Below are 55,742 nucleotides of genomic sequence, written 5' to 3'. Positions count from 1 at the left end.
TAATCAAGGAAATCCAGCCAAACAGAGTGCCTTACCTTGAGGCGGGAACGGTGCCTCCCAAAGGCAAGAATATAAGGTCTTCGACAAACATACTTCCCGTCACGGTTCTTGGAAAGTATGTCGAGCTATATGTTTACCACTGGAACAAGTAGCGCTTAAAGTTCCAGAGTAGAGTCATTAGGCATTACCTATATATATTCTCTTGTGAATACTATTATGTCTAGCTTAATGAAACACAGGAAAGGCGTGGCATACTCAGTGGTTGCGATAATTGCATTGGTCGGAGTTCTTGGAGTTCTTGGAGCTCTTAGCTACCAGTCTTCCATGGGCTCCGGGCTTGCGGAAAGCAGCTCTCAGAAGATTGACCAGGACAGGGCTACGGAGAAGCTTGAGATAACAAAATCAATGGTCCTTCAGGACTTAAGGTTTAGCACATTGAATGGGGTAATGGACATAACGAAGAACGGCGGCACGACAAACCCCGACACCTACTGGTGCTGCAACAATGTCGCTCAGCCGGTTACTCCAAATGAGTTTAAAGCGGCAATAGGCACAAATTCGCTTCAGTATATGACTGCCTATGTAGAGGCGCTAAACAAGCAGCCGGTATTGGCAGAAAAAGGCATCTCTGTTTCGGACCCGGAGTGCGTAGGAGTCACTCTTCCAGAGCTTTCGGGATGCAATCACCTCAACTGCAACTACTTTGGCTCGGGCCTTCCGGATGAGCTTATAGAGGTAACAGACCCTGTAAGGACCAATTATAACGGAGCCCTCAACGTTAATGACATCGGCCCAATAAGGTCCACCCACTTCTACAACGTGCTCAGTAAAGAGTTCGAGAAGAACAACCCAATAAGGATAATGTCTGCTTCCATGGCGGGAAACTGCCCAGAGGACGAGCTTACCAAGCTTAAGATCGCTTACGACGACCTCTGCGAGGACCTCAAGAAGAAGCTTGACCCGGACAACCCCGAATACGTAGAATGCAAGATAACCGAGCTTTCATCGCCACACACCGATTGCATCAGGAAGAAACAGGAGGAGATGTGCATGAGCCCTCTTTTACTTCAGGGAGGCGACCCTCATTCGATAAATATCTACCTTGCAGACCACAAGTTTATTCCTTTGGGCGGTGAAGACGGAAAGCCAATGGAGTGGAACATAAAGATGACCTTCACGCTCGATGAGCCGGAATGCGCGCCAGTAGACACGCCTTAGTTGATTTTGATATTTTGAATTGTTTTATCTTTTATATATAGATATGGTTATATTATGAAGAACACCTGGCTGATATTTTCTCTTCTGCTGGTGGTGTCATTAAGCGGATGTACGAATTCTGATTCTGATGGCGGGGCTGGCGGCGGCACGGGGCTTTCTATTGATTATGTGCGCCCAAGCTACAATTATGTTATGTCGGGCGACAGCATTTCAATTGAGGCCCAGGCGACAAACCTGGGCGACCGGAAAATAGACCATGTAGTAGCAAAGCCAATCTACCTTCCATGGGATGGCTTTAACCAGGAGAGAACCTGCGACGAGCTTTACCCCCCAAAATCCGACCTTGAAAGGCAAGGCCAGCCGTGCTATGTAAGCTGGAGGGGCATAAGAGTTCCAAAGGTACAGACCCAGGAGACTTTCCCTGTGGGCGTTCGATTCTATTATGATTATTCCACTGAAACAAGTGCCCAAGTGTTTGCAATAAGCGCAAGGCAATTTGCAGGGCTTAAGGAGAGAGGCGAAGTGCCAATGGCAAAGACAATTTCGAACACTAATGGGCCTATTCAGGTGAGCGTTTCAATAGACAGCGTAATAATTATTCCAACCTCCGGAACAAAGAGAGTTCCGGTTAACCTTAAGTTTACAAACGCTGCTAGCGGCTACCCTCAGTCATTTGATGGGGACGCAAGAAGCTACCAGATTGATTCTGTAGAGGTGAACCTTGAAAGAAGCGGCGGCATGAGAATTGATGACTTAGGAAACTGCGGAAGCGAAATACCTATGAGGGGGGGAGCGTCAGGAGACTGCATTTTCTGGCTTGAGGTGCCTTCGAGTACAACAGACGAAATAGTGGCGGACATAAGGATTGTCTCTAAGTACAGCTATGCGATAGAAGAGAAGCAGACGATTACCGTAAACCCCAGCTTGGAGGATGATGAATAGTAGCATGAAAAATATCTTTTTTGCTGGATTCATGATGCTCCTGGTTGTGGCAACAAGCGGCTGCACGTCTTTTGGTGGCTCAAACAATGAGCCCATTACTTACGGAAGCGGCCTTTCTATTATTGACTTTGGCTCAGGGTATGACTATGTGAGTTCCGGTGATACCATAGACATTGTCCTGAAGGTTCAGAACCTGGGTGACACGACCATAGAAAATGTTGTTGCAAAGCCCTATCGGCTTTCCTGGGTTGGCTACTCAAGCGAGCAGAGGTGCAATCAGCCGCAGCTTTACCCCCCTAACGAGGAGCTTAACCGGATTGGCGACCCGTGCACAATTACCTGGAAAAACGTCCGGGTTCCGGAGATTGGGGAAACTGAGACCTATACTGCTGGAGTTAGGATATATTACGATTATGCAACCATAACAACCGCCAAGGTTTACGCGCTTACTGAAGATGCCTACAAGGGGATGCGCGAGCGTGGCGTTATGCCGGATACGGCAAAGACAATTTCAAACTCCAGGGCGCCGATTGTCGTGGATGTCTTGATGGATAACGTTTTCATTGTGGGCGGCTCGAACGACAAGATTCCAGTTACGCTTAAGTTTACAAATATCGATAATGGATACCCGCAGGGAGACACTTCTGACCCAAGGGAGTTTACGATAGATTCTGTCAAAGTCGAGTCACTTGGGCAAAACCTTGTCGGGAGCGTTGACACCAGCGAGTGCAGGAATGCTCGGCTCCGCGGAGGAAAGACCGGAGACTGCATTGTCAAGATTTCTCCGCCACACCTTAGCTCCGGCCAGGACGTAGAGCTTACGCTCAAAATCACGACTTCATACACATATGTCCTGGAGAAGGAAGAGCCGATACTAGTTCACCAGTCCCTGGACTCCAAGCGATAACTTTGCTTATTGAATATTATTAGTGACTATTATGGCAAAAGGCCTTGAGCTTGACCTGGTTGGGACAATGATTATCGCGCTTGTCGGAATAGCGCTTCTTCTTGCCTTTACCAATAATACAATCCAACAGGCAATGAGTGACGGTTTTTGCTACCTGACCGAAAAAATTGGCGTCAAGCCGAACTGGTGCAAGCCGAGCGGATTTTCAAGACTGACTGAAGAAATCGAGCCGAGGACAACCCAGCAGCTTGCAATTGACCTTGCATCGCGCGCGATAATCTGCTGGCAGGATGCAATAAAACCCGCCCAGAAAAAAGACGTTGTTTGCAGCGAAGTTTTTCTGAAGACTCACCCTGGCCGGCTGACCGAGTACGATTTTACCAAGGTCATGGAAACGCAGGGCGGATGCGAAGTCCTTCAAAACTACCTGCTCGTTGATGAATTGGGGGGCGAGTACGAGTATGACGGGGACTGCGGAGACCAGGACCAGATTGGCTGGGAAATCTACGGAGGCGTTATCGAAAACCAGACGCTCATCAGGATAAAATACGATACAACACAGAATAAGATTCTGATAAAGGGATAAAACCGCTAATCTTTGGGCAGTATCTATCAATTACACATGTAATTGAAACTGTTTTATGTTTATAATCCCGAAGTTAAGCTATTTATATGAATACAAAAATACTAGTCAGTTTACTAGTTATCGGACTGACAGCGATAGCTATTGGCGGCACAATGACTGGAGCATTCTTCTCAGACACGGAAACATCAACTGGCAACACATTTACTGCCGGAGAAATTGACCTTACTGTAGACAGCGAATGCCACTACAATGGAAACGAGTGCGTTGACGGAACCTGGCAGGGAGGAAATGATTACCCTGTTCCTGGAACAGAATGCGAATGCACATGGCTTGCCCAGGACCTGAACGGACAGCCAATCCTAAATTTTGGTGATGTCAAGCCCGGCGACTATGGCGAGAGCACAATAAGCATCCACGTTACCTCAAACCCGGCCTGGGTTTGCGCAAAAATATCCGGCCTCTCAAACGCTGAAAACGGCTGCACAGAGCCGGAAGATGAGGCAGATGGCACCTGCGGCGACCAAGGATTAGGCGAAGGCGAACTGCAGGATGTTTTGTCTTTTGACATCTGGAGGGATTATGACTGCGAAAACGACTTCGATGTAGAAATAGATGAGTACCTTGTCCAGGGAGCAAAGGCAACAGACCTTGTCTGGCCAATTGCCGATGCCCTGACGGGAGAACCAGTCCAACCCGGAGTCAACTACTGCATAGCGGTTGCATGGAGCGTTCCCAGTGAAACAGGAAACATCATCCAGACAGACAGCGTAATGGCAGACATATCCTTTGAAGCAATCCAGCAGAGGCATAATGAGAACTTCCTTTGCGTGCCAGGCACTGAGCCGGTGTGCGGAAATGGAATTCTTGAACAGGGCGAGGAATGCGACGACGGAAATGACGTAAATGATGACGAATGCCGAAATGACTGCACCCTTCCGGGAATCTGCGCGGCAGCGCCTGACGTGATGACCGTTCTCGACAGATCAGCAAGCATTGACACAACTGAGATGAACACCATGAAGAACGCAGCCCACGCATTTGTCACAGCCCTTGACCCAAAAACAGACGGAGCGCATATGGGCCAGACAAGTTTCTCAACAAGCGGAACACTTGATCTGCACTTAACCAGCGACAAAACAGCAATCGACGCGGCAATAGATGCAGTATCTCCTGGCGGAAGCACAAACCTTTATGAGGGAATCTTGCTTGCAAACCAAGAGCTTGAAGATGCCTCTTACGACAGGGATGACGCAGACTCCCCGGACTACATGGTCATAATAACTGATGGAGAGCCAAACCTTCCAACAAGCCCAGACACGCCAAGAAACATGGCAAAGGCGCAGGCAGATGTTGCTGATAGCAGAGGCACAAAGATATATGTCGTAGGGGTTGGAGTTAGCACCGACAATGCCGACTGGCTCAAGGCAAATATTGCAACCGACTCTACATACTACTTTGACGCAGGGAATTTCAACGACTTGCTGGAGATACTTGAAGATCTTGCAAACTGCAGCAACGGCGACTAAGTTTTGTTTTATTTTTTCTCTTAATTTTTCTTACTCATTCTGTTCAGTTTGATTACTCCCGGATAAAATTCATTAAGCCCGATTTTTTGAAATTACTGCCAGATAAGACTTCCAAGAAGTATCCAACAATTACGAGCGTAATGGAATTATTTTTTCCTTAAATATTGTAGAGGACAATCTATTTATATGAATACAAAAATACTAGTCAGTTTACTAGTTATCGGACTAACAGCAGCAGCTATTGGCGGAAGCATGACAGGAGCATTCTTCTCTGACACTGAGACATCACAGGGCAACACATTTACTGCCGGAGAAATTGACCTGTTGATTGACAGCACCTGTACTTACAATGGAGATCCTAAGGAGGAATGCAGCTGGGAACTCACTGACCTTGAGGCACAGAAGTTTTTCAACTACGCAGACCTTAAGCCCGGCGACTATGGTGAGAACACGATAAGCATCCACGTTGACACAAACCCTGCATGGGGATGCGTGGTTCTTACAAAGACAAGCGATGATGAAAACGGATGCAACGAGCCAGAAATCGATGATGAGCCAACTTGCGAGTCTGATACAGATGGAGAGCTTGGAGCAAACCTCAACTTCATGATTTGGGCAGACATTTGCGATGATGAAGACGATGCAGTCCCTGGAGACAACATCTATCAGGTGGAGTGCGATGAGCTTTTGACAGCAGGCACGGCAGACGCAATTTCAACAGTCAAGTGGACTCTTGCAGACGCAGCAGAGAACAACGTGGGCGGAATTGATGGCGAGCCATTGGACCCAACCAAGACATACTTTATAGGCGCAGCATGGTGCCTTGGAACCATCGAAGGTGATGGATACTGCAATGGCCTGCCTATAGACAACAGCGTCCAGACAGACAGCTACACAGCAGACATCTCCTTTGAGGTAGTCCAGGCAAGAAACAACGGCAAATTCCTTTGCAACCCAGTAGATTAGTCCAACATTTTCTTTTCACTTTTCAGCTTTTTTGTTTTCCCCCTGTGGCAGGAACGTCTGCAAAAACCATTACAATAGCACTACAAACCACTTTGCATATATAGCATCCCCGGCTAAATATATTTAAGCATGGTGAGTTCAAGAGTTTTAGCCGGTGTAATGTTTGTTGGTCTAGCTTTACTTATCCTTTCAGGCACGGCCGAAAAGCCGACAGGCGCTTTTATAACTGACACGGAAAGCTCTGCGGGGAATTCATTTTCGGTGGCGGCAGTTTTTCCTTCTTCTTGCGGAAACGGGGAGGTCGAAGAAGGCGAAGAGTGCGACGGAAACCTGGGCTCTTGCACAACTCTGTTAGGATACTCCGGAATGAGGGGTTGCACAGAAAGCTGCCTTTGGGATGAATGCATAACCGATGAATACTGCGGCGACGGAACAGTAAACGGGCCTGAGGAGTGCGATGACGGCGTCAATAATGGCGTGAATTGCCTGTCGGACTGCACTCTTCCAAGCATGTGCTCGGCAAGGCCTGACGTGATGCTTGTGTTTCAAAGGTCTGGAGGCACGTCCGGCGATATGGACACCTTAAAGGCAGCAGCTCATTCCTTTGTTGATAACCTGACTCCAGAGCTGGATGGGCCGCACATAGGCCAGGCAAGTTATGCTGATGAGGGAACCCTGGACCAGATTTTAACCGGCGACAGGGCGGCAATCGACGCGGCAATAGAGCTGCTTGACACAGGCAGCAACACAAACCTTTACGGAGGCCTTCTGAACGCGACAACTGAGCTTACAGGACCTAACGACCGAAATGATGCCGGGTCGCCGGATTACATGATACTTATCGCCGACAAGATGCCCAACAAGCCAGGCAACCCTGGAACGGGTGAGGCCGCCGCAATAGCCCAGGCCGATGCCGCAAAGGCCGCAGGAATAAAGATATATGTCGTATTCGTCGGGACAAATGCCGGGTGGATAGACTGGTACAGGACAAACATACCCACCGACACGACCTATTTCTTCAGTGCGTCGGATTACAGCGGGCTTGAAGCAATTCTTTGGGGCATTGCGCATTGCCAATCGCCTTAATCAAGTCGGCTCTGCCATTTGTTTTTTCTGCATGAATGAAACAACGGACGGCGTGCAGAAGCATTACAGGACACTTACGAGAGGTAAAGTATATATTGGCGGTTTTTCAAGATAGTTTATGAGACTCTCTTCCCAGTATCTCGTCGTTTTTGCAGGCATTCTTGCAGTGGGAATTCTTGCCCTGGCTTTTGGGAGCATGGAGAATGTTACCGGCGCTTTTTCAGTTGACTCGATAATGTCTGGGAGTGGATTTTCATCCCAGCCATTTACTCTTAACGTGAATCTGCTTCCTTCGCCCAACCCGGAGGCCTGCTACCAGATTATCACAAGCAGTGAGGAGGACACCGTAAAGGAAACCGGAGAAAACGCAGTTGAGGCATACTCCGGAAATCCCGCCTGGACCAGCATCCCCGGAGCGAAATGGATATGGAAAAGCTATTATGTTGAAAATCCCAGCCGGGACGAGACTTATACTTTTGTAAGAAAGGTTACTCTTACGGTTCCGCCGAAATACGCGATGATTGAACTCGCCGCGGACAACACTTATGAGCTTAGGGTCAATGGGCTTTTGGTAGGCGCAAGCGTTTTAAACACAAATTACGGGTCGGTTCGCACTTACAACCTTCTTGGAAGGATGAAAGCAGGAGAAAATACAATTGAGATAAAGGTTAAAAACCGGGCTGGGTTTCCCGACCCGACCAGGAATACGGCAGGGCTTTTGTACCGGATTAATCTGACTGAGGAGTCATGCGGGGGGTACGGCATCGACATCGAAGGAAAGCCGACCTTCATAGTGGAAGACGTTAAGCCGGGAGACACTGGTGAGGGGCTTTTTTCGATTTCAGTCAGTGGCCAGGAGGCATGGGCTTGCCTTGTTGTCAGGAACAAACAGGACCTTGAAAACGGCCTCATTGACCCCGAAGAAGAGGCAGGCGACACGACTTCGGGCGAAGACCAGGGCGAGCTTTCCGGTTTCATAGAGCTTTTTGGGTGGATTGACACAGTTAAGGATGGAAAATACGGCCTGGGCGACACAAAGCTTTTCATTGGGCCAATAAGCAACAAGGTTACCTCCTTTCCAATAGCGGACCCGACAAACAACATGGTTCTTAGAAGCAATGTTCCAAAGAGGGTAGGCCTTCTCTGGTGCTTTGGGCATATAACCGTCAGCGGCTACAGCGCTGAGTGCGACGGAACGTCTCACCAGAACAATGTCGCCCAGACGGATTCGCTCATTGCAGACTTGTCTTTTTATGCTGAGCAGAGACTCAATAACTTTAACTTTAAGTGCAGCTCGCTAAATGAGAAGTAGTTTTGAATAGGCCTGATAAAGGAAAGGGTAACTTGAGGTATATTATATTATGGCAAGCAATATACTTAAATTTGGCGCAGCAGTAGCTGTTCTTGCTCTTGCAGCATTCATTGCATTTGGCCTGCAATCCCAGGGCATTCAGTTCAGGACTGTTGTTTCCGGCTCGATGTCTCCAGCCATTAACGTAGGGGATGTTGTTGCCATAGCGAGGGTAAATGCGTCAGACCTCAAAATCGGCGACATTATTACTTTTGGAAGCGCCGGAACCTACACTACCCACAGGATTATAAACGTTACGCCGGATGGCTTTTTGACGAAGGGTGATGCAAATGAGGACCCTGACATGGAAGTAACACGGCCCGGCAGTGTTGAAGGAATAGTAATATTTTGTATTCCTTACCTGGGTCATCTTGGAAATTTCGTAAGGACTCCAATGGGCTTTGCGCTTTTCATATTCATTCCGGGGCTTTTGATAATCCTAAATGAATTGGCAAAAATCAAAAAGGAAGTAAAAGGCAAAAAGCATAAAGTCCCACGGCTTGAATACAGGCATTATGAAAAAAATCCGATAAAGGCCGATATAGAGCCAAAACCAGAGCCACTACAAAAAACAGTTCACAAGAATTTTGGGCAGTATGAATCAATCCGCGAGGAGCTTGAGAAAAAAGAGCGTCAAAAGCACGGCCAAGATTAGCCAAATTTTGCGGAGGCGTTATCTGGGAAATGGCGTACCTATAAATCTGGACCTGCGCCGTAAAGAAGGGGTTTTCTGCAAAGCTTCCTGTGGGGCGGATTCAGCCCTTTAAGAAACTATTCTACTAATGTTATGCTGGGGTGGCCGAGTGGTCTAAGGCGCCAGCCTGGAAAGCTGGTCTCCGCAAGGAGGCGCGAGTGAAGCTTTATTCTTCCCGAGGAAGAATAATGCCTCAACGTCAAAAGAAGCAGATTCCTGCAAAGCAGGAATATTACTGCTAAATTGGCTATGAGGTTTTCCGCGATTTCAAATCTTGCCCCCAGCGTTATTTTTATCGGTTAAGTATCTATGGAAGTCTTCTTCTGAAGGTGATTCTGCAGAGTGGCTAAGCGGTTAAAATATTCCACTGAGGTAAGCTTGCTACGAGGTTAAAATACTCAATAAGGCAAGACTGAAATTCCCGTAGGTGGCGATCTCTTCCAGTGTAGTCGACAGACCTGAGTCCAGGCACAATCACCTCGACAGTGGGTATGGGGACGATTGAGGAGAAATCCATAACATATATCATATGCCCCATGGACTCAAGAATCCTTGAGATTTCATTAATCTCATCATACAGATCTTCCCTCTCCAGGCTTTCCATACTGCTGAGAGGTATTGGCTCTTGTGACTCAATCTTGATTGTGGCACTATCTTGTCCATACCGTCTCGTAGCGGTATCTTCTTGTATGGCTTCTGTTATGGCTCTCATGGCTGCTTTTGCTGGGCTTGGAGCAGTTCCGTATCCAGTGCTATCGTGTAGCCTGCAGGCGACAGTGGGGACTGGTATCGGGCGGCTCCACTTTTGTATGATTGGTCTTGCAGTAACTTCCTGGATTTTTGAAAGCATTTCTGCGAGGGGCTTGCAGGGAAAGCCTAGCTCGATAGCGTTTACTTTTGAATTTAATGTCTTTATCTCCACAATATTGTGTCTTTCGATAACTTCACAAAGCGCCTGAAGAACAGCTTCCTCGTAAGTGTTTCCTGAGGCAAGCCCATTTGACCCATTGAAGTACAGGTGCCATAAAAATGGTAGATATCTCTCCCGTTTATCGGTAAGGCAGTAAGCTTTCATAAAATGCATTTTTTTGCGTTTGATAATCCTTTCTGCACTTTTCCCATAAAAGCTAGGGTTATGGCTGTAAGACAGCATATATTTGATATCTATAGTGGATTCTGAAGGGATAGTTTCATGAGCCCTGAAGATTGTTTCCTTGTCTTTTGCAAGCAGGCGTATTGCGTTTCCAGCATTTACTCGTTCCACCCACTCCATAAGAGCGCTGCACTTCGCCTGGCTTTCAGTCGCACCTTTTCCGTGCGCCTTTCCGCTAAAGACTAGGGAAGAATAATCCTTGGAAGGATCGGCAGAAACTACGCGGTAGACGGGAATATTTGCCCTGTTTTCCAGCTTTTCGAAGACGATATTTAGTCCTTGCCCCTTTAGGACCCGAGTCACTCTTCCGATAGTGTCTTTGGGCGTTTCTGCCTTGTCGGTGTCGTAGGTATATTTCTTTAGGCATTTTTTCAGGACGATTGGCTTCATAAATCCAATAGTTTTGAACTCTTATAAGTTTTGGAATATTATGAACAAATCGCCTCTCAAGTGCCCGAAGTGCGGCTCTACAGAGCTTAGCCCTTACCTGGGAGGCCAGGACAACCAGTACGACTGCCTCGATTGCGGCTATATTGGGCCAGTTGCGGTAAGGAAGCCAAAGAAAACTGATGAATAAGCCACTTAGCCAAATTGCTTTTTTGTGTGTCTTTTTTTGCTTGCCCTACCCCTGGCTTTCAAAGTCTCCCAGCTTTGCCTGCTCTTTTTCGCCACCAAGCGACCGGCTCATCTTCTTTTCCTTGTGGTAAGCCGTCCAGTAGTATGCTTCATCCCGGGTGTCTTTTGCAACCAGAACATACAGCTTTCCCTCGACAAGCCGCGCAACCCTCCCCCTTCTCTGGATGCTCCTTATTTCTGAAGGGACCGGCTCGTAAAAGACGGCCGTTCCAACGCCTTTTATGTCGAGCCCTTCCTCGCCAATGGATGTGCAAATCAATACATTAAAGAACCCATCCTCAAAGTCCCTGATGACGCTTACCTGCTCTTTTTGAGTCAGGCCGGATTTCTGCCCTATCAGGAGTGCGGGCTTCACACCCTCAATGCGCTTCAGGTTAAATAGTATGTCGCTAGCTGTGGCCCGGTACTGAGTGAACACAATGACCTTTTTTTCGATTTCGCTTTTGACGATTTTTTCAAGCTCATTCATTTTGGGGTGGTCGGGCAGGTTTTCCGCACGCTTTAAAAATCCCATAAACTTGGGGTTATTAAGCATGCTGGCTGAGGCCTTGGTGCTTTCGGTTTTCAGCTTTTTGAGGTATTCCCTGAGAGGCGCCGCCCCTTGAGTTTCAAGCAATTCAAGACAGTAGTCCAGCTTTATCAGCTCGGCTATTTTTGACATCGCTTGGAAGAGACGGGGATTTTTCGTCTGGCTTGCCTTCTTTGCGTAGAAATTCTGGAACTCCAAAAGCATCTTCTTGGAGAACTTTTTTGTAGGAACCGCGCCCATTGAACAAAGAGTATCGGACTTTGACGAAATTATCTCCTGGAGAAGTTTCTTTGCCTCAAGGTATTCTGCTGGAAGCTCGACCTGAACAGTATTCATTTCCCGGTCTTTTACATACTGGGAAACATCAGAATCTTTTTCAGAGCGAAATTCAACTGATTCTATGAACAGGTTTTTCTTTATTTCCTCGACCCGTGCAACCCTCCCTCCAGGAGAGGCGGTAAGCGCGATAAGAAGTGGATTTTTCGCCCGCCCCATATAGTTTTCTGCAATGTATGTGTAAGCATAGTTTCCGACAGAGCGGTGCGCTTCATCAACAATCAGCAGGACAAAATCCTCGAAATTTAGAATTCCGCTCTTCAGGTCATTTTCAATAGTCTGGGGCGTTGCAAATATAATTCTTGAGCGCTGGTAGTGCTTCCCGCGAAGGTCCGGCCTTATTGTCCCGGTTATGACTTCCAGGTCTGCAAGTTCAGACAGCTTTTCAAAGGTCTTCTTGTGTTGCTCGACAAGCGGCTTTGTGGGGGCAAGAAAAAGGACCTTTCCATCCACCTTATTGAGCCGCTCGGCGACTACGAGAAGCGCAATGTTCGTCTTTCCCATTCCGGTAGGTATCACAACAAGAGTATTTTTACTTATCGCGCTTTTTGCAATCTCGACCTGATAGTCTCTTATCTGCAAAGCCCCCTTTTTAATCAGAGGATGCTCGATGAACATAAATGAATCTGGAATAATAATTCATTTCTGATTTTGAGGTTTTGGCCTGCTTTTTAAGGGCTATTTTGCGACAGGGTGCAGTATTTTTTTGCCTGCTCTATTTGTTCTGGGGTCGGTGTATTTGTGATTGCACCTACGTAGGTCTGCCACAGCGCAGGGTATTTTGGCTTTCCGTCAACGTGTGTTGAGAAATCTGTTCCCAGGTAGCCAAACATCCTCCACTTGTTACACTCGCTGTAGGTTTGCGTCAGCTCGGTTGTGCTGTTTGTAGGGCCTTTTATGGAGCCATTTACGAAAAGGTAGGACACTACGAGAACAAGGAGTGCTATTAACAATAGAATCACGTGTTCTATGGTCAGGTTGCCTTGCCTCATAAATAATAGCTATAGAAATACAGTATATTTATGAAGGGCATCGAGCTTACCGTAAACAGCATAATTATTGTTGCTCTTGGAGCAATTGTTCTTGTCTTAAGCGTGCTTTACCTTAGCGGGTCGATGGGACAGATGTCAGGTTTATCGGTTGAGTCCGCCTTAAACGACGGCTGCAGGAAATTTGCCGAAACTGGTATGGACCCCAGTGCTTTAATGCTTGGCGACATAGATGATGATGGCGCATCAGACACTCTTCTTCATGCATGCCGGCTGTCCATGAAGAACATGGCCCTTAATTCTGACGAGTGCAAGCAGTACTGCCGCCAGAAGTTTCCGGGGCTTGTTCCTTGATGATCTTCTGTTTTCTGTACGAAGGTTTTAGAGGCAAGCTTAATTGGTGCAGGTGGGCAACGGAATGCTGGAGATTCAAATAGTCCCCTCCTTGAACCCGGCCATTTTTGAGGTTAGCGCAGGTATATGAGGTAATCGTTATAATACTGGACAAGGTTGCTCTTAAAATCCAGAAGATGCCTCTCTTGATTTCTGAAATCATAGCATTTAAGCCCAGGAACAACCACCAGAACCGTAGGCACAGGTATCTGTAGGGAGATGTCCCTGACATAGGTCTGGTACCCCATGGAATTAAGGGTGCTGACGATTTCCTTTATCTCTGAAAGGATATCCTGCCTTTCCAGACTTTTTATTTTGCTTAGCTCTATCTTTTTATCCGCCGGAGGATAGATTATATTTTCCTGCGGCGGAAGGCAGTGTTTTTCGTTTATCGCATAGTCCTGAACCATTTCAGTTATCGCTCTTATGGCAGACTTTATGGGGCTAGTGCTGGTTCCATAGCCCGCTCTGGGTCCAAATCGGCAGTGCATTGTAGGTATTGGTATCGGACAACTCCAGTCCTCTATAATGGGGGTTATTCCTTGTTTGTGAAGCACCTCAGACATATCTCTCAAGGGCTTATAATCGGTATCTAGCACTATTTCTCTTCGATATTTTAGATTTCTCAGCCTTGTTTCAATGACATTATTACGCTCTACGACTTCACACAATGCTTGAAGGATTGCTTCCTCATAAGTATTCCCTGCAGCAAGTCCGTTTGAGCAGTTGAAATACAGGTGCCAGAATATTGGAAGGTATGCCCCCTCTTGTCCGGAAAGGCACTGGAACTTCAGGTAGTGCATTTTTTTATGTCTCAGTATCTCTTCTGAGGCATTGCTTTTAAATGAGGGGTGGAAGCTGTAGGACAGCATTTCTTTCGGGGCGATTCTGGAGTTTGTACAGAGTTCATTATAGCTGCAATGGACCATCTCTTCGCTGTTGAGTAGTCTAGTTGGGATTTGCCCTGCGTTTACTCGCTCGACCCACTCCATAAGGGCGCTGCATTTTGACTGGAAGCGCGTTGATCCTTTTCCAGAAGAGCTGCCTGAAAATAGATATGAGGAGTAATTTCGTTCGGGGTCGGTGGACATCAACTTGTAAAACGGGATTCCCAGTAGGCTTTGGACTTCCCTGAATTCTACTTCTATATGTCTGTCTTTTAGTATGCCTAGTACATTTTCCAATGTTTTTTCGGGCAATTCTGCCTTGTCTTGATCATAGGTGTATTTTTTGGGACAAGCTTCCAGCATTATTTGTTGCATAAAATATATATGCAAGCTAAGCAGTTAGTGTAGTGGAGGTCACTAGGCAAACCGGAAATGTCCGGTACTTTATAGGTTAACTCTTTAATCTATTATGCTAAAGCTTCATAAATGCGAACTTTGCGGGCAAAGGTTCAAGCCCACAAAGAACGGCCGGCTCCAGATAATAAAGAAGACCTCGATTGGAAAGGATGAGTGCTGGGTATGCCAGGAGTGCGCGCCGATTGTGCGTGAGAAGCTAAAGGAGATAAATTTGAAGATCTGATGGAGTTTGGTTTGGGGTATGTGCCATATCCGGCCTTGTACCCGAGTCTGCATTGGATAGTGGGGACTGGTATCGGGCGGCTCCACTCTTCAAGGATGGGCTTGAACCCCCAGGCGTTCAGGTTGCTGAGAAGACCTGAGATAATCTCCTGGTGGGAATCAAGCCAAATCTCCTTTCTTTCCAAGTACCTGTTTCTGGTTTCTATCTTATTATGTCTTTAGATAACTTCGCAAAGCGCCCGAAGAACCGCTTCTTCGTAAGTGTTCCCGGAAGCAAACCCATTTGTTCCGTAAAAATAGAGATGCCAGAAAAGCGGCAGGTATTTTTCAGTTTTGTCTGTCAGGCAGTGGACCTTCATGAACATCATTTTCTTTTTCCTAAAGACTTGCCCTGCATTGGGAGCGTAAAATGAAGGGTGGTAGCCATAGGAAAGCAGTTGGCTGATTGGAATAGACGACTCTTTAGGGAGCCCTTCATACGCCTCAAACAAGGTTTCCGGGTCTCTTACAAGGTTCTGCATGACGTTTTTTGCATTTATTCTTTCGACCTGCTACATCGGGGCACTGCATTTTGCTTGTACCTGCGTCACCCCTTTTCCGTGTGACCTCCCGCAGCGGATGTATGGCGGGTCGATATCTAGAAATTTTTTTGAGACTGCCCGGTACACCCAAAGTTTTTCCTTGCTTTCAAGATTTTCCAGGCTGACTTCTGAGTCCAGGGTTTCCAGCGCATGAGTGACTCTTTTGAGAGTAACTTCAGGCAATTCTGCTTTGTCCAGATCATAGCTATGCTTTTTGGGGCAGGGCCTAAGCGTTATAGGAAGCATAATATAGACCACAAGTCATTTTATGGCAAGCAGTAATTTTTGACTTCCTGGGAACTCTTTAATAATTTACTAATTTATGGGGAAACTGGATTTGCTCATCAAATCCTGCAGGAATGGCGAAATCGAGCTTTTAACCGTTCTTGAGGAGATTGTCCGGCAGGAGGGATATGTTTCTTTTGAAAAGCTTGACAAGGTAAGCCGTGGCCTTGGAATGCCTTTAGCAAAGCTTTATGGGGTTGCCAGCTTTTATGCTTTTCTTCCGACAAAAAAGTGCGGACAGCATATTATACGCGTTTGTGGGAGCCCTTCCTGCTACCTGAATAAGTCCTTCACGCTTCTTGACTTTCTTAAAAAAGAGCTGGGGGTGAAGCTTGGAGATACGACAACCGACGGAAAATTCACGCTTGAGAAGGCGTCATGCCTTGGGCAGTGCGACAAGGCCCCCTCAATGATGGTTGACGGCAAGGTTTACACGAACCTTACTGAGGAAAAAATACGGCAGATTCTTGCCGGGCTTGATTGAATATGCAACTGCTAACTAACACTTGCTGGAGGGGCTATGAAAAAGCGCTCAAGAGAAGCCCGAAAAAGGTTATAGGGCTGGTAAAGGAGTCAGGGCTTCGCGGCAGAAGCGGCTCGAATTATCCTACGGGACAGAAGTGGGAGTCGATGGGAAAAGGCGAGCGCTACCTTGTATGCAATGCGGATGAGGGCGAGCCGGGAACGTTTAAGGACAGGTTCATAATGGAAAATAATCCTTCACTTCTTATTGAGGGAATGGCGATTGCCGCCTACGCAATGGGAATCCGGCGGGCGTGGATTTACCTCCGGGGGGAATATTCCTACATTCGGCCAAAGCTTGAAGCCGAGATAAAAAAATCCTCTTCACGGCTGAAGAAGATTGGGCTTAGGATTACGGTTGTGCTTGGAGCCGGGGCGTACCTCTGCGGCGAGGAGTCGGCAATTCTCGAATCCATGGAGGGAAACCGCCCCATCGTAAGAAGGAAGCCCCCTTATCCTGTTCAGGCAGGTCTGAATGGTCGGCCTACCTGCGTCAACAATGTCGAAACCCTGGCAACTATTCCCCTGATACTTGACGGAACGTGGAACCCAGAGCTTACCGTTGTGTGCCTTTCAGGAGACCTTCAGGCCCCGGGAGTTTATGAGGCCAAGCTTGGAACTCCCCTTGGTGAGATTATCGCAATGGGAAAGCCAAAAGAGGAGCCAAAGGCAGTTTATTTTGGGGCGTCGGCTGGGTGCCTTCCATACAAAAATTTCAGGAAGATGCCTTTTGATGAAAAAAGCTTTTCCGGAACCGGCGCTATGATGGGCTCAAGAGCCCTTATCGTGGTGGGTCAGAATCGGAGCATACCGGAAGTGTCCAAGATATTTGCCGAGTTTTTTGTCCATGAGTCCTGCGGCTATTGCACTCCGTGCAGGGAGGGAAATTTCCGCGTTCTTGAAGCGCTCAGGAAAATGCGCGACAAGAAGTCGTGCAGGTCTGACCTTAAAATAATACAGGCGCTTGTGCCAGATATCCGTGACACGTCTTACTGCACGCTTGGGCGGTTTTCGACAACCCACCTTGAGTGCGCGCTCAGGTATTTCAAAAAAGAATTCCTTGAAGTATGCAGGTAAAAATCGATGGAAAAAGGGTGTTTGCAAAAGATGGAGAGACAATTCTCGAGGTTGCCAAAAGAATCGGCATAAGCATACCTACACTTTGCTACCATCCCGACCTCAAGCCGGAAGGGCGGTGCAGGATATGCATCGTTGAAGCAGACGGAAAGCTTGTAACGTCTTGCAATACTCCGGTAAGGGAAGGGATGGAAGTTCTGACCCATACGAAGCGGGTGACTGATGCAAGAAAGCTGAATGCGGAGCTTTTGCACGGAAATGCGCATAGCGACAATGACGTGGAGATTACCAAGGTCTTTCGGGAGCTTGGAATAGAAAAGACAATGTTTGGCTCTTCAAGCATTTCTTCCTGCAAGAGGGCGGTTCCTCTGGAGCGGGAAGGCCGGCTTTGCGTCCTTTGCGGAAGGTGCGCCCAGGTCTGCTCCAGGATTCAGGGAATAGAGAACATTGATGTTGTGAACCGGAGCGTCTGCTCATCCATAACCACCCCTTACAATACGCCGATGCTCGAATCGCCATGCACTTTCTGCGGCCAATGCGCGCTCTACTGCCCGACAACCGCTCTCCGGGAAAGGGCGCTGAGCGAAAAGCTTGTAAGAACGATAGATGAGATGGCACTGGATATCTCGCACAAGAAAAAGTTTTATGTAGTGCAGACCGCGCCTGCGGTCAGGGCGTCGCTAGGCGAGATGTTTGGCATGGCTCCAGGCACTTTGGTAAAGGGAAAGATGGTCTCCGCCCTTAAAAAAATTGGCTTTGACAAGGTGTTTGACACGAACTTTGCGGCAGACCTTACTATAATGGAGGAAGCAAATGAATTTCTGGAGAGGTACAAAAAGAAGAAAAACCTGCCGCTTATTACTTCCTGCTGCCCTTCCTGGATTGTTTTTGCCGAGCAGAATTACCCGCATCTGTTTAAGCATATCTCATCATGCAAGTCGCCACAGCAGATGTTCGGGGCAGTAGCCAAAAATTACTACGCAAAGCTTCTTGGAAAAGATGCTAAAGGTATCTTCGTGGCGTCGATAATGCCGTGCGTTGCAAAGAAGCTTGAAGCGGCAAGGCCCGAAATGAGGACAACCGGCTCGCCGGATGTTGACCTTGTTCTGACTACCCGGGAACTTGGTCGGGTCATTAAGTCCAAGGGAATAGAATTTTCAAAGTTGCCTGACGGGGATTACGACACGCCGCTTGGCTCTTCAAGCGGAGGGGCCGCCCTTTTTGGAGTCACTGGCGGCGTGATGGAGGCGGCGCTAAGGGTTGCCTATGAGGAGCTTACCGGAAAATCCCTGAATAAGCTGGACTTTACTTCTGTTCGCGGGCTCGATGGAATCAGGGAAGCGGAAATTTCTATTGCCGGAGAGCGCATAAAGGTTGCTATTGTCCACACCTTAGGAAACATCAGGAAGTTTTTCGACGGCGGGCAGTGGAAGAAATATCACTTTATCGAGGTCATGGCGTGCCCTGGCGGATGCATCGGGGGCGGTGGTCAGCCGAGGCCCACTACAAATGAGATTCGGCTCAAGAGAATGGAGGCGCTTTACAAGGAAGATAAGGGGCTTTCCATAAGAATTTCAAGCCACAACCCGGACATCCAGACGCTTTACAAGGACTTCCTGGGAAAGCCGCTAAGCAAAAAAGCCGAAAAGCTTCTTCATACCAAGTACCACAAAAGGAAGCCAAGGTATTTCTGAGGTTTCCCTATAAGTTATGGCGAAAGAAGCAAGCCCTGTTTCTGAAACAAGTCATCCTGATTGGTCTGGCCTCCAGTTGAATCTTGAAAAAGGATATTCTGGCGGTTCAAATGGCGCATATCGGCATAGCGTTTCAATGCATGAGTACCTTAATAGAACTCTTGGGCAGGAAGTGGCTGACAAACTCTATGCTGTTAAGGATAGGCTTGGAATGGAGGTTGACGAGGGAATCATGCCTCTTGTCGGAGCATTATGGAAGTCAGGATATTCCACGCAAGCTTCGTGCGAAGGGCATTCAGACCGTGGCAGAAAGTATCCCTGGGTAGATGTTTCTGCAGAAGGGGATATAGAAAAACTCAAGCAAATTGTTGAAGCATATAACAAGACTCATGATTTAAAATGGCAGGTTGTTCCATTATTTTATTCAGGAGAAGGCAGCGAAAAAAAGGTTTGCACTTATCAGCTCAAGCCTGTTACCGGGCAAGTCAGGACTTTTCAGGAGCTTTTTGAGCTAAGGCCTTCTGATTTTAGTGAAGAAGAGCGAAAAAAGCTCGAAGATTCAAATTATAAGGTTCCAGAAGGGATTTACAATCCTTTGCCTGAAGAGAAATTGCCGGAGGCAGTACAATCGGCAGTGGACCTGGCGCAGTTTATATTGGACGCTGAGGAACAGAAGCAATAATAGCTAATCCCGTGAGTAAATTCTCTCAAGCGCATCAATCCCCTTCCAGAAGTTAATCTCTGAGAAGTTCTCGTTTGGGGCGTGCATGTTGCACCCGGGGTTTGCAAAGCCCGTGAGGATTACGGGCTTTTTGAGGAGGCGCTGCAGGATTTCCGCTGCCGGAATGCTTGCTCCGTCCCTGTTAAGCAGGGTTTCTTTTCCGAAAACTTCGCTGAGAACCCTTGCTGTGCTTTTTATGAAGGGGCTATTGGGTGGTGTGTAGAATGGGGCTGCTTTGCCAAGCAATTCAAGCTTAAATCTGGCTTCTTTTGGAACATTTTTTTCCACGAATCTTCTTACAAGCTTTTCCATGCGTTCTGGAGTTTGGCGCTCTACAAGGCGGAAGGAGAACTTTGCTGTAGCGGAATGCGGGATTATTGTCTTTGCGCCTTCTCCAGTGTAGCCGGAGAAGATGCCGTTTATGTCCATCGAGGGGCGAGCTTTTGACGAGAGGTGCGGCTCTTTTTTGTCAGAGTAGCACATTTCAAAGACCTCTGCCTCTTCTTTTTCTTTGGCTCTATGGAAGGTCTTCCTGAGGAGGCGGGATTCTTTTGGGCTTACTTTTTTTAATTCCTTGTAGAACCCCGGAATGTTTATCAGGCCCGTTTTAGAGCATTTCATCCGGGAGAGAATCTCGCAAAGCGCCTGCGCAGGGTTGAGGACAGCATTTCCATAAGTTCCAGAGTGGAGGTCTTTTTTCCCGGTTTTAATTTGCAGCTCAAAATAGACAAGACCCCTCAGGGCATAAAAAATTTGCGGCGTGCAGTTATGCTGCATTTCCACATCTGTCACGTAAAAGGCATCCGCTTTTGAAACAGTGGGCAGGGCTTTTTTCAGGAATTTTTCGAAATGCGCGCTTCCGGATTCCTCTTCGCCTTCAATGACAATTATGGTGTTGCTGTTAAGCTCTTTTCGTTCAATCAGGTTTTCCACTGCCGCAAGATTCTGGATAATCGGACCCTTGTTGTCTGAAACTCCCCTCCCCCAAAACCGGCCTTTGCTTTTTGACAGCTTGAAGGGAGGGGTTTTCCATTCTCCAAGAGGGTCTTCTGGCTGGACATCGTAGTGGCCGTAAATTCCAACTGTTCTTGCCTTCTTTTGGTTTTGGCTGGCTTCAAGCTTTGCAACTAACAGGGGCGGCGCCTTTTCGCCGCCATATTTTTTTACGAAAAATCCTAGTGACTTTAACTTTTCAGACAGGAATTCTGCGGCTTCCAGCAATTCGCGAAATCTTTTTGGGTCGGGTGAAACTGACTGGATGGAAACAAGTTCACTAAATTCTGAAATTACTTTTTTCTTATTCATCGTAATCTACTTTTGCCTTTTGAGCCGCCAGGAGTGAATCGGCCAGATTACCATTATTGCGGCTAGAGCAGTTCCCAGCTGAATCATTCCAAAAGCGGTAAGGAATGCGGCTGGAATGACCCCTATGGTGAAAAGTGTGTATGAGGCAACCAGAAGGAAACCTGCCTTGACTGTTGCTGCCATTGCGGCGCTGGTGACGAAGCTTTGCTTTTTCTTGATGTGAAGCGACTTTATTCCGTAAACAAGGAGCGCGTTTCCTATCCAGATAAACGGAAGCATGAAGAGCAGGTATTTTGTAAGCGAGCCGAAAAGCACGCCCTGCGCCAAAGTGGCGATGCTTGGAAGGAAAATTACCGGGAGCATCTCCTTTCCCTTTGTGTATAGGGCTCCGGTTACAAGCATCGAGTTTACGATTGTCCCCAGCATGAACTGCGATTGGAAAAGAAAGAAAGGGGTCATAAATGCAATAAGGTAGTATGCGCTAAGCTCGGCCATATATCTTGCCTTTGGCTGGTAAATTCCAGTCTTCAGATAAGTGAGGTTTTTTATTTCATCGCAAAATCCACATACTCCAAGCCGCTCAAGGAGGCCAACCTGGCCCTTTGCCATAAGTATATCCATTTATATAGATAATATTTACTATAAAAGCGCCTCTGGCTGCATGCAGATTCGCATCACTCTTTTTCCATCTTTGCCAGAGCCTTTTTAAGTTTAGGATTTAGCTTGGGTATCTCGATCTTTACCGCTTTCCATACAAGATTATAATCAATCCCAAAATATGCGTGTATTAGCCGGTCTCTCATGCCGGACATAGCTTTCCATGGAATTTCTTTGTGCCTAGATTTTATGCTTTCAGGAACGTGCTTTGAAGCTTCCCCGATTATCTCAAATTTTCTTATGACTGCGCTTGAAGTTTTATCATCTTTCATAAGCTCCTCAAGAGTTAACTCCCCGATAAACTCTTCAATGCTCTCTATTGCGGAAACGATATCATTCAAGAACAATCCAGGGTTACGTTTCATAGGCGGATAAGCTCTTCTTGGATGTTTTTCTCAAGCTCCTTTCTCACGCCTCCAACAGAGACCAAGTCCACTTTTTTCTTCAGCTTTTCTTCAAGAAAGTCGCCGAGGCTTACAAAATCAAAGAGTGTCGCGTTTTCCCTGAACCTGACAAGAAGGTCTATGTCGCTTGTCTTTTTCTGTTCCCCTCGGGCATAAGAGCCGAAAAGCCCAATTTCCTTTACCTTGTACTTTCGCCTCATTATCTCTCTGTAACTTGCTATCACGGACTTCATTTTCCTGACTTCTGCCGATTCTTTTATTGCCGCCTTTGCCATAATTTAAAGCCTATTTAATAGATAGAAACAGGATATCCTGCGCTTTCAATCGGAAATATTAGTTCAGGTGTTCTATTATGGAAGGCATCACCAAGAGCGGCAGCGAAAACCTTGTAAAGCTTCTTGTTCAGAAATACCTTGACGCCAAAAATGAGGGAAAGGTCAACAGATTTACGGAGCAGGACACGAAGTCAAACTTTATAGAGCCGCTTTTCGAGTATCTGGGCTGGGACCTTCGTAATTTTGAGGAAGTAACTCGTGAGGAAAAGGTGGCTAAAAAAAGGCCGGACTATGGATTTCGCATTAAGGGCGTGCCGAAGTTTTTCCTTGAGGCAAAGTCCTTTAAGGAGGACATAAACAAGCCCGAGTTTATCCAGCAGGCGGTGAATTACGCTTACCACAAGGGCTGCACCTGGGCAGTTTTGACGAATTTCCGGGAGATAAAGATATTAAATGCCGAGGTCAAAATCGTAAACCCCCTTCATTCGCAGTTCATGGAGCTCTACTCTGAAAGCTTCCTTGAGGATTTTGGCCGGCTGTGGATGCTTTCAAAGGAAAGCTTTGAGAAAGGGCTTCTGGACAAGGAAGCTGAGAGGTGGGGAAAGAAGACCAAGAAAATATCGATTGACAAGCAGCTTCTTTCTGACTTTACCCGTTTCAGAGAGCTTTTGTCGAAAAATGCCACAAAGCAAAACCAGAAGCTTAATGTGAGCGAAGAGGAGCTTGACGAGGCGGTGCAAAGATTGCTTGACCGGATGATATTTATCCGAAGCTCTGAAGACAGGGGGCTTGAGGGAAAGGAACTTATTTCCCGGCTTAGGGAATGGCAAAGCAGCGGCAGGGGAGGCCTTGACCGGAGCGTCAAGGAGCTGTTTGGGTATTATAACGCCCAGTATGACAGCAGGTTTTTTGAGGGGCACCTCTGCGACCAGCTTGAAATCGATGACGATGCCTGGAAGGAGGTTATCGAGGGGCTTTACTCCACGAAAGACCGCTCTGTTTCCTACGACTTTGCCGCAATCGAGGCGGATATTTTGGGGAATATCTACGAGCAGTATCTTGGCCACATCCTGAAGAAAACCGCCAAAAGGGCTAACTTAACCGAGAGCAAGGCGAAACGCAAGGAGCAGGGAATTTATTACACCCCGACTTACATTGTTGATTACATTGTCAAAAATACCCTGGGCGAACTCCTTAAAGACAAGAACGTTGATATAGAGAAAATAAGGGTTCTTGACCCGGCCTGCGGCTCCGGATCATTTCTGATTAAGGCGTATGACGTTTTGCATGGCTGCTATTCCAAAAGACAGGCCGCAAAAGCCCAGTCGAAGCTTGACCTGTCAGACGGGCTTGAGGCGACCTATTCCCGGAAAGTCAAAATCCTTGAAAACAATATTTTCGGGGTGGACCTTGACAAGCAGGCCGTTGAAATCGCCCAGTTAAACCTGCTTCTCAAAATCACCGAGAAGGGAAAGCGCCTTCCCACTTTGCAGAAAAACATAAGGAACGGAAACTCCCTTATAGACGACGAGAAAGTTGCAGGCGACAAGGCGTTCAAGTGGAGCGAGCAGTTCAAGGATGTTATGAAGGAAGGCGGGTTTGACGTTGTGATTGGGAACCCGCCATATATCAGAATCCAGACTCTTGACAAGAAAGATGTTGATTACTTCAATAACAACTACAAATCTCCCACGAAGAATTATGACATCTACATTCTGTTTATTGAAAAGGCACTCAGTTTAGTAAAGGAAGAGGGGTTAGTCGGGCTAATTTTACCCCATAAATTCTTTCAAGGAGAAATGGGAGAAAATATCCGGAAATATATTTATGAGACAAAGTCTCTTCATAAAATTGTAGATTTTACTACAAATCAAGTTTTCGAAGATGCAGCCACTTATACATGCCTACTATTCCTATCAAAGAAGAAAAATGATACTTTTTTATACAAGAAATTTTCTTTAGGGGAAGACTTTACTGACTTGAAGAATATCGAATTTGAAAGAAAGAGCGTTGAGTTGTTGAAAGAAAACAAATGGAATTTTGGCAGTGATGATACTCAAAAGATAATATCTAAAATAAAATCTCATAAAAATTCATTTTTGGATATTACCGAAAAGATATTCAAGGGTTCTTCAACAGGCAATGATGACATATTTCTGTTTGACCTTGTGAAAGAAAATAAAGATACCTCGACTGTTTTTTCAAAGCAACTCAATAGAAATGTAGAGATTGAAAAATCTTTGCTTAAACCTTTTGTTTATGGAGAAGATGTGCGTAGATATGCAACCTTGGAAAGTAAAAAAAGATTATTGTTCCCATATCACTTGACAAATAGTAAGATGCAGTTATTCACCCCCCAAGAAATGAAAGTAAAATATCCCATGGGCTATCGATACCTGAATGGTTTAAGCGAAGCGTTAGGAATTAGGAAGATTGAGACGGATGCGACTAATTTCTACAAGTATTCGGCAGCACGCAGTTTGCCAGAATATAGTAAGCCAAAGATAATGGTTCCCGATATGCTGATCAGCAACAGGATAACTTACGACGAAAAAGGAAATTTTTATCATGGCCCCGCTATCCACAGCGTAGTGTTTAGCGAAAGAGTAAAGGGACAAAACCCCTTGCTATATTTGGCTATTTTAAATTCAAAATTGTTCTGGTTTTTTATATCCAATACAAGTACTGCTTTGAGAGGTAATGCTTATAGATTAACTCCTGAGTTTTTAAATCCCTTCTGTTTTCCTACTATTGACTTGAATAACCAAGACAATCTTAAAGTCCATAATGATTTTGTGTCTTTAGCGACTAAGATGCTCTCCCTCAACAAACGGCTAAATGAATTGGGAGAGAAAATCACTGACGAGAGAAAGAAAATCGAGGAGGAAATCAAAACCACAGATAAAGAAATCGACTCTCTCGTCTACAAGCTCTACGGATTAACCGAAGACGAAATCAGGATTGTCGAGGAGAGTTTGGGGAAATAGTTTTTTAGAAAAATCCGGGCTTTAGGCGGTAAGGGCAGGCAACATTATCTGGCTTTTTATCTCGGCTTTATCCACTTTGAGGATAAACACGATTTTTTTCCCGCCTTTTGCGTCTGAAGCGTGAAGCTCCGCCTTCCTGATTTTCTGGAGGTCTTTTTTGTCAACTCCAAGGGCGGAGGATGCGTTAATTATCTCGAGGCCCACGATTTTTCCGTTTGAGCCGATGTCGATAAAGTAGTCCTCGAAAAGCTCCACACTGTAATCCACTTTTTCGCCCTCCCTGAAGACTTCAAGGACGTCGCCCTCGATGCTATACCCAAAATCAACCATAATCTATTTAGCGGCGTATATTTATGTATTTCCGGGAGGTCATCAAAAGGGATATTTTACCTGAAGACCTGCATTTTACGGCGCATTTCCTGAAGCGCCAGTCCCAAAGGCCGGTTTCAAAAGAGGAGGTTGCAGATTACCTAATCAACAGGGAGTTTCTATACGCCCAGTATCAGGAAGAAAGCGGGGCATATAAGCTCATATACAGGATGTCCGGAAAATATCATCTCATAATCGTTGCCGCAGCAGGCCCGGAACAAATCAGGATTATTACAATCATAAAGTCAAACAAAAAAGCTGAAAAGCTTGTTTCGAAAAAGGGCTTTTTGGTGAGCAGTTCCGCCAGAAAGGGCTAATTATGCCCTGCTCAGAAATTCTAAAATCAACTTTTCATATGCAGTGAGTAGCGGGTACCATGGCAGTCCAGATGGATTATGCTTTAAAAGGCGGCGGAGCGGGACTATGCTCGGAAAGCCCCGCCCTTGTGACTAATCAACTTATGATTTAAGCAGCCACAGACCTAATTATGGAAATCTCGGTTTTAGGCGGGAAAAATGAAATTGGCGGAAACAAGATTCTGGTCGAGCACAAGGGGACAAGGATTTTCCTTGACTTTGGCATGAGCTTTGCCCAGGCCGGAAAATTCTATTGCGAGTTCCTCCAGCCAAGAAAATGCGCCGCCCTCAAGGACTTTTTCGAGCTTGGCCTTCTCCCAAACCTCAAAGGGGTTTACAGGGAGGACTATATCCGCCACATGGGCCTGCCTAAAGAAGACAAGGCAATAGACGCTGTCTTTCTCACTCACGCGCACACTGACCACACGCAGTACCTGCATTTCCTGCGCCCTGACATTTTAATTTACTCGACAAAGCCCACAAAAATTATCCTTGAGGCGATGGAAAACACAGGAATAGGATCTTTCTCTGACTACACCACTGCCTGCGAGGCGTTTACTTTTTACAGGAATACCAAAGGCGGATTGTCAAGAGTTACAAGGAGAAATCAGGATTTTGTAAAGGAGAGAGTTTTTAACATAATGGGCGAAAACAGCCCGGTAAAGATTGGCTCCCTTGAAGTGGAAATGGTGCCTGTTGACCATTCCTTACCGGGCGCCTGCGCATATATTGTCCGCTCGGATGAGGGAAACCTGGTTTACACAGGAGATATCAGGTTTCACGGCTCGAATGGGGCCCTTACCATGGATTTTGTAAGAAAAGCAAAGGAAGCAAAGCCAAGGTGGCTTTTATGCGAAGGCACAAGGATTGACTCAGAGGACACAACCTCAGAAAGTGAGGTAAGAAGCAGGATTTCTGAAGAAATATCGGGCTCGAAGGGAATGGTTTTCATAGAGCACCCAATAAGGGACACTGACAGGGTTAATTCGATTTTCCAGTCGGCAAAGCAGAACAAGCGGGAGTTTGTAGTAAACCTGAAGCTTGCCTACCTGATAAGCTGCCTGGGGAATTTAGCTCCATTTTCCCTTGATGAAGTGAAAATTCTTATTCCCCCAAAAAGCTGGGGGCTTATCTGCAGGGAGGGATATGGCTGCGAACAGGTTGCCCAGGATTATAGCGAATGGGAGAGGCAATTCATTGGCCTTAAAAACTCGATAACCTACAGGGAACTCCAGAAAAGCCCGGAAAAGTTTGCAGTCTCCATGAACATGTGGGAGATAGGCCAGCTTGTTGACATCAAGCCAAAAGGCGCGCTATGGATAAAGTCTTCCTGCGAGCCGTTTTGTGAGGAGATGGAGCTTGATGAGGAGAGAAAGAAAAACTGGCTTGAGCACTTCTCAATAAGAGAAGCATTTGCCCACGCTTCAGGGCATGCATCAGGCGATGAAATAAGGGCATTAATCGGGGAAATAAATGCGGAAAATCTGATTCCAATCCACACGGAGCACCCCGATATGTTTTAGCTACAAAAACCTGAATGTCTCAAGGTTCCACGGCGCTATTGCATCTATCCCGAAAATCTTGCCTGCAGCATCCGCGAAGTTGACGCACTTACTCATCTCGCCGTGGGCTACTACAAGCCGCTGCGGCTTTTCCTTCAGGTGGCCGATGTAATTTAGCAATTGTTTCCTGTCTGAGTGGCCGGAAAGCCCGTCTATAGTTTTTATCTGGAGGTTGATTTCGACCTGCTCGCCGTCAGGGGTTTCGATGACCTTGTCGCCTCTCTGTATTTTTCTCCCGATCGTGCCTTCCGCCTGGTAACCGACGAAAACAAGCGTGTTTTTAGGGTCGGAGCCGAATTTCTTTATGTATTCCATAATCGGCCCGCCGTTTACCATGCCGGAGGTTGCCAGGACCACAAATGGCTTTTGGTCTGCGATTACCTGGTCACGCTCCTTTCTGCTTGCAACATGGATGAACTTGTCCGACTCGAATGGGTTTTTGTTTTCCTCTATAATCTGCCTCTGAAGCTTGTAGGACAGGTACTTGGGGTAAGTCGAGTGTATGGATGACGCATCCCAAATCATTCCGTCGATGTAAACCGGAAGGTCTATTCCATACTTGTCAAGTATTATCATTATCTCCTGGCCTCTTCCAACCGCAAAGCTTGGTATCAAAACTTTTCCGCCTCTTTTTGCGGTTTCCTCGACTGCGTAAACAAGGTCCTTTTCTGCGTCTTCAAGCCGAGGCGTTAGGTCATTAGGCCCGCCGTAAGTGCTTTCCATTATCAAACACTCGCAGCGCATGAATTGGGTGAATGCAGGGTCAAGAAGGTTTGAGACAGAATACTTGATGTCACCGGTGTAGATAAGGTTTCTTTTTCCATTTGAAATGTTGAGGTGGGTGATTGCGCTTCCAAGGAGGTGCCCTGCGTTCTCGAAAATAAGCCGGATGTCGGAAGTGATGTCAGTTATCTCCTTATATTTGAGCGGTATCGTGTGCTTAATCATGTTCTTTATGTCAGTTGAAGTGTACAGGCTTTTTCCCATGTCCTTTTGCATTATGTCTATCGTGTCCATCTGGAGGAGGGCTGCAAGCTCCCTTGTGGGGGTAGTGCAGTAGAGAGGCCCGTTAAAGCCCATTTTGTAAAGGTAAGGGATAAATCCGCAGTGGTCAAGGTGCGCGTGGCTCAGGATTATTGCGTCAAGCGAGTTTATGTCGAACTCGCCGCTGAGAAATATGGGGTACTGGTCTTCCCCTGTTGCGCCAGTAGACAGACCGCAGTCCATTAGTATTTTTGAGTTTGGGGTCTGGAGGAGGAAGCATGACCTTCCTACTTCCCTGCTTCCGCCAAGGCAGGATACGCGCCCCCATTTGGTGTCCTTGTTTTCAGCGCTGTAAATCTGCTTTCCGACGTCATTAAGGAATTTCTTCCGGAACTTCGAGCTTTCATACAAAACTTTCCTTATGGCTTCGACAGGCACGGACTTTGGGGAAGCGACTCTCTGGACAAATGGAATCCATAGCGTTTCCTTTTTTATCTCCTTTACGGTCTCCCCGCTTTCGCCAACTGCAATCTGCGGCTGGCGCACGCTTATTATGACTTTCGAGAAATCCGGCTCAAATGAAATGTCTTCAATTCCTGCGTCTTTTGGGATAATCTCCTTTATTTTCTTTATGGTGTCATCAGTTGAAGGGAGTGTGTCCGGCTCTATTCTTACCTCTATTCTTTTTTTAATCTGGTCCACAATCCCCCTTATCTTGTCTTCGCCTGTGAGGAAAAAATTGAGATTTCTCGTGTATACGACAATCTTGCTTCCCTCGTAGTGTATCCTGGCGTCGCTAACGTCAGGGAGATTTTGCTCAACGACTTTGATATAATCCATGGTTGGTCACCTTTGGAAAATTACAGTTATTTGGTCAAAGCCAAAACTGCTCTATAATATAATTAGGTTATTTATATATCTTTTCTAAACCCCAAATGCCCTGGCTGCGTTTCTAAGGTATTCATTTGCCCGTTCGGGAGCAAAGAGGGTGTATTTGTGCTTATTTTTGTTGAATTGGCTATCGGTTATTCCTTTAGGCCTGACCTGGGACCTTAGCCCACTTTGGGCATCGATTCCAAAGCCAGAACCAATGTAATCCATCAGATTCCGGATGCGTGAGTGGACATTATTATGGTCGAAGCTTCCTGCAAGTATTGTGCATACCTCAGGGAACTGTTCATCAATTACTGCATAGATGTCAGCGTAGACATTTGCATTTAACTCCCCCCCTTTTCCAAGTGAGGGGTCAACCAGGACATAGCTGATAAAATCGTAATAGGGTCTTATGTAGTCAGCCACTCTTATTGGCTCATATTCTTCACTTCCTGTGGCGATTTTTAGCCCATTCCTTGTGAGGGGGAGTATGATCTCAAGTTCTGGGAAGCTTGAAGCTATCTTTTTAACCTGGCCTTTATCGGGGCTATGCACATTAATCTGGAGGCCTTTGCAAAGGCCCTTTTCGTAAAGGGGTCTTAAGATGGGGTAAAGCTTTTCTGCAAATCCTTTTGGGTTTTTGCTGTCGTAGTGGAGCGCAGCAATTCCTAGTTTTGACAGGTCTTCAAAAATTCCTCTCAGCCGTTCCGGCCGGGGATAGCGCCAGTCACTTGTGTAAGTATTTTCGGGCTCGTGCGAGGAGAGCACGCCAGCCATCGGAATGTGGCTTTTCTCCATTGAAATCCCGGCTCTCTTGAATCCGCTTATCACCTGCTTTGCGTCTTCCTGGGTTGCTATGCCCGTAACCTCGATATAGGGCTTTTCTCTCATAACTGGGATTAAAAATTTCTAATTCTGGCCTGAAAGTTCCCGGGCGGTTTTTGTCTGGAAATGCTTAATGTAGCCCGCCCTTATTTTCTCCTCAGTCTGGCGCGCTTTCTCAGGAGTTCCCTGCTCTTTAGCTAGGTATTTCAGGTACTCTTTTTCCCTCTCCTTGTCAAAATGGTTTAATTTGTCGGAGTCCCAGAGGATTTTTGAGGCGAGCGTTGTCTGCTTTCCCGGGAGGCAGTGCTCGCTTAGTGCAGTGCAGATTTCGCCAATATCTGCCCCTGAAAGCCCAAGAGACTCAAGAAAAGGCCTTGAAAGGCGAGCTGCCCAGACGCCGTGGTTTTCTTCCGGGGTTTCAACCACCCACTCCTTTTTCCGGGCAATGTCGTGAAGCCAGGCAGCCATCACGCAATTTTCCACATTTGCCCCTTCGGCTTTGGCAAGAACCTCGGCGAATTTTGCGGTGGTTTTTGCGTGGCTTATTCCATGAATCCCGTCAGATTTCTGGTAGTGCTTGGACGCAAACTCAATCACCTTATCAACTATTTCGTTCATAACAATATCTCTATAACTTGCCTTTTGGAGAGGGCCGCTTCTTGATTTCGCCCGCTTGCTTTTTCCTTGCTTTCAGGGGAACCTGCGGGAAGAACTGGGAAGTGTAGCCGCAGCGGCTGCAGATTTTTTCGTTAAATGCAATGTCCCATGACCTTATGGCAATATCTTTGCTGCCGCATTTTGGGCAGACATAAACCCACCTTTCCTTCTTTTTGTCCGCTGCCATAATTAACCCGTTAGTTATTTGGCAAGGATACTTTTTGGTCTATTGGGGATTTGTCCTTTCTACCCCCATATTTCCCGAAAATGAAGTTAACGGGCATATCATTGCATTTAGGATAGAGCCCATCATAACTTGCGGACATAAACTTGTTGTTTTGGTAGTAGGTCTTGATGAGACCTATTCGTTTGTCTTCTAGTAGCAGGTCGTACTCAATGCAGCCAGAACCCATGTAGAAAATATCCCCCTTGTCTACGATGTTTAATCCCGGGTATGCGTAGCATAGGTGCTCTAAGAAATGGGAAATAACTCCTAGGTCTGGACCTTTGAGAGAAGTTACTTTCTGAGTATCCCAACAATTTGGGTTTTTTGGAAAGGCCTGACCAACACGAAACTTAATCATAATTACTGAAGGGCATTTATATAAAAAAAGGCACTCTTTCCCGATACCTTTTGTAGTCAGAGATTTTTTCCATTTCCTCCTCTTCCCTGATGCTTGCCCGAAGGTACATGTAAATCAGTATTGGCGAGAAGATTAAGGTAAGGATTGTCGGCCAGCCGAAAAGCCATCCCAAAATAATCAGGATAAAGCCCAGATACTGGGGGTGGCGCGAATAGGCGTAGATTCCGCCTGTCACGAGCTTGTTTTTCCTGACGCTCCTGTAGAGAGTCACCCAGCCGGCGATTATGAGCGTGCCGCCAAGAACCATAAGCCCCGCCCCGTAAGTCATGGCAAGGTCCATCGAAAATGAAAAGCCGGGAAGGGACACATGCGCGAAGTCGCCTGGGAGCGAAATTTCGGGGGAGTAGAAGAAGCGGGAGGCGAAAAGTAGCGTGAGGGGGATTCCGTACATCTCGACAAAGAGCGAGACGAAGAATGCGGTTGCAAGGCCGTACTCTGCCCAGTTGGCTTTCCGCCTGTAAGAAAGGGGAATGAGGAAGGCAATAAAGAGAAGGGCGCTGAGAATAACCACTGGCCAGTTTCCTACAATGACCTGCGTTATGATGTTTCCGGTCAGGTATGCCCTGAAGTGCGCATAGAACTCGGAGAAGAAAATGAAGGGTATTGAGAGAATGGCGAGAAGGAGGAGGCGTGGAAGGGTATTATTTTTGAAACTTGGTTTATGCTGTGGCACCATAATCAGAATTGCATTTAGATTTACCAACTACTAAAGCTTTCAAATCAACTTCAGTAATGGAAGAATACGAAGACTACGGGGACGAGATGCCCCGTGAAAGAAGCCCCGCCGAGGGAAGCGAAAGGCCGGGCTTTAGAAGAAGAAGTTACTCCAGGTTTGGAGAAAGAAGGGACGATAGGTTTGGTCGGAGGCCTGAAGGAGAAAGAGGCCGTGGAAGACCGAGGTTCAGAGACAGGGACGAAGGCGAAGGCCGGGACAGGTTCCGGGAACGAAGAAGTTATAGGAGACAGGAAGAAGAGGAAAAAATGCCCCCCGAAGTGAAAAGGGGGAAGGCAAGAGGAGAAACCACTCTTGCAAGAACTGTTTACCGGGGAAGATAAGATTTTCCCCAAAGATCGCTTGAATGTTTTGGTTTTTTTGCCTGTTTTTTAGAGTTATATATCGAATTGGATTTTCTTGCAAGTATATGCCCTACTAAAGCTTTCCTGCATATATGGTGATGGACAAGTTTAAAAAACTGGGGATTCGCGATGATCTTCTGGTTATTTTGAAGGAAGCTGAAATCACTGTGCCTACAGAGATTCAGGAAAAGACAATTCCCATGGCGCTAAAGGGACAGGATATTATTGCCGCTTCCTATACGGGATCGGGAAAAACTCTTGCCTTCGGCCTGCCAATGATAGAGTCCATTGAGAAGGGAAAGGGCCTGCAGGGGCTTGTGCTTACTCCCACAAGGGAGCTTGCAAACCAGGTGTCGGAAACCCTGAAGAAATTTGCAAAGGCCAAGAAACTGAAAGTCGCCTCTATTTACGGTGGCGTTTCCTTTGACCCGCAGGTTAAAGCGCTTGAGTCTGCTGAGATTGCAGTTGCGACTCCAGGCAGGATGCTTGACCATATTGACCGGGGAACTGTTGACCTTCGGGAGGTATTCATTCTTGTTCTGGATGAGGCGGACCTGATGCTTGACATGGGCTTTCTTCCCGATGTCGAGGACATAATCTACGAGTGCCCTGAAGACCGCCAGACAATGCTTTTTTCGGCCACGATGCCTTATGAAATCGAGGGGCTTTCAAAGAGGTTTTTGTGCGAGCCGACCAGGATTTCTGCAGGCGATTATGTTGACCCGAAGAAACTGAAGCAGATTTATTATGATGTTTATCCTGACAACCTGAAGTTCTCGCTTCTTGCCCACCTTCTGAAAGAGGAGCACCCTGGGCTTGTGATGATTTTTTGCAACACGAGAAGGAATGTCGATTTTGTTTCCGAGAATCTCAAAGCGCTTGGAATAGAGGCGCTTCCGATACACGGCGGATTTACTCAGAACAAGCGCGACACTGTGATGGAGAAATTTCACTCAAAGAAGGTCGGGGTTTTGGTTTGCACAGATGTTGCGGCAAGAGGGCTTGACGTTAAGGGCGTGTCCCACGTTTACAATTACGATTCCCCAAAGGACGCAAAAGAATATGTCCACCGGGCTGGAAGGACCGCTAGAGCCGGCAAAGAGGGAATGGTCATTAACCTTGTTTCCGGTAGGGACACCGATAATTTCAGGCAGGTTCTTAAGGAATATGAGTTTGAGATAGCGGAAACCAAGATGCCCTATGTGGAAAGGATTAGGTCAATAAGGACTGGCGACCAGCGAGGCGGGAGGTTTGATTCCAGGGGAGGCAGATTCGGCGGCAAAGATCAGGGTTATCGTTCTGAAGGCGGCAGGCCCGGAGATGACCGTGGCAGCCGTGGCGGAAGCTATGGAAGAAGCAGCTATGGAGACAGGTCCGGTCCGCGAGGAGGATTTAGTTCAGGCAGAAGCGGCGGAAACCCAGTTGGATTCAGGCCGTCCGGAAACGGAGGCCCAAGAACTGGCGGAAAAAGAACCTTCAGGCAAGGCGGCGAAGCAAGAGCCCCTCCCGAAATAAAGCGGGGAAAGGCAAGGCGGCCTACACACCAGAAAAGGGTTTATCGCGGCAGAAAATAAGAAAATTCCAGAATTAATTCGTTTGAAAGAAATAGTTTTTGATAAAATATAGCCCCTGGAGGGAGACTCCTCATCACAACCCCCTTTCTTTTGGGGTTGTCAGACCTTTTCTTCTTAAGAAAAGGGATGACCTTGAACCCTCGACCTCAGGTTTACAAAACCCGCGCTCTTTGCCGGAAATTCCAAGCCGTAGTCAATTATAAGCCGCAAGGCGGCTAAACTGCCCTCTATTTGCCCGTGGGCAAATGAGGCATCGTTTTCCCGAAGGAAAACGCAGGTTCTTTTTGGTCATGGAGCTTTTTCTTCGCAAGAAAAAGATTCAGCCGACTGAGCTACAGAGGCATAAAATGATTGCCAGAGTTATTTTAAAATAGGGTATTAGTTATGGGATATAGGCCCAAAGGGGTTTCTCCTGTCGTTGCTTCTGTTCTTCTTATCGCGTTTAGCATTGCAATAGCGACCATTGTGGGCACCTGGGCCATGAATTACACCCGGGGTGAAATTTCAAAGCTTGAGGGGGATGCGTATTGCCAGAGCGTGAGCATTCAGCATCTGGACTTCAAGTATGACAATAACTCGCAGGAGGGGCTTATCCGGATTCAGAATTCGGGGGCAGACATACGGGGCTACACAGTCTATGGCTTTAGCGACAAGGGGCAGGAGCTTTTAAAGGAGGTGGCTGAAGTGATAAAGAAGGCAGATATACGGACAATCTCCTTTCAGACAACTCTTCCAGGCATAACTGAGGTTATGGTTGAGGTTGTCGGCTGCCCTGAAGTAAAGCTCCGGCTTACTGTTTAGCTACTTTCAGGACAGGAGTTAGTTTCTGTAGCATATATACTGAAAAAAACATATATTTATGAAATATGCCCCATAAATCCCTTACCGATTTGCCTCCCTCTGTCAGGAGAGTGCTCCCAAAGCATGCCCAGGAAATTTACCTGAAGGCATTTAACAGTGCCTGGGAAACCTACAGAGACCCAAGGAGGATTCGAAATAAGGAGAGCAGGGAGGAGGTTGCAAGCAAGGTCGCCTGGAGTGCGGTAAAGGAAAAATTTGTCAAGGACGATCTTGGGACCTGGGTTGAGCGATGAACTGGTCTAATGGGCTGGATAAAGTTTCATAAAATACGGCTTTGGCATAACCTCTGGGTTTAGGAAAAGCACTTCTACTGAAGTTCCATTTTCCAGGTAGCGAAGACGCGACTGGGTGCACTTGGCTGCTACTCTGGTGCCTAGTCCACTACCTCCCGAATAGGGAAGTCCCTTTTCAAAACGCTCTTGGACGTCACGAGAGTAGAATCCAAGCCCCTGGTCTGTTATCTTAAATGCAGTGTGGTCTCCTACAAGGACTTTTATGTCTATTTGCTTATCTGGGTCATTTCGTTTCCATGAATTATGGCGTTTTCTATGAGAAACTCAAGTAATAACTCCTGCTCATCGCTTAGGCCGTATTTTTCCCTAAAAAGCCCCGGAAGTCCAGGAATTTGCCAGGTGCCATGCAGACCACACATTTTCCAAAAATCGGTGTCGCTTACCTCCAGCCCCCCAAGCTCTTCAAACAGGTCTTTTCTTTCTCCAATTTCTGACGGAAAGATGACATAGCGTTCACCTCTTTTTATCTCTCCAAGCATTTCCCCAACGTCCAGTTTATAGTCAAACATAAGTGTAGATATAATTAAAAATTTGGGCGTGACAGGATTCGATTGCAGCAACCCTTTAGCCTTCGGCCAAAGGTCTGCACCCCAAACGGTGAACATAACGGGAGGCTTTGCCTTCCATCGGTCTTTCTTGAATCTTTTTCTTTTGGGATGGAGACCTTTTCTTTTCAAGAAAAGGGATCTACCTGCGACGTCTACCTGACTTCATCAACCGTCCGTTTTCTTTCTTGGAGGTGTCGGCCATTCTTTCTTTTCTAAAGAAAGAAGGTCTGACTTAGAAGGGTAGCGCTCTATCCAAGCTGAGCTACACGCCCATAAAAATGCCTTTTTTTTAAAAAAGGTGTGGCTTTGCCAAAGTCTAAGTTTCACTTTCGGCTGAATTTCCCTCAATATCGACGATTTTTGCCTGCTCTTTGTACCAGGCAGGGCTTTCAGCAGTTATGTACTCGAAATTGCCTTCTGCCGCAAAAAGGGTTCCTGCAGGGACATCCAGGCAGTCACCTTCCTCGACAAGGTATGTGGAGTTGCCGCAGAATAGTTTTCCGCTGCCTTTAGTTACGAGGACCATAAAGTGCACTTTGGTCTCGCACAGGAAGGTTCCTTCTTCTGGCGGAGTCCTTCCATTAAGGGCCATGCAGTTTATCTCCAGTTGCCTGTCCCGGGCAGCATACTTTCTGATAACTTTCGAGCCGAGGTCAACGATTTTTGCATTCTTTTTCCGGATTAGATTTTCCTTAGGTTCCATAATAGGTTAGAGGGTTCTTCTCTTTGGTTTGCCAGAAAGGTTTCATCCCGAGAGAATTTCTTAAAAATCTTTGGCTGTCTTAGCGGTTATTTTCCAAAGGTCTGGGCAGAGTCCTTTGGAGCCCATCCCACAGGGTTTGACGTGTCGTGGACTTTTCCCTCGTTTTCCGAAACTGCGTAAATGGCCGCAAAGTTTCCGGGTATTGGCTCCTCAAGGCATTTCTTGATAAGGTCCACGCAGTCTCCGTGGCTAAGCCAGACCAGACGCTCGTATTTGCCGATTCTATCCTCGGCTTCTGCAGGAGGCACGTTTTCCGGATTGATTCCTCCAAATCGAACTGCCACTACTTCAAGGCCTTTTTTGGAGTAGTACTTACCAAGAGCTTCCATGAATGCTTTGCTTGCGCCGTATGGGCTGTCCGGAACCTGGTTTGGCCTTTGGGCTGAAAGAAGCCCAGGCCCTTTCCACTCATAGAAATTGTCGGCGTGAACCGAACTTGCAGTAATTACCCTAGGGATACCTTTTTCTGTTGCAATTTGGTAAACGTTATAAATCATCTGCACGTTGTCGGGGTTTATCTGGCCGCTTCTGAAGTTTTCTTTCTCGGTGTCCCAGGCGAGGTGAATGATGGCGTCTGCGCCGTCCACCGCCTCATAAAGTTCTTTATAATTTGCGGTATCAACCGCAGGGGTGCCTCCAATGTCGATGGAAACTATTTCATAATCTTTCTTAAGCCCTTCCCTTAGAACATTCCCAATAGTGCCTTCGGCCCCGGTTATTGCTACTTTTTTCATAACCTTTAAAGATCGGTAAGGGTATATATACCGATATTACCGAATAATATTCATGACTGAAATAAAAAAGGCGGTGGTGCTTGCCCCGCACCCGGATGATGATGTGCTTGGTTGTGGTGGGACTATCCGCAAGCTTGCAGATGCCGGATGGGAGATCACCACGGTTTACCTGACCAATGGTGATGCTGGCTCTCTTAATTATTCCAAGGAGGAGTTGGCGGCACTTAGGGAAAAAGAAGCCCGGGCTGCATCAGATGTTTTGGGAGTTAAGGATGTAGTTTACCTAAGAAATCCTGACGGGTATCTGGAGTACACAACGGATAATCTCATCCAGCTGATTAATCTAATAAGGAGCAAAAAGCCGGAGCTGGTGCTGTTTCCTCACAAGGATGAAGCCAATGAAGACCATCGGGTGACAAGCAAGCTTGGCATGGAGGCAGTAGGCAGGGCTGCTGCACCCTGCTTTCAGGAATGCTACGGGGAGCCCTGGGAGGTAAAAACCGTGCTGGCATACGAAGTATGGACGCCTATTCAGAATTTCTCTTATATTGAAGACATAACAGGCGTCAAGGACACTAAGCTGGAAGCCATGAAAAAGCACGAGTCGCAGCTAAAAAACTATCCTTTTGATGAGGGCGTCGAGGGCCTGAACCGGTTCAGGGGAACAATGTCTGGAAAGGGCAAATATTGTGAATTCTTCCAGGTAATCAAGGTGGATAAACTCTTCTGATTGGCAGTTAGTTGCCTTTAGAAGCTTCCCACGGAATATAGATATGGATCCGGAGCTTTTAAAGATGAAGCGGGTTGTAGATGAGCTTGAAAAGATAAGAGGCCGCCATACGGAACTTGTCACGTTTTATATACCTGCCGGAAGCGACTTCAACAAGGCGGCAGGCCTGATTGCCCAGGAGCAGGCGCTTACGAGGAACGTCAAGAACAAAACCGTGCGAAAAAACGTGCTTTCCGCGCTTGAAAGAATCTCACAGGAGCTTAAGCTGTATGGAAAGCTTCCGGAAAATGGGCTTGCGATATTCTGCGGAAATACGTCCCAGGAAGAGGGAAAGGAGGACATAAAGCTCTGGATGGTTGTCCCTCCTGAGCCAATAAGAGTCAAGCTTTACTGGTGCGGCCAGACATTTAAAACAGAGCCGCTCAAGGAAGTTGTGAGGGAAAAGGACAACTATATGATTGTATGCCTTGACAAGAGCGAGGCGACAATTGCGCTTGTTTCAGGAAAGAACATCACGATAAAAAACCATATCGACTCCCTTGTTCCGGGAAAGACCCGCGCCGGCGGCCAGAGTTCTGTAAGGTTTTCGAGAGTTCGCGACAACCTTCTCTTGCTACACCTGCAGAAGACTGCCGCGCTTGTCAGGAATGTTGCCGAAGGCCTTGAGCTTAAGGGAATCATTATTTCGGGCCCCGGCCCTATCAAAGAGAAATTTCTAAATGAGGAACACCTCCCTAATGACCTGGCAAAGCAGGTAATCGGGGTTGTGGACACAGCTTACACTGACATGCAGGGCATCAGGGAAACCCTGGAGAGGGGAAAAGACCTGATTCAGCAGGCAGAGATTACAAGGGAGTTAAACATTCTTAAGGAGTTTTTTGTCAAGCTCAGCAAGGGCAAGGGGGAAGTTGTCTATGGCGAGCATGATACGATTGAAGCGCTTCGGGACGGAAGCGTCGATGTAGTTCTTGTCTCTGACGATTTCGATAATTTTGGGGTAGTCGAGGACCTCTGTTCGGAGACTGGAGCCAGGTGCGAGCTCATATCGAACTCGACGCCGGAAGGAGTGCAGTTCAAGAATATTGGGGGTGTTGGGGGTATACTGAGATATGCTTCGGCTTAAGGCAAATTTACTTTTTGCAAAAAGCGCAGGTATCCATGCATTCTGAAGCAGTCATTTCGGGGTTTGAATACGCCTCTCTGCACAAGTCCAAGGCAGTTTCAAGTCTGTGGCCATTGGCCAGAGTAGCGCTAATTTGAACCTCTGTCAGCTTCTCGGGGTTGCAGTCAAAGGCCTTGTACATGGAGTGGCAGAGACGGTCAAAAGTTGTGGAGATTGCAAGATGCTGTATTTGGTCTTCGTACTGTTTTCTCTCTTCTTGTATCTCTAGGGTAAAGTAAGTAAGATAAGCGATCATCAGAATGATTAGCATTGTATTTATGGCTAAAAGACGATTCTTTTTTATGAAATTGACCAACGAATTCATAATACTATTTGGAACTTTGTTTATATATTGCTTGATTGGTGCTTAGTCGGTCGTGGAAGCAAGAATCTTTTTATTCCCTAAAGCATACGTATTTATCAGTGGTATCGAAAAGGTAATACCTGGTAATATGGGTATAAATATGCTTATCTTTGAATGTAATTAATGTGCGGTATATTCGGCTACATAGGAAAGGAAAACGCAGCCCACCACCTTAGAAAGGGGCTTGTAAAGTTAAGTTACCGCGGATATGACTCCTGGGGTTTTGGCCTCAAGGAAGGAAATGACATAAAGCTTATTAAGGAAGTCGGTGATATCGAGAATGCGGATGTTAAGCTCGAAAGCAATGCCAAAATCGGAATAGGACACACGAGGTGGGCAACACATGGCGAGGTAACGGAAAGAAACTGCCACCCTCACCTTTGCTCGAGCGGCGTTGCAGTGATACACAACGGGATTGTCGAAAATGCAGATGAGCTTAAAAAGGAGCTTGAAGGCAGGCACAAGTTTCACTCCGAAACTGATACCGAAGTTATCGCCCACCTTATAGGCGACGAGCTTAACGCTGGAACTGATTTTCCCGAGGCTGTCAGAAAAACATTCCTGAAGCTCAAGGGAAGAAATGCGATTGTCGCTATGCACAAGTACTTTGATGGAATTGTCGGGATAAAGAGCGGCTCTCCACTGGTCGTCGGAATCAAGGGCGATGAGTACTTTATCGGAAGCGATATCCAGGCATTCGCCGAAGAAACAGACAAGGCAATATATCTGGACGACCATGAAATGGTTGTCCTGGGAAGCGAGCATGAAAATTAGGTTTGTGTTTGAAGTAGGACTTGTGTCCGGAGGTATGGCTAAAGCATGACCCTGAAAATATATGATGCGATAAGCGGCAAGGAAATTAATAAGAATGTTGAGCAGATTAAGGTTTTATGCGGCGGGCCTTGCATAAATGGGCATTATATGCACAAGGAAATCCTGCAGCAGGCCGAGACGATAAAGAAGTCCAGCCAGCAGGAGGATGCAAAACTGATTGAGGCGGCAATGGAGATTCTCAGGGCTAAAAACGTAATTTTTACTGCCTGCGGAACTGCAAGGTACGCTTCAATTGTTGGCCGGTATGTATTGTCCAAAGTCGCAAGGAAGTTCGCTGAGGTTGTCATGGCGCACGAGTTCCAGTATTTTATGGACTCGGTTGACAATAATACCCTCATAATTGCGGTTTCACAGTCCGGAGAGACGGCAGATGTTCTTGAAGGAGTAATGAAGGCAAAAGAGAAGGGCGCAAAAATCATTGCCGTGACAAATGTAGCAACATCTCACCTTGCGAGGGTTTCTGACATTGTTTTTGACACCAACTGCGGCCCTGAAATTGCGGTTGCCTCGACCAAGGCATTTACCGGCCAGCTTGCTGTCCTGTACATGATTGCCTACGCTGCTGCAAACAGGATGCAGGAGGCGGAGCTTGAGCTTGAGGCGATATCCAAGAAGATTCCTGAAATACTTGCCGAAAATGAAGCTCTCCTCAAAGACCTTGCAGAGAAGTTCAAGGGCAAGAGGCATTTCTATTATATTGCCAAGGGAATTGATTTTGCGATTGCTTCCGAAGGCGCGCTCAAGTTAAAGGAGCTGTCCTATATTCACGCTGAGGGTATGCCTGCCGGGGAGCTTAAGCATGGGACGATTTCCCTCATAGAGAAGGGCACGCCCCTTGTCGTGGTATGCCCCAAAGACTACACCTTTGATGAGACGCTTAGCAATGCCCGGGAAGCAAAGTCGAGGGGGGCGTATGTAATTGCAGTTTCAGATGAGCACAGAGACCTGTACGATGCCTGGATAAAAATACCTAAGGTGGGCGAACTCTTTTATCCTCTTGTAAGCGTCATACCTCTGCAGCTTTTTGCGTACTATATGGCGGTCGCCTGCGGCAAAAACCCGGACAAGCCAAGAAACCTTGCAAAGAGCGTGACAGTCAAGTAGTATGCCTAAATATTTAATCTTGGGATAAATTATGTATTACTTCAGAAGTGACGACTTGGCAAAAAACAAGGAAAAAGTCATTTCTGACCTGCACTTAATAAAAGAATCCTCAAAAAAGAATCCTTTCGGCATTTCCGAGTGCATTGGAACTACAACCCAATTGATAATCTGTATGACTGAAACCCGGGACAAGGAAATTCTTGACTCTGCAAGTGAGGCGGCAATAGAATTTCTGAAAAACATTTTGGGGGGAATGGACAGATTTGACACAAAAGACCTCCCAAGCGTTTTTGCAGCCCTTCAGTTGTTTTTGATAGAGTCAGGCCAGTACTCGTTTGAGGTTGCCGAAGACCCGGACTCAAGGATAAACAAGCTTATAGGTGCTTACCAGAATGACTCGCCAGAATATCTGAAACTGAAGGAAAAGTACAATTTTTCCACAAGCCAGCTTAAGAATGCAAAGCGGGTGAGGGATGCGGCATACATTGCAGCAAAGAAGTTTTTTGAAAGGCCTGAATTTTCCGAGCTAAACAAGCAGGGCTTTATTGCCGATGAGCTTTTGCCATTTTTCCGGGGCATGACTGATTACGAGAGGTTCCGACCTTTCAGAGTTGCCGAGGCGACAAAAATCGGCGACAAAATTTATGCATTTTCCGAGAGGACAACAAACGAGGCGCTAAGGTGCTTGCTTCTCAAGATTTATGACAAAAAGCAAATCCGGTTTGGAACTTCTGGCTTTCGGGCATATGTTGGAAAGGATTTTACCCAGAGAAGGTCTGACATCATATCTCTTGCGACGGCAAGGGAGGTTAGCATCTTCCAGAAAAAAAGCGGAAGGCCGATTATCATAGTTTACGACACCCGGCTTGGCTCAAGGGAATACGCCATAGAGAGCGCAAGAGTGTTTATCGCCCAAGGGTTTCCTGTGAAGGTTTCAAGGGAAGCGGCGCCAACAGGCGCGCTTGTTTACTGGCTTATCGAGGAGGAAAAGCTCCAGGCGGCAGCAGGCGAGAATATGACTCCAAGCCACAACCCGATTTCAATGCAGGGCCAGCGGCTTAGCCTGCATAATGGGGATGTTGCCCCGACTTCGGTTACCGACAGGGTCGAGCGGGAAGCAAACCTCATAAACTTAAACGAAGACCCTGTGGAGAAGTGCGATTTGTGCAGGGCGGAGCGCGAAAGGAAGTTTCAGTTTATCGATATGCGGGGCAAGTACACGACCTGGATTGCAGACCTTCTAAAAGAGCAGAACGTTGCGGTTTTTGACAATAGCGGAAAAATAATCGGCAGGAGGCCTCTTCCTGAGCTTCTGAAGGAGTTTTATTCCAAAAAGTCTTTCATACACAATGCGATGAACGGCGCTGCGAGAGGGTACATTTCCGAGATTTTCCGGAAGATGGGCATTTACGAGGAGTCTGTTTTCCAGATGGACTCTGAGAAGGATACGTTCCTTAAGCTTCGCCACTACGGAAACCCGGAAGAGAGGTGGATGACTCCGACCATGGACCGGATGAAGGCGCTTGATGCTGTGTTTGAGGGCGCAACTGACCCTGATGGAGACCGGTGCGGCGGGGTTCTGGATGAAAGCGGTTTTACCAACCTTAACAAGCTGATGGCGATGCTAATCGAGTTCATGGTTGTTGACCTGGACTGGAAAGGCCACCAGATTATCAGGACGGGCTCGACTTCAACTGCGCTTGATGATGTTATCGTAAAGCTTACTGCTGACGGATATGACATTAAAACGCCGGAGATTGATATGGTGAACTCGCTTGTAAGGCATCCTTTCTACAACCTTGTTCATATCTCTGACCCGTCAGTGGCAGAGCTGCAGAAATTCCCGTGTGTTGTAACTGAAGTCGGCTTCAAGTATATTTCCGCTGCAATGAAGAAATATGACCTGCCAGCCGCGGTTGCTGGTGAAGAGAGCGGAGGGTTTTCCATAAAGCGGTTCCCTGATAAGGACGGAATCGTTGGCTTGTGCCTTGTGGCGTCCATGGTTGCACAGAGAAACATGAAGCCGGGAGAGATGTGGAAGGCGCACATGAAAAAATACGGGACAACCTTTGACAAGAGGGTAGATCTCTGGGTTCCAAACTATCCCAAGGAGAAGCTTATCAATTACTGGATTGACAACCCGCCTAAAGTCCTTGGAGAGCAGACCATTAAGTGGATTGGCGGCACAAAGAACGACAAGGTCGAGCTTGTAATGGAAGAGGCGGGAGTCGTGAGCCGGCTTGTCGTCAGGGCATCTGGCACCGAGGAGATGAACCGGCTTTACCTTGAAAGCAAGAGCGAAGAGGTGCTTGAAGCAATAGAGAAGGAAACGCTTTTGCAGCTCCGGCGCTTTGTTCTGGAAGACATCGAGCAGACCCACAGTTACTTCGAGTTGGCCGAAAAGGTAGGGGCTTTTGGGACAAGCTACCTGGATGAGGCAGGAAAGAAGGCATATTTCGAGACGGTTTTAAAGAAGATGCAAGGCCTCGCGGCAAAACACGGCTTAAAGCCAATCGAGGTCTACAGGAAAGTCCTAAATCTTCTCACCTATGGTATGGACAGGGACGCAAATGTGCGGCATGTTGCCTGGGGAAGCAATATCGGTGAAGAGCTCTACCATTATCTTGGAGGGACACACCCAGGTTTTTGAAGAGCCGGTTGCTGAGTGTTTTTGGAGAATGAAATTTTTTGGAGGGCTTTTCTTTACGGGGTGCGTATTGGGCGCTTGTAATGGCATTGTGGTGTTTTTAGGGCACTTATGCTCTGCCAGATGATTGTTTAAATACAACTTGGCTAGGGTATATTATGTCTGAAAGAGTTTTTGAGGAGTGCTTGGGATATCTTGAGAATTTTCCTTCCGTATTGAAGAGTTTGGGCAGGGATGAAGTTATAGGGCGGGGGAGCACTTACAGATACCTTCATGATGGTAAGGAGCACCAAAGGATTCTTGCTGAAGAAATTTTCGTAGAGGGGTTGGATAAGTTGATGGGTGATTTGGGGCTCTCTTCAACCACCCTTAATAAAGGCAGGTACCAGGAGCTAGGTGGAACGGGCGAGTATCAAGATGTTTTAGTTGTGTCAGACTTTGATGGCGTGGATGGATTTGTGAAGGGCAGGATTAACCCTGATGAGGGTCTGGGAGGGGCTAATGCTTCCCTTGCAGTTGTCGATGAAAAGGGCCGGCTATTGGGTTCTGCAATCATAGATTTGGAGGGGGAGGACATGTTTTATACAAGAGGCCCCATCTCTCAGGTTTTTCGTAAAATGGGGGGTGCGGCAAGCGCTGAACCCGTGAGGTCCCCTGAAAGTATTGATTCTCTTGATAAGGTTCGGACTTTTGCACCGGGCCTTAAGAGTCTGAGGAAATTTGATCGAAGCGGTCAACTTGAAGAAACCTTTGGTGGGTTTAGGGATCTCTTGAGGTCTTATGGAGCAACTGAACTTGATGTTTCAGGTCCCGACTATGCTTCAGAAATCATAAGAGGTAACCTTGATGTTTACCTGACGGTAGGGGAACATTTTCCTAAAATGGCCACCGTTGGAGATATGGTGAATGGTTCTGGCGGCGTAGCGGTTGAGTTGGTGCCAAGCAGACACCAGAAGCAACGTTTCAGGCCAAAAGAAATCACTCTGCATGGGATTTGGCCACTAGATGACATCTACAACCAAAGCACTAGGAAAACTTTCCTCGCTGTGCCTAATGATGCTCTTTATAAGGCAGTTTTGACGGAAATAGGCAAGGTGTAGTTTAAACTATGGCAGAAAACAGGGATTTAGGGCGGGCAATTTACCAAATTCAGCAGGAAGCTGGAGACTACCTGAAGAGAAACGGGAATCTGCCACTTTCTTACCTGAAAACACGGGCGAAGGAAATCTGCCCCGGCCTTGAGCTTGACGGGGAAAACTGGATTAAGGAGGAAGTCGGGGGAAAGGAAGTTCCCTACCGCCCGACAAGCACCGCTGCAATTATCCTTTCGGAGAAAGACAATGGAGAGGTTTCAAAGGTGGCCCTGGCAGATGTCGAAGGGGCTTACCCGATTGTCATTGCGGACGGAAAGAAAGCGTACATTTACGATGAATCGGGCGGGCTTTACGCAATTTCGGGCGTAAACAGAAAAAACCTCTCCCTTTACAACAAGATCAGGACATTCATATTTGGCCAGAAGAAGGAAAAGGAGTGGGTTGCTGCAAACCGGCTTTCCGAGGGGCTTGCCAAAAAAGGGTACCGGCCCACAAATGACATGAGCGCTTACTTCATACTTTCAGAGTATCTTGATTCCTACAGGGAAAGCGGGGGCTTTGCAGTGATAACCCCCCAGAGGTCGGTATTGGTCGAGCCGTATGACACGAAACTTCGGCAGAGAAAAGACGCATATGTTATTCACTCTATGAATAATGGCCTTCCTGAGGGCTCCAGATTTGTTCTGGTTACTGTTGGAGGCGATCCGCTTTACACTGAAGAAGGAACGCACAAAAAGGCGGACACCAAAGATGAAGTTTATGACGGAAGCGGCTGGGTTGCGGCGCCTGACAGGGAAACTTACGAGAAATTTATGAAAGATTTGTCGGAGATTGTGTCAGGAAAGGAGTTTGATGCCTATATTGATTCATCAGGCATGGCTCCTGGAGACGGCTCTTATGAGAGAATTGGGCGGCTAAGAAAGGAGATTTCCCGGTACCTGGGCAAGAGGAACAGAGCCGCCCAGAAAAAAGCCGCCTGATTTTAGATAAAATCCCGAGTTAGAGCAAATCTGGCAGGCAATTTAGCATCTTGGAGTAGTCTTTATATATTTAAAATGGGCTAAAATTATGTCCGCAGAAGCTTCATCTAACAGTACCGCTTACTTTGCAAATATTTCGGGCTATAGCCCTGAAGAGCTTAGGAAGGAATTGTTCAAGGCAGAGGACCTGCTTACGAAAAGCGGTCGGGGGAGCTTTGATGGATTGGCGGCTTATTTTAATGTAAATGGGCCTTATACGATTGACCCAAGCAGCGCTGACCTGAAGGCGCGGCCTAATGTTGCCGATTCTCTTAACGCGCTTTCTGATTCCGGCGCTTATGTTGGCCCCAGCACTGGCTGGGATTACAAGACCATGATGGCTATTCTTGAAAGGGATGGTTTTGTGCCTGAGATTGGCGTTTTCGAGGGCGGACAGGTCTATATGGTGGGCGGCAAGCTCGCAGTTGTTGCCCCCGTCAGTGAGGAGGTATTCTACAGGCCGTGGGAAGGAGTAATCTCCAAAGCGGCCGATGAAGAGTTTAAGCTTGCTGTCCAGTCCAATGACTCGGCCAGGCAATGCTATTATGTTGAAGCTGAAGAAGCAGGAAACCTCAAGAACAATATTCACGTCAAGGGCAGGAAGGTTTCAACAGAAGACCTTTTCAGCACGCTAAACACCTACAGGCAGCAGGAAGGAGAGAAAGCTGATTATGTCCTGGTATATAACGAAACAAGCGGCAAAATCGAGCTTGACCTCACGCCTCTTTCGGTTAAGCATATTTACGAGGCATTGGCAAAAGAGTACACGCTTCAGAGCTTCAGGTTTGGCAGGACAGAGGAAGGTCGCGTCGAAATCTGGAGAGACTCCAGGGACAAGCCGGTTTCTCTTGAGGACCTGGAGCGATTCACAAGGGAGGTTTTGCCTCCGGGCTACAAATATGAGTCTCACCCGGACATGTGCGTTGATTTCTGGCCTGAGTCCGTCTCAGGCGTGACAAAAGAGAGCACTGCGCGGCTTGTGGCGAAAAAGGTTGCGCCTGGCAAAGATATGCTTCTTCTAAGCGTTGGAGACAGGCCAAGCGACATCTTCCGGGGCAAGGACACGCTTTTCTTTGCCCAGAAGGGCTCTAAGGCGGAAAAGAAAGCCCTGGAGGAAGGAATTCCGTACGTCCCGGTCAATGATGCAGCGGACTATGCTGCCGTTGCCGCTCTTCTCAAGGAGAGCCGCGGCTGGTAATCTGATAAGATGCCCAAATTCAATAGAGCATACTTTAATTCAAAATTCTATAGTTGCAGAGAGGATTTTTGGCACTATTTTGATTCGGAGTATGAATCTAAAAAATACCAGAGGCAAATTGGCTTGGCAAAGGATTTGGCAGGCAGTATTCCTATTAAGAGACTCCTTGAACTCGGCTGTGCTGAAGGCGCCTTTACCAAGAGACTAGCAGAAGAATGGCCCGATGCAGGGATCGATGCAGTGGACATATCTGATATTGCTGTAGGGAGGGCATTAGAGCTTATGGGGGGTTATGGAGAGAGAGTCCGGATTTCAGATGATGACTATTTCAGGTATGTATCTGGACTGGATAAGGAGGTTTACGATGGAGTTTTTTTAAGCGAGTCTCTTTATTATCTGGGATCTGACCATTCCTGGGTGGAGGTTTGTGATTTTCTTGAAAAGCTCGCACATTCGGTGAAGGTGGGGGGATTTTTGGTCATGGCGCATATAGTAAACGCTTCGCCTAAGACGCAGAGATTTATAATGGATGGCTACCGAGCAGTTATTTCAGGGCTTATGCAACCGGTCTACATGAAGGAATACCGGGCGTTTAAGAAGGAGGATGATGAGAGTTATACCTACCAGATTTGGGGGTTTAAGAAAGGGCAGAATATTGGATTATCCGGAAAAGCTGCTGGGTGAAACTTCCACATTGCCCATTTCGGTTTTAGGATATTATCGTATTACTTGGCAATTACATCAAGACTGGAGATATAAATATATTAAGAAAATAACTTTATGACGAAGGTATTATGTTTTGGCGGGGGAAACGCGATAACAAAGGTGGTTCTCCCGGAACTTAAAAAAAGGGGACATGATGTAACCTCAGTTACTTCCATGGTTGATTCAGGCGGCTCCACAGGCCAGCTGAGGGCAGACTTTAAGATTCTTTCGCCTGGCGACATAAGGCGACACCTTATTGCGCTTTCAGATGCTCCCAGATGGAAAAAAGACCTGTTTGCATTCAGGTTTGGCAGAGAGGTGTTTGACGGGGGCCACAAGGGCCATTCCTTTGGAAATGTTTTTCTTGGCGGCTTGCAGCATGTGCATGGAGATTATAGCAAGGTATTGGACATTGCGCACGAATTTTTGGAGGTAAAGGGAAGATGCCTTCCAGCCACCATTGAGATTACTGATATTGTCGGGCTTCTTGACAATGGAAAAGAAGCGGTGAGCGAGGATGAAATTGATGTTCCAAAGAACCACAGCCCAGACTCAAAGATTGTTAAGGCATACCTCAGGCCGGAAGTAAAGGCATATCCTGAGACACTTAAGGCAATTGAGGAAGCAGAAATGATAATTATAGGCCCTGGAGACATGTACTCCAGCATGGTGCCGTGCATTTTGCCGAAAGGCATAAAGGAGGCGCTTCAGAAGTCGAAGGCAAAAAAGATTTTCATCTGCCCTGCAATGGCAAAGAGGGGAGAGACGCACTGGTACACCGTTGTGGGACAGGCAAAAGAGCTTGAAAGGTACATGGGGTGTGAATTTGACCTTGTGATTTACAACACGGCAAAGCCGAGCAAGGAGAGGATAGAGGAGCACCAGAAGGAGGAGCCGCTTCACATTGGAATCGTGCCTTTTGATGACGTGCCAAAGGGCGGAAAGTTTGTCGGAAAGGACATTCTAACCACTGAAGGAATGGTTGTCTATGACCCGGAGAAGGTTATGGCGGTTGTCTTGGGCGAGGGTAAGTAAGGATTATGGATTTTGGTCTTATTGAGGGCTTAGCTGAAGATTCCTGGGAGTTGCAGAGGCGTGCTTATGAAAGTTTTAGGGAAAATCATGGAAGGTTGCCAAATGAAGCCGTTTTAGGTATTGCAGAGGAGATGGGGCTATTGGCTGAGGGTAGAGGAATCACTCTTGATGACCGCATATGGGATAAGAAAAAGCAGGTTAGCTTGTACCCGAGTGAGACGGGAACGCAAACGCTCCTTTACCTTGACACAGGCAATAATATTGAGGCACTGGCTTTTGCAAGCGCGTTCTGTGACCATTTGCCCGTTCTTATTGCTGATGGAAATGGGGCCTATCTGTCCCCTGGACCTGATGGGGGAGTATATCCGATTGGAGGCCTCAGCAAGGACAATGTCAACGAAGCCAATACTGTGCGGCTTTCAATTTTTGCCCAAAAAGATACTCATCAGTGGTACGATGCGGGGATTCTGGATGCAGAGCTTGGTGTCTTGGGTGATTACCGGGTCCAAACCCATATGGGTCCGGGCACTTTACTTAGGTCGTGGTTTCCGGTATGTGGTATAAAAAACGGTAAGGCAGAGGGTTATTCAAACAATGCTTGTTTTGGAGAGATATATCCCAATAAATGGAAGGAGATGGAAATCCCGTACTTCATTAATTCGCTGAAAAGGAGTACCCCCGCAAAGACTCAGCCCATTATTACGGAGATGTCAGGAAAACCTTTGTATGAGGGGGTTAATTTGTCTTACCTGATGAGACCCGAAGGCAACAAATATGGGGGGCCTAGTTGGTTTGCTTCATTGGATGAAGTAACGCACAATCAGGTTTTGGGGGATATTAAAGATACTTACCTTAGGTTGGAGCATGAGGGAAGATTACGCCATGATCCTCAGGGAAAGGTAGATCACCTTCTTAGAGAGCTTGCGCTATATGAGCCAGGGGCTGTTTTCTTATAAGATAATCTTGATCTATCCCGAACGCAGTCACTAGCTGCACTCAGGGACGCTGTTTTCGAAGCAGCTTTCAGTCTTTTGCCATTAAACCAGAGTGAATTTTACAATTGGCTCTATAAGTTTCTTGACAATCTTAATGGACTACTGTTTGAGAAATTAACCCTTTCAGATACACCACTTTCTGGCTTAAAGCAGGCCTTCATTCTTCAACTTGCCTATTTCTTCAGCGACCCAGTCTGGATGAACAAGACCTTCAGGATAGCCCTCTCCAGTCTTGCAACCGCCTTTATTCCATCGTCCACGCTCATTGTAGGGCATATTTGTTATGCCCCGGCATATCCTGGCAAGTTCTAAGCCAAGATTTGTTTTGGCGTTATCCAGATTGTTTAATTGCGTTACAAGGCCTTTTCCAATCACATCCAGCGCGTCATATTGGCCCAGGTGAGTTTCGTAATTGGAAACCGCGGCGTTTATTTTTGCAGAATCTGGCCGTCCATTTTCGTCAAGTAAGCCATTAGTTCCAAGCCCGTCCCATACAATTGCCAGGGGTTCTAATTGCCTGCCTTTAAGGAGGTTTTGGTCTCTTCTTCGTGCAGCAACCAACTCATTAAAATTTCTCTCTATGAGCTCACTCCATCCCAAGTACATTTCTGGAATGGCTAAAGCGGTAGTAAACGCTCCACCTGCCATAACATATGTCTCAAGACCTCTTCGACTAATCCCTCTTGGCTCGTATTTCCAACTCATTAAGTTACTACCACTCATCACCTTAAAAATAGAGTATTACTCCATATTACTTTAAATATATACTTAACCGGGGAAATTAATTCAGGTGAAAATTAAAAATGCAGGCAGTAGTTTTGGCGGCAGGAGAAAGTTCCAGGTATTGGCCCCTCAACAAGAGGCATAAATCCCTTACCACGGCGTGTGGAAAGACAATGCTGGAGTGGACGGTCGATAGCATAAAAAGCGCAGGAATCCCTGAAAAAGACATCGTTGTCATACAGGGACCTGGGCGTGAAATTGAGTTTGCGCTCTCCTCAAAGCTTCCTGGCCTTAAGTATGTAGTGCAACTGGAGCCAAAGGGGATGGGAGACGCTGTCATGCAGGCGGAAAATCACATAAGGGACGCTTTTGTGGTTCTTAACCCGAACCACCCGGACGCTGCTGAAGTTATAGATGTCCTTAAGGCGAAAAAGGAGGAAACCGGCGCTGGAATGGTGCTTATGGGGCAGGAAACAAATACTCCTGAGCTCTATGGTGTTTTTGACCTTGAAAAGGACAAGGCAAAGGCGATAGTTGAAAAGCCGGAAACGGGAAAAGCCCCATCAAATATCCGGGTTGTCGGTTCGTATCTTCTTCCAAAGGATTTTTTTGGCTACTACAAGAGGGTTCCTGAGCACATGTACGCATTTGAGGATGCGCTATCCCTTCACATGAAGGAAAAGGACACCCGGGTAGCTCTCACGAAGAAAGATATGATTTCAGTCAAGTACCCGTGGCACCGGCTTAAGATAAGAGAAGAGCTTTTGAAAAAGAAAAAAGATTCTATTTCAAAAACCGCTAAAATCGCCAAAGGCGTCATAATTGAAAATTCCCATATCGGCGAGAATGTGAAAATATTCGAGAACTCAGTCATAAAAAATTCCTATATTGGAGACAACAGCATAATCGGAAACTTTTCCCTTGTAAGGGACACAACTCTTGAGACGGGCTGCCTTATCGGGGCCCATTCTGAAGTTGCAAAGTCGGCGTTTCAGGAGGATGTGCATATGCACTCCGGCTACATTGGCGACACCGCAATTGGCGCCCACTCGAGAATCGGGGCCGGAGTCATAACCGCGAATGTCCGGCTCGACAGGGGAGAGATTTTCTCGGTCGTCAAGGGAAAAAAGAAGGGAACAGGCCTTACCTCGTTTGGCTGCATAATCGGCGAGAACGTGAAGATGGGAATAAATACTTCCACAATGCCGGGAGTCCTTATTGGGAACAATTGCATAATCGGCCCTGGAGTAATCGTTAAGGAAAACCTTCCTGACGGAAGCAAGGTCCGCTAAATCACTTTGGGAATCAAACCCTTCCGCAAAAGGCGCCGCCGGCACTTAAAATTACTTTTTTGAAAACTCTAGTTATGGTAGACTTGTCCGGAAAGGAGGGATTGGAAATTGTTTTTGACTTTGACCATACTCTCTTTAGCACCAAAAAATGGGTCAGGGCTCTCATTCGGAAGTTTAAGGATCTGGGCGTCCCTGAAGAGGTTTTTTCGAGGACTTTTTACGCCTGCAAGGATGGGCCTGGCTACCGGTCTGAGGCCCAGATAGGTCTTATAAAAAAGGAATTGCCCGAGGTAGATGAAGATCTGCTGAGGGAAGTTGTGACAACCCATACCCGCTTGGCAAAGGAATGCCTCTATCCGGATGTTTTGCCTTTTTTAAAGAGGGCTAAGGGGAAGGTTCGAATGCATATTCTTACTTTGAATGGAGAGGATGTCTGGGGCAGGATAAGGGGCTGCGAAATAGAGGGATTTTTTGAGAAAATCATGGTGGTGCAAAATCCTAACAAGCTGCCCGTTCTTGAAAAAATGGTCAATCCGCTAGGGAGGGCAGTTTTTGTTGAGGATAATCCAAAAGCCCTTGAAGACGCAAAAAAAGCATTGCCTGGACTCACGACTATTAGGATCGACAGGGGAGAAGGCGGCTACAGCGGCAAGCCATCCGGCGAGGGTATAGACGTTGATATTAAGTCTTTTGATGAGCTGGAGATTTAATCCCCTCTTTTGGCCTAAATTACCTTTCGACCCTTAACTTTCCTTAAATGCCCCCACTTTTCTGAATCCGGGAATTCGTTTACGATTTTTTCGATGCCAGTGAGCTCAGAAACTCTTCCATCTCTTTTTTGAGTTGTTACCAAAATCTGTACGCTCGGCATGCGCCTATTGTATGCTTCTTTAAGCGTATTTGCAATTTTTGGCAGAATATCTCCTGCACCCGCTACTTCCCTGGCGGGCTCAGGGTCTCCAAGAGCGATACTATTTGCAAAATTTGATTCTATGCCAATGCTCCCCACAAGGCCGTGGCGCGAGGTGTTAGTTTCTGGCTCATAGTTGTAGTCTAGCAGGAAGGCGCCTTTTGAATTTTCATCAGATTGAGGGCCAAACGGCTTTTTCTCCAGTTCCCAACTTCTGATTACGCTTCCGTCGGGCCCAATCCTTCCAATTTTCCAGTCCAGGCCTGTGTAGTTCACCATATTTGGCCAGTGCAATTCATGAGTTGAGTCCACGTTGATTCCAAGGGCTTTGAGCTCCTCGCGCTTTTTAGAGGTCTCCCACGCATTTGTATAGACTTCGGGGTATAAAAAAACGAAGTGCTCTCCTTTTGCGGGCGTTCTTCCTTCGCGCATCATTTCCCTTGTAAATGACAAGTTTGGGACAAAGTTTCCCTGGAGGTCGTAAGTGGGGCGGAAGATGTGCATTTCATGCAACTCTCCTGTCGGGTCCTGATACGTTGAAACTCTTCCGTGCTGAAGCCCCATTCCAAACCTGTAGGGGTGCCCTCGTGGCCCTACTTGAGACACGTCTTTTACGCGCAGGTTCGTTTTGAAAGGTTTTTCTTCAATTACGTATCTGTCGCCGTCCAGAACTACCTGCTCGCTTCCGGCAAGGGGGGTGTTTTCCAGGTCTTCCATGGAGGCCTGATGGTTTGGCATGAAAGCATAAACCTTCAGTTGTGGGATGTACCGGATTTTTCCAACCTCCAGTGGAGAGGGATTTTCCCCTTTCAAAGGGCTTCCAGTAAAAGCTGTACACATCATCCTGTGATAGTCCTTTCTGGACTCTTTGTCGCGAAAATCTACCCCGTCCAGGGCACAAAGGGCATCCCTGGCCACCCCTGCCCGGTCACGGTATCCTCCGGAGTGTACTATCGGCCCGTCAAGAGGGGCAACTTTTCTTCCATATTTGTGTATGCCCTCTACTGCGTCCTCAATATCCCCCCATAGGTCTTTACTAATTGCCATAACATATGGCGGCTTCAAGGTATAAATTGCATACCCCGGCAAGCTTATATGTTTTGTGGGCCTGTCAGGGATTATCTTGGGAGGTAGCGGATCAGGATTCTATTTTCCGCTCAGCCCTCCCGTGGAAAATTTTTGAAATATCCCTTGTGTAGCCAAGGTCTTTGATGAGCTTTTCCTCGTTTTTGCGGTTTTTTTCGTTTCGGTTGAAAATCCCTATGATTTCGGCATGGCAGACTCCGTCATCCTTGCAGGCCTTGAAAATCCTTGAAAAGTAGGCGTTTATGTGCTTTGACGCTTCATCATATTCCACGCGCTCCAGTTGGGATTTGTGGACTCTTATAGCTTCATGTTTCTTTTCGAGCTCGTCGTCTATTCCGACAAGCATTATTTTCTCGCAGGGGTCTTGCCTTTTTTCGTAAAAGTCAGGGAAAAACCAAACCTGGTATTTTACAACCAGAACATCTTTACCTTTCTTGGAAAGGGCTTTCATAACAAGATCGTGCGTTGAACGGTGGTCGGAATGCCTGTCAGAGTATGAAGGGATAAATACAACGTCTGGCCGGAATTTCAGAATTATTTCCTCAATTCTTGAAACCGCTTCTTTCTGCCCAAAATCGTTTAATTTTGAAAGCGTGCCGTCCTCGATTTCAAGGGACCAGTGCTCTTTGATGCCGAAAATGTCCCTTTCGGCTTTTGCTTCCAGGGCGCGCACCTTCAGAGTTTCTTCCGGGCTGAGCGTGTCGCTTCCATGCCGCCCGTCGGTTGTGTAAACATACCCTGCCTGCCATCCCTTTTTGGTGAGCTTTGCAATTATCCCTCCGACACCTATTGCAGAATCATCCGGGTGGGGGCTGAAAAACAGGGCTCTCATAAGAATATATCTTGCCTTTTGTATCTTAGTTCGATCCCTGAAGGCAGCTACTGGCAACTCTGCCAACAGGGTGAAGTGGGCTTGAGCTTGTTTGCCTTGCAGAAGATTTCTATTGCGTCTTTTGACGCTCTAAGCTCGGTTTCAGCTGACCGGATAGGAAGCTCGACTTCAATCATCTCCTGGGCGTCAAAAAGCGCGCCCATTATGAGCCGGAGATTTCCGATATTAGGCGCTTCGTTTTTTATCGCAAAATTCACGGCTTTCTTGAGCATTCTCAGGTACTGGCTGGCATCGTACTTGAGGAGAGGCATCTCATAGACTCTTCCCTCCTTCTCCACAAAGAGCTTTTTTGTCTTCATCTCGCCATATATTTTGGTGTGGCCGCAGTCAAGCTCGAAAACGCGAAGGTCCACATAGGGTGTGGTTATGCCATATATCTTTCTTTCAACTAAGAAGTTATAGCCCGTGTCTGCCAGAAGCTTCTCTGCCAGAGCTTCCCCCTGCTTGGATATGCCCAGCCACCCCCCAAAAAACGCAAAGGGTATC

The 55,742-nt window shown here is 46.9% G+C and carries 62 protein-coding genes and 2 tRNA genes (1 of these 64 running past the window's edge); 38 read left to right on the top strand and 26 right to left on the bottom strand.

What is annotated here, in order from left to right:
- From JW727_01265 to JW727_01215, 11 genes are all read left to right on the top strand, one after another.
- On the top strand, positions 1–152 hold the end of the coding sequence (locus JW727_01265; GenBank protein MBN2094653.1) for a hypothetical protein. The gene continues 1,072 nt to the left of window position 1, outside the view; 152 of the gene's 1,224 nt are visible here — the last part of the coding sequence; its start codon lies beyond the left edge, outside the window; its stop codon occupies positions 150–152.
- Positions 153–228: 76 nt separating this feature from the next.
- The gene (locus tag JW727_01260; protein ID MBN2094652.1) at positions 229–1,218 is read left to right on the top strand and encodes a hypothetical protein; all 990 of its coding nucleotides are present in this window, start codon (positions 229–231) and stop codon (positions 1,216–1,218) included.
- Positions 1,219–1,272: 54 nt separating this feature from the next.
- Complete coding sequence (locus JW727_01255; protein MBN2094651.1) at positions 1,273–2,160, top strand: hypothetical protein; 888 nt, start codon at positions 1,273–1,275, stop codon at positions 2,158–2,160.
- A gap of 4 nt (positions 2,161–2,164) precedes the next feature.
- Positions 2,165–3,067: a hypothetical protein gene (locus tag JW727_01250; GenBank protein MBN2094650.1), complete on the top strand. Its 903-nt coding sequence runs from the start codon at positions 2,165–2,167 to the stop codon at positions 3,065–3,067.
- 31 nt (positions 3,068–3,098) lie between these two features.
- Complete coding sequence (locus tag JW727_01245; protein MBN2094649.1) at positions 3,099–3,653, top strand: hypothetical protein; 555 nt, start codon at positions 3,099–3,101, stop codon at positions 3,651–3,653.
- 86 nt (positions 3,654–3,739) lie between these two features.
- A complete protein-coding gene (locus JW727_01240) occupies positions 3,740–5,179 on the top strand; it encodes a VWA domain-containing protein (protein MBN2094648.1) in 1,440 nt (479 codons plus the stop codon).
- Positions 5,180–5,365: 186 nt separating this feature from the next.
- Positions 5,366–6,145, top strand: a complete 780-nt coding sequence (locus JW727_01235) for a hypothetical protein (GenBank protein MBN2094647.1) — start codon at positions 5,366–5,368, stop codon at positions 6,143–6,145.
- A 129-nt stretch (positions 6,146–6,274) separates the two neighbouring features.
- Entirely contained in the window at positions 6,275–7,231 is a 957-nt protein-coding gene (locus JW727_01230) for a VWA domain-containing protein (GenBank protein ID MBN2094646.1), read from the top strand.
- Between the two features lie 118 nt (positions 7,232–7,349).
- Positions 7,350–8,543 carry a hypothetical protein gene (locus JW727_01225; GenBank protein MBN2094645.1) on the top strand — a complete coding sequence of 398 codons (1,194 nt, stop codon included), beginning with the start codon at positions 7,350–7,352 and terminating at the stop codon, positions 8,541–8,543.
- A gap of 49 nt (positions 8,544–8,592) precedes the next feature.
- Entirely contained in the window at positions 8,593–9,237 is a 645-nt protein-coding gene (locus JW727_01220; GenBank protein MBN2094644.1) for a signal peptidase I, read from the top strand.
- Positions 9,238–9,371: 134 nt separating this feature from the next.
- Positions 9,372–9,562, top strand: a tRNA-Ser gene (locus JW727_01215).
- 60 nt (positions 9,563–9,622) lie between these two features.
- Here JW727_01215 and JW727_01210 read toward each other — a convergent pair.
- Positions 9,623–10,819: a YcaO-like family protein gene (locus JW727_01210; protein MBN2094643.1), complete on the bottom strand. Its 1,197-nt coding sequence runs from the start codon at positions 10,817–10,819 to the stop codon at positions 9,623–9,625.
- Between the two features lie 40 nt (positions 10,820–10,859).
- Here JW727_01210 and JW727_01205 point away from each other — a divergent pair, with 40 nt between their 5' ends.
- Positions 10,860–11,006: a hypothetical protein gene (locus JW727_01205; protein MBN2094642.1), complete on the top strand. Its 147-nt coding sequence runs from the start codon at positions 10,860–10,862 to the stop codon at positions 11,004–11,006.
- Positions 11,007–11,051: 45 nt separating this feature from the next.
- On the opposite strand, the gene JW727_01200 is transcribed toward JW727_01205, so the two are convergent.
- Both JW727_01200 and JW727_01195 read right to left on the bottom strand, forming a co-directional pair.
- Complete coding sequence (locus JW727_01200; protein MBN2094641.1) at positions 11,052–12,548, bottom strand: DEAD/DEAH box helicase family protein; 1,497 nt, start codon at positions 12,546–12,548, stop codon at positions 11,052–11,054.
- Positions 12,549–12,601: 53 nt separating this feature from the next.
- Positions 12,602–12,922, bottom strand: coding sequence for a hypothetical protein (locus JW727_01195; GenBank protein MBN2094640.1), 321 nt, complete (start codon positions 12,920–12,922; stop codon positions 12,602–12,604).
- A 30-nt stretch (positions 12,923–12,952) separates the two neighbouring features.
- Here JW727_01195 and JW727_01190 point away from each other — a divergent pair, with 30 nt between their 5' ends.
- The gene (locus tag JW727_01190; protein ID MBN2094639.1) at positions 12,953–13,273 is read left to right on the top strand and encodes a hypothetical protein; all 321 of its coding nucleotides are present in this window, start codon (positions 12,953–12,955) and stop codon (positions 13,271–13,273) included.
- Positions 13,274–13,386: 113 nt separating this feature from the next.
- Here the strand turns inward: JW727_01190 and JW727_01185 are convergent, their stop codons facing one another.
- Complete coding sequence (locus JW727_01185) at positions 13,387–14,574, bottom strand: YcaO-like family protein (protein MBN2094638.1); 1,188 nt, start codon at positions 14,572–14,574, stop codon at positions 13,387–13,389.
- A gap of 94 nt (positions 14,575–14,668) precedes the next feature.
- Between JW727_01185 and JW727_01180 the strand changes: the two genes are divergently transcribed.
- Entirely contained in the window at positions 14,669–14,839 is a 171-nt protein-coding gene (locus JW727_01180) for a hypothetical protein (protein ID MBN2094637.1), read from the top strand.
- 217 nt (positions 14,840–15,056) lie between these two features.
- On the opposite strand, the gene JW727_01175 is transcribed toward JW727_01180, so the two are convergent.
- Positions 15,057–15,359: a YcaO-like family protein gene (locus tag JW727_01175; GenBank protein MBN2094636.1), complete on the bottom strand. Its 303-nt coding sequence runs from the start codon at positions 15,357–15,359 to the stop codon at positions 15,057–15,059.
- Between the two features lie 30 nt (positions 15,360–15,389).
- Complete coding sequence (locus JW727_01170) at positions 15,390–15,665, bottom strand: hypothetical protein (protein ID MBN2094635.1); 276 nt, start codon at positions 15,663–15,665, stop codon at positions 15,390–15,392.
- A 76-nt stretch (positions 15,666–15,741) separates the two neighbouring features.
- On the opposite strand from JW727_01170, the gene JW727_01165 reads away from it, so the two are divergent.
- From JW727_01165 to JW727_01150, 4 genes are read left to right on the top strand one after another with little or no spacing between them, the layout of a single operon-like run.
- The gene (locus tag JW727_01165; GenBank protein ID MBN2094634.1) at positions 15,742–16,188 is read left to right on the top strand and encodes an NAD(P)H-dependent oxidoreductase subunit E; all 447 of its coding nucleotides are present in this window, start codon (positions 15,742–15,744) and stop codon (positions 16,186–16,188) included.
- Positions 16,189–16,190: 2 nt separating this feature from the next.
- Complete coding sequence (locus JW727_01160) at positions 16,191–17,303, top strand: NADH-quinone oxidoreductase subunit F (GenBank protein MBN2094633.1); 1,113 nt, start codon at positions 16,191–16,193, stop codon at positions 17,301–17,303.
- Positions 17,294–18,997 carry an iron hydrogenase small subunit gene (locus JW727_01155; protein ID MBN2094632.1) on the top strand — a complete coding sequence of 568 codons (1,704 nt, stop codon included), beginning with the start codon at positions 17,294–17,296 and terminating at the stop codon, positions 18,995–18,997. Before JW727_01160 ends, JW727_01155 begins: the two co-directional genes overlap by 10 nt.
- A gap of 16 nt (positions 18,998–19,013) precedes the next feature.
- Positions 19,014–19,679 (top strand): hypothetical protein, encoded by a 666-nt coding sequence (locus tag JW727_01150; GenBank protein MBN2094631.1) that lies wholly within the window; start codon positions 19,014–19,016, stop codon positions 19,677–19,679.
- A gap of 3 nt (positions 19,680–19,682) precedes the next feature.
- Here the strand turns inward: JW727_01150 and JW727_01145 are convergent, their stop codons facing one another.
- The 4 genes from JW727_01145 to JW727_01130 all read right to left on the bottom strand — a co-directional run bounded on the left by JW727_01145 (position 19,683) and on the right by JW727_01130 (position 22,317).
- Positions 19,683–21,023 carry a M20/M25/M40 family metallo-hydrolase gene (locus JW727_01145; protein ID MBN2094630.1) on the bottom strand — a complete coding sequence of 447 codons (1,341 nt, stop codon included), beginning with the start codon at positions 21,021–21,023 and terminating at the stop codon, positions 19,683–19,685.
- Positions 21,024–21,029: 6 nt separating this feature from the next.
- Positions 21,030–21,632, bottom strand: coding sequence for a hypothetical protein (locus tag JW727_01140; protein ID MBN2094629.1), 603 nt, complete (start codon positions 21,630–21,632; stop codon positions 21,030–21,032).
- Positions 21,633–21,697: 65 nt separating this feature from the next.
- Complete coding sequence (locus tag JW727_01135) at positions 21,698–22,045, bottom strand: DUF86 domain-containing protein (protein ID MBN2094628.1); 348 nt, start codon at positions 22,043–22,045, stop codon at positions 21,698–21,700.
- On the bottom strand, positions 22,042–22,317 hold the full coding sequence (locus JW727_01130; protein ID MBN2094627.1) for a nucleotidyltransferase family protein: 276 nt from the start codon (positions 22,315–22,317) through the stop codon (positions 22,042–22,044). Before JW727_01130 ends, JW727_01135 begins: the two co-directional genes overlap by 4 nt.
- A 119-nt stretch (positions 22,318–22,436) precedes the next feature.
- On the opposite strand from JW727_01130, the gene JW727_01125 reads away from it, so the two are divergent.
- Positions 22,437–25,346, top strand: coding sequence for an N-6 DNA methylase (locus JW727_01125; protein ID MBN2094626.1), 2,910 nt, complete (start codon positions 22,437–22,439; stop codon positions 25,344–25,346).
- Positions 25,347–25,367: 21 nt separating this feature from the next.
- Here the strand turns inward: JW727_01125 and JW727_01120 are convergent, their stop codons facing one another.
- The gene (locus JW727_01120) at positions 25,368–25,676 is read right to left on the bottom strand and encodes a DUF2283 domain-containing protein (protein MBN2094625.1); all 309 of its coding nucleotides are present in this window, start codon (positions 25,674–25,676) and stop codon (positions 25,368–25,370) included.
- Positions 25,677–25,699: 23 nt separating this feature from the next.
- On the opposite strand from JW727_01120, the gene JW727_01115 reads away from it, so the two are divergent.
- Together JW727_01115 and JW727_01110 are read left to right on the top strand one after the other, a co-directional pair.
- On the top strand, positions 25,700–26,032 hold the full coding sequence (locus JW727_01115) for a hypothetical protein (GenBank protein ID MBN2094624.1): 333 nt from the start codon (positions 25,700–25,702) through the stop codon (positions 26,030–26,032).
- 170 nt (positions 26,033–26,202) lie between these two features.
- Complete coding sequence (locus tag JW727_01110; GenBank protein ID MBN2094623.1) at positions 26,203–27,594, top strand: MBL fold metallo-hydrolase; 1,392 nt, start codon at positions 26,203–26,205, stop codon at positions 27,592–27,594.
- Here the strand turns inward: JW727_01110 and JW727_01105 are convergent, their stop codons facing one another.
- The 6 genes from JW727_01105 to JW727_01080 all read right to left on the bottom strand — a co-directional run bounded on the left by JW727_01105 (position 27,595) and on the right by JW727_01080 (position 32,292).
- Positions 27,595–29,457: a beta-CASP ribonuclease aCPSF1 gene (locus tag JW727_01105; GenBank protein ID MBN2094622.1), complete on the bottom strand. Its 1,863-nt coding sequence runs from the start codon at positions 29,455–29,457 to the stop codon at positions 27,595–27,597.
- Between the two features lie 84 nt (positions 29,458–29,541).
- Positions 29,542–30,381, bottom strand: a complete 840-nt coding sequence (locus JW727_01100; GenBank protein ID MBN2094621.1) for a hypothetical protein — start codon at positions 30,379–30,381, stop codon at positions 29,542–29,544.
- 18 nt (positions 30,382–30,399) lie between these two features.
- Complete coding sequence (locus JW727_01095; protein MBN2094620.1) at positions 30,400–30,933, bottom strand: HD domain-containing protein; 534 nt, start codon at positions 30,931–30,933, stop codon at positions 30,400–30,402.
- Between the two features lie 10 nt (positions 30,934–30,943).
- Positions 30,944–31,159, bottom strand: coding sequence for a hypothetical protein (locus JW727_01090; GenBank protein MBN2094619.1), 216 nt, complete (start codon positions 31,157–31,159; stop codon positions 30,944–30,946).
- Between the two features lie 10 nt (positions 31,160–31,169).
- Positions 31,170–31,556, bottom strand: a complete 387-nt coding sequence (locus tag JW727_01085) for a hypothetical protein (GenBank protein MBN2094618.1) — start codon at positions 31,554–31,556, stop codon at positions 31,170–31,172.
- A gap of 16 nt (positions 31,557–31,572) precedes the next feature.
- Positions 31,573–32,292: an isoprenylcysteine carboxylmethyltransferase family protein gene (locus JW727_01080; GenBank protein ID MBN2094617.1), complete on the bottom strand. Its 720-nt coding sequence runs from the start codon at positions 32,290–32,292 to the stop codon at positions 31,573–31,575.
- Between the two features lie 56 nt (positions 32,293–32,348).
- Between JW727_01080 and JW727_01075 the strand changes: the two genes are divergently transcribed.
- From JW727_01075 to JW727_01060, 4 genes are all read left to right on the top strand, one after another.
- Positions 32,349–32,672 (top strand): hypothetical protein, encoded by a 324-nt coding sequence (locus JW727_01075; GenBank protein MBN2094616.1) that lies wholly within the window; start codon positions 32,349–32,351, stop codon positions 32,670–32,672.
- A gap of 113 nt (positions 32,673–32,785) precedes the next feature.
- The gene (locus JW727_01070) at positions 32,786–34,267 is read left to right on the top strand and encodes a DEAD/DEAH box helicase (GenBank protein ID MBN2094615.1); all 1,482 of its coding nucleotides are present in this window, start codon (positions 32,786–32,788) and stop codon (positions 34,265–34,267) included.
- Between the two features lie 384 nt (positions 34,268–34,651).
- Complete coding sequence (locus JW727_01065; protein MBN2094614.1) at positions 34,652–35,068, top strand: hypothetical protein; 417 nt, start codon at positions 34,652–34,654, stop codon at positions 35,066–35,068.
- 65 nt (positions 35,069–35,133) lie between these two features.
- Positions 35,134–35,361, top strand: a complete 228-nt coding sequence (locus JW727_01060) for a ChaB family protein (GenBank protein MBN2094613.1) — start codon at positions 35,134–35,136, stop codon at positions 35,359–35,361.
- 266 nt (positions 35,362–35,627) lie between these two features.
- Here JW727_01060 and JW727_01055 read toward each other — a convergent pair whose 3' ends face one another.
- From JW727_01055 to JW727_01040, 4 genes are all read right to left on the bottom strand, one after another.
- Positions 35,628–35,930 (bottom strand): hypothetical protein, encoded by a 303-nt coding sequence (locus JW727_01055; protein ID MBN2094612.1) that lies wholly within the window; start codon positions 35,928–35,930, stop codon positions 35,628–35,630.
- A gap of 23 nt (positions 35,931–35,953) precedes the next feature.
- A tRNA-Arg gene (locus JW727_01050) sits at positions 35,954–36,241 on the bottom strand.
- Positions 36,242–36,285: 44 nt separating this feature from the next.
- The gene (locus JW727_01045; GenBank protein ID MBN2094611.1) at positions 36,286–36,672 is read right to left on the bottom strand and encodes a hypothetical protein; all 387 of its coding nucleotides are present in this window, start codon (positions 36,670–36,672) and stop codon (positions 36,286–36,288) included.
- A gap of 86 nt (positions 36,673–36,758) precedes the next feature.
- The gene (locus JW727_01040) at positions 36,759–37,466 is read right to left on the bottom strand and encodes an NAD(P)-dependent oxidoreductase (GenBank protein MBN2094610.1); all 708 of its coding nucleotides are present in this window, start codon (positions 37,464–37,466) and stop codon (positions 36,759–36,761) included.
- A gap of 52 nt (positions 37,467–37,518) precedes the next feature.
- Here JW727_01040 and JW727_01035 point away from each other — a divergent pair, with 52 nt between their 5' ends.
- Entirely contained in the window at positions 37,519–38,196 is a 678-nt protein-coding gene (locus tag JW727_01035; GenBank protein ID MBN2094609.1) for a PIG-L family deacetylase, read from the top strand.
- A gap of 43 nt (positions 38,197–38,239) precedes the next feature.
- Complete coding sequence (gene prf1 / locus JW727_01030; GenBank protein MBN2094608.1) at positions 38,240–39,319, top strand: peptide chain release factor 1; 1,080 nt, start codon at positions 38,240–38,242, stop codon at positions 39,317–39,319.
- Between the two features lie 7 nt (positions 39,320–39,326).
- Here prf1 and JW727_01025 read toward each other — a convergent pair whose 3' ends face one another.
- The gene (locus JW727_01025; protein MBN2094607.1) at positions 39,327–39,629 is read right to left on the bottom strand and encodes a hypothetical protein; all 303 of its coding nucleotides are present in this window, start codon (positions 39,627–39,629) and stop codon (positions 39,327–39,329) included.
- Between the two features lie 216 nt (positions 39,630–39,845).
- Here JW727_01025 and JW727_01020 point away from each other — a divergent pair, with 216 nt between their 5' ends.
- The 9 genes from JW727_01020 (at position 39,846) to JW727_00980 (ending at position 50,314) form a co-directional block, all read left to right on the top strand.
- Complete coding sequence (locus JW727_01020) at positions 39,846–40,496, top strand: class II glutamine amidotransferase (GenBank protein ID MBN2094606.1); 651 nt, start codon at positions 39,846–39,848, stop codon at positions 40,494–40,496.
- A gap of 45 nt (positions 40,497–40,541) precedes the next feature.
- Positions 40,542–41,660, top strand: coding sequence for an isomerizing glutamine--fructose-6-phosphate transaminase (locus JW727_01015; protein MBN2094605.1), 1,119 nt, complete (start codon positions 40,542–40,544; stop codon positions 41,658–41,660).
- 31 nt (positions 41,661–41,691) lie between these two features.
- Positions 41,692–44,310, top strand: a complete 2,619-nt coding sequence (locus tag JW727_01010; GenBank protein MBN2094604.1) for a hypothetical protein — start codon at positions 41,692–41,694, stop codon at positions 44,308–44,310.
- 155 nt (positions 44,311–44,465) lie between these two features.
- Positions 44,466–45,407, top strand: coding sequence for a hypothetical protein (locus JW727_01005; GenBank protein ID MBN2094603.1), 942 nt, complete (start codon positions 44,466–44,468; stop codon positions 45,405–45,407).
- Positions 45,408–45,415: 8 nt separating this feature from the next.
- On the top strand, positions 45,416–46,381 hold the full coding sequence (locus tag JW727_01000) for a hypothetical protein (protein MBN2094602.1): 966 nt from the start codon (positions 45,416–45,418) through the stop codon (positions 46,379–46,381).
- Between the two features lie 88 nt (positions 46,382–46,469).
- Positions 46,470–47,618 (top strand): hypothetical protein, encoded by a 1,149-nt coding sequence (locus JW727_00995; GenBank protein ID MBN2094601.1) that lies wholly within the window; start codon positions 46,470–46,472, stop codon positions 47,616–47,618.
- Between the two features lie 9 nt (positions 47,619–47,627).
- Positions 47,628–48,302 (top strand): class I SAM-dependent methyltransferase, encoded by a 675-nt coding sequence (locus JW727_00990; GenBank protein ID MBN2094600.1) that lies wholly within the window; start codon positions 47,628–47,630, stop codon positions 48,300–48,302.
- 96 nt (positions 48,303–48,398) lie between these two features.
- Positions 48,399–49,358, top strand: a complete 960-nt coding sequence (locus tag JW727_00985) for a YvcK family protein (GenBank protein ID MBN2094599.1) — start codon at positions 48,399–48,401, stop codon at positions 49,356–49,358.
- 5 nt (positions 49,359–49,363) lie between these two features.
- A complete protein-coding gene (locus JW727_00980) occupies positions 49,364–50,314 on the top strand; it encodes a hypothetical protein (protein ID MBN2094598.1) in 951 nt (316 codons plus the stop codon).
- A gap of 183 nt (positions 50,315–50,497) precedes the next feature.
- Here the strand turns inward: JW727_00980 and JW727_00975 are convergent, their stop codons facing one another.
- On the bottom strand, positions 50,498–51,001 hold the full coding sequence (locus tag JW727_00975; GenBank protein MBN2094597.1) for a hypothetical protein: 504 nt from the start codon (positions 50,999–51,001) through the stop codon (positions 50,498–50,500).
- Positions 51,002–51,156: 155 nt separating this feature from the next.
- Here JW727_00975 and JW727_00970 point away from each other — a divergent pair, with 155 nt between their 5' ends.
- Positions 51,157–52,368: an NTP transferase domain-containing protein gene (locus tag JW727_00970; protein MBN2094596.1), complete on the top strand. Its 1,212-nt coding sequence runs from the start codon at positions 51,157–51,159 to the stop codon at positions 52,366–52,368.
- Between the two features lie 74 nt (positions 52,369–52,442).
- Complete coding sequence (locus JW727_00965; protein MBN2094595.1) at positions 52,443–53,078, top strand: HAD family hydrolase; 636 nt, start codon at positions 52,443–52,445, stop codon at positions 53,076–53,078.
- Between the two features lie 14 nt (positions 53,079–53,092).
- On the opposite strand, the gene JW727_00960 is transcribed toward JW727_00965, so the two are convergent.
- The 3 genes from JW727_00960 to JW727_00950 form a co-directional block, all read right to left on the bottom strand.
- Positions 53,093–54,325, bottom strand: a complete 1,233-nt coding sequence (locus JW727_00960) for a hypothetical protein (protein ID MBN2094594.1) — start codon at positions 54,323–54,325, stop codon at positions 53,093–53,095.
- A gap of 91 nt (positions 54,326–54,416) precedes the next feature.
- Complete coding sequence (locus JW727_00955; GenBank protein ID MBN2094593.1) at positions 54,417–55,196, bottom strand: PIG-L family deacetylase; 780 nt, start codon at positions 55,194–55,196, stop codon at positions 54,417–54,419.
- Between the two features lie 47 nt (positions 55,197–55,243).
- The coding region (locus JW727_00950; GenBank protein MBN2094592.1) for a hypothetical protein at positions 55,244–55,742 on the bottom strand (499 nt) is incomplete at its 5' end.

The sequence above is a fragment of the Candidatus Aenigmatarchaeota archaeon genome, from assembly GCA_016932615.1.
Taxonomy (GTDB): Archaea; Aenigmatarchaeota; Aenigmatarchaeia; order QMZS01; family QMZS01; genus JAFGCN01.
This window is presented reverse-complemented; position numbering and strand designations above follow the sequence as displayed.

Coding starts and splice junctions, on each gene's coding strand:
- JW727_01260 (MBN2094652.1), top strand. CDS start 229: ATGAAACACAGGAAAGGCGTGGCATACTCAGTGGTTGCGATAATTGCA.
- JW727_01255 (MBN2094651.1), top strand. CDS start 1,273: ATGAAGAACACCTGGCTGATATTTTCTCTTCTGCTGGTGGTGTCATTA.
- JW727_01250 (MBN2094650.1), top strand. CDS start 2,165: ATGAAAAATATCTTTTTTGCTGGATTCATGATGCTCCTGGTTGTGGCA.
- JW727_01245 (MBN2094649.1), top strand. CDS start 3,099: ATGGCAAAAGGCCTTGAGCTTGACCTGGTTGGGACAATGATTATCGCG.
- JW727_01240 (MBN2094648.1), top strand. CDS start 3,740: ATGAATACAAAAATACTAGTCAGTTTACTAGTTATCGGACTGACAGCG.
- JW727_01235 (MBN2094647.1), top strand. CDS start 5,366: ATGAATACAAAAATACTAGTCAGTTTACTAGTTATCGGACTAACAGCA.
- JW727_01230 (MBN2094646.1), top strand. CDS start 6,275: ATGGTGAGTTCAAGAGTTTTAGCCGGTGTAATGTTTGTTGGTCTAGCT.
- JW727_01225 (MBN2094645.1), top strand. CDS start 7,350: ATGAGACTCTCTTCCCAGTATCTCGTCGTTTTTGCAGGCATTCTTGCA.
- JW727_01220 (MBN2094644.1), top strand. CDS start 8,593: ATGGCAAGCAATATACTTAAATTTGGCGCAGCAGTAGCTGTTCTTGCT.
- JW727_01210 (MBN2094643.1), bottom strand. CDS start 10,819: ATGAAGCCAATCGTCCTGAAAAAATGCCTAAAGAAATATACCTACGAC.
- JW727_01205 (MBN2094642.1), top strand. CDS start 10,860: ATGAACAAATCGCCTCTCAAGTGCCCGAAGTGCGGCTCTACAGAGCTT.
- JW727_01200 (MBN2094641.1), bottom strand. CDS start 12,548: ATGTTCATCGAGCATCCTCTGATTAAAAAGGGGGCTTTGCAGATAAGA.
- JW727_01195 (MBN2094640.1), bottom strand. CDS start 12,922: ATGAGGCAAGGCAACCTGACCATAGAACACGTGATTCTATTGTTAATA.
- JW727_01190 (MBN2094639.1), top strand. CDS start 12,953: ATGAAGGGCATCGAGCTTACCGTAAACAGCATAATTATTGTTGCTCTT.
- JW727_01185 (MBN2094638.1), bottom strand. CDS start 14,574: ATGCAACAAATAATGCTGGAAGCTTGTCCCAAAAAATACACCTATGAT.
- JW727_01180 (MBN2094637.1), top strand. CDS start 14,669: ATGCTAAAGCTTCATAAATGCGAACTTTGCGGGCAAAGGTTCAAGCCC.
- JW727_01175 (MBN2094636.1), bottom strand. CDS start 15,359: ATGCAGAACCTTGTAAGAGACCCGGAAACCTTGTTTGAGGCGTATGAA.
- JW727_01170 (MBN2094635.1), bottom strand. CDS start 15,665: ATGCTTCCTATAACGCTTAGGCCCTGCCCCAAAAAGCATAGCTATGAT.
- JW727_01165 (MBN2094634.1), top strand. CDS start 15,742: ATGGGGAAACTGGATTTGCTCATCAAATCCTGCAGGAATGGCGAAATC.
- JW727_01160 (MBN2094633.1), top strand. CDS start 16,191: ATGCAACTGCTAACTAACACTTGCTGGAGGGGCTATGAAAAAGCGCTC.
- JW727_01155 (MBN2094632.1), top strand. CDS start 17,294: ATGCAGGTAAAAATCGATGGAAAAAGGGTGTTTGCAAAAGATGGAGAG.
- JW727_01150 (MBN2094631.1), top strand. CDS start 19,014: ATGGCGAAAGAAGCAAGCCCTGTTTCTGAAACAAGTCATCCTGATTGG.
- JW727_01145 (MBN2094630.1), bottom strand. CDS start 21,023: ATGAATAAGAAAAAAGTAATTTCAGAATTTAGTGAACTTGTTTCCATC.
- JW727_01140 (MBN2094629.1), bottom strand. CDS start 21,632: ATGGCAAAGGGCCAGGTTGGCCTCCTTGAGCGGCTTGGAGTATGTGGA.
- JW727_01135 (MBN2094628.1), bottom strand. CDS start 22,045: ATGAAACGTAACCCTGGATTGTTCTTGAATGATATCGTTTCCGCAATA.
- JW727_01130 (MBN2094627.1), bottom strand. CDS start 22,317: ATGAAGTCCGTGATAGCAAGTTACAGAGAGATAATGAGGCGAAAGTAC.
- JW727_01125 (MBN2094626.1), top strand. CDS start 22,437: ATGGAAGGCATCACCAAGAGCGGCAGCGAAAACCTTGTAAAGCTTCTT.
- JW727_01120 (MBN2094625.1), bottom strand. CDS start 25,676: ATGGTTGATTTTGGGTATAGCATCGAGGGCGACGTCCTTGAAGTCTTC.
- JW727_01115 (MBN2094624.1), top strand. CDS start 25,700: ATGTATTTCCGGGAGGTCATCAAAAGGGATATTTTACCTGAAGACCTG.
- JW727_01110 (MBN2094623.1), top strand. CDS start 26,203: ATGGAAATCTCGGTTTTAGGCGGGAAAAATGAAATTGGCGGAAACAAG.
- JW727_01105 (MBN2094622.1), bottom strand. CDS start 29,457: ATGGATTATATCAAAGTCGTTGAGCAAAATCTCCCTGACGTTAGCGAC.
- JW727_01100 (MBN2094621.1), bottom strand. CDS start 30,381: ATGAGAGAAAAGCCCTATATCGAGGTTACGGGCATAGCAACCCAGGAA.
- JW727_01095 (MBN2094620.1), bottom strand. CDS start 30,933: ATGAACGAAATAGTTGATAAGGTGATTGAGTTTGCGTCCAAGCACTAC.
- JW727_01090 (MBN2094619.1), bottom strand. CDS start 31,159: ATGGCAGCGGACAAAAAGAAGGAAAGGTGGGTTTATGTCTGCCCAAAA.
- JW727_01085 (MBN2094618.1), bottom strand. CDS start 31,556: ATGATTAAGTTTCGTGTTGGTCAGGCCTTTCCAAAAAACCCAAATTGT.
- JW727_01080 (MBN2094617.1), bottom strand. CDS start 32,292: ATGGTGCCACAGCATAAACCAAGTTTCAAAAATAATACCCTTCCACGC.
- JW727_01075 (MBN2094616.1), top strand. CDS start 32,349: ATGGAAGAATACGAAGACTACGGGGACGAGATGCCCCGTGAAAGAAGC.
- JW727_01070 (MBN2094615.1), top strand. CDS start 32,786: ATGGTGATGGACAAGTTTAAAAAACTGGGGATTCGCGATGATCTTCTG.
- JW727_01065 (MBN2094614.1), top strand. CDS start 34,652: ATGGGATATAGGCCCAAAGGGGTTTCTCCTGTCGTTGCTTCTGTTCTT.
- JW727_01060 (MBN2094613.1), top strand. CDS start 35,134: ATGCCCCATAAATCCCTTACCGATTTGCCTCCCTCTGTCAGGAGAGTG.
- JW727_01055 (MBN2094612.1), bottom strand. CDS start 35,930: ATGTTTGACTATAAACTGGACGTTGGGGAAATGCTTGGAGAGATAAAA.
- JW727_01045 (MBN2094611.1), bottom strand. CDS start 36,672: ATGGAACCTAAGGAAAATCTAATCCGGAAAAAGAATGCAAAAATCGTT.
- JW727_01040 (MBN2094610.1), bottom strand. CDS start 37,466: ATGAAAAAAGTAGCAATAACCGGGGCCGAAGGCACTATTGGGAATGTT.
- JW727_01035 (MBN2094609.1), top strand. CDS start 37,519: ATGACTGAAATAAAAAAGGCGGTGGTGCTTGCCCCGCACCCGGATGAT.
- prf1 (MBN2094608.1), top strand. CDS start 38,240: ATGGATCCGGAGCTTTTAAAGATGAAGCGGGTTGTAGATGAGCTTGAA.
- JW727_01025 (MBN2094607.1), bottom strand. CDS start 39,629: ATGCTAATCATTCTGATGATCGCTTATCTTACTTACTTTACCCTAGAG.
- JW727_01020 (MBN2094606.1), top strand. CDS start 39,846: ATGTGCGGTATATTCGGCTACATAGGAAAGGAAAACGCAGCCCACCAC.
- JW727_01015 (MBN2094605.1), top strand. CDS start 40,542: ATGACCCTGAAAATATATGATGCGATAAGCGGCAAGGAAATTAATAAG.
- JW727_01010 (MBN2094604.1), top strand. CDS start 41,692: ATGTATTACTTCAGAAGTGACGACTTGGCAAAAAACAAGGAAAAAGTC.
- JW727_01005 (MBN2094603.1), top strand. CDS start 44,466: ATGTCTGAAAGAGTTTTTGAGGAGTGCTTGGGATATCTTGAGAATTTT.
- JW727_01000 (MBN2094602.1), top strand. CDS start 45,416: ATGGCAGAAAACAGGGATTTAGGGCGGGCAATTTACCAAATTCAGCAG.
- JW727_00995 (MBN2094601.1), top strand. CDS start 46,470: ATGTCCGCAGAAGCTTCATCTAACAGTACCGCTTACTTTGCAAATATT.
- JW727_00990 (MBN2094600.1), top strand. CDS start 47,628: ATGCCCAAATTCAATAGAGCATACTTTAATTCAAAATTCTATAGTTGC.
- JW727_00985 (MBN2094599.1), top strand. CDS start 48,399: ATGACGAAGGTATTATGTTTTGGCGGGGGAAACGCGATAACAAAGGTG.
- JW727_00980 (MBN2094598.1), top strand. CDS start 49,364: ATGGATTTTGGTCTTATTGAGGGCTTAGCTGAAGATTCCTGGGAGTTG.
- JW727_00975 (MBN2094597.1), bottom strand. CDS start 51,001: ATGGCAGGTGGAGCGTTTACTACCGCTTTAGCCATTCCAGAAATGTAC.
- JW727_00970 (MBN2094596.1), top strand. CDS start 51,157: ATGCAGGCAGTAGTTTTGGCGGCAGGAGAAAGTTCCAGGTATTGGCCC.
- JW727_00965 (MBN2094595.1), top strand. CDS start 52,443: ATGGTAGACTTGTCCGGAAAGGAGGGATTGGAAATTGTTTTTGACTTT.
- JW727_00960 (MBN2094594.1), bottom strand. CDS start 54,325: ATGGCAATTAGTAAAGACCTATGGGGGGATATTGAGGACGCAGTAGAG.
- JW727_00955 (MBN2094593.1), bottom strand. CDS start 55,196: ATGAGAGCCCTGTTTTTCAGCCCCCACCCGGATGATTCTGCAATAGGT.